This is a genomic window from Xanthomonas sp. NCPPB 4037 (genome assembly GCF_041475695.2).
GTDB lineage: Bacteria > Pseudomonadota > Gammaproteobacteria > Xanthomonadales > Xanthomonadaceae > Xanthomonas > Xanthomonas campestris.
Genome location: NZ_CM191261.1, coordinates 4,294,426 through 4,352,096 on the forward strand (window position 1 = coordinate 4,294,426; position 57,671 = coordinate 4,352,096).

Annotated in this window: 45 protein-coding genes, 3 other RNA genes and 1 pseudogene (2 of these 49 only partly in view); 13 read left to right on the top strand and 36 right to left on the bottom strand. The window is 66.4% G+C overall.

Annotated elements, in window-relative coordinates; translation table 11 throughout:
• From mrdA to ACCQ01_RS18900, 5 genes are all read right to left on the bottom strand, one after another.
• Positions 1–2,011: the 5' portion of a penicillin-binding protein 2 gene (gene mrdA / locus ACCQ01_RS18880; protein ID WP_115541047.1), read on the bottom strand. 50 nt of this gene lie to the left of the window's left edge; only the first 2,011 of its 2,061 coding nucleotides appear in the window; its start codon is at positions 2,009–2,011; its stop codon lies beyond the left edge, outside the window.
• A gap of 3 nt (positions 2,012–2,014) precedes the next feature.
• A complete protein-coding gene (gene mreD / locus ACCQ01_RS18885) occupies positions 2,015–2,500 on the bottom strand; it encodes a rod shape-determining protein MreD (protein ID WP_012437354.1) in 486 nt (161 codons plus the stop codon).
• Entirely contained in the window at positions 2,497–3,846 is a 1,350-nt protein-coding gene (gene mreC / locus ACCQ01_RS18890) for a rod shape-determining protein MreC (RefSeq protein WP_228431350.1), read from the bottom strand. The genes mreD and mreC overlap by 4 nt, the downstream gene beginning before the upstream one ends.
• An 80-nt stretch (positions 3,847–3,926) precedes the next feature.
• Positions 3,927–4,002, bottom strand: a non-coding RNA gene (locus tag ACCQ01_RS18895) — sX9 sRNA.
• A gap of 157 nt (positions 4,003–4,159) precedes the next feature.
• Complete coding sequence (locus ACCQ01_RS18900) at positions 4,160–5,206, bottom strand: rod shape-determining protein (RefSeq protein ID WP_003482734.1); 1,047 nt, start codon at positions 5,204–5,206, stop codon at positions 4,160–4,162.
• A gap of 276 nt (positions 5,207–5,482) precedes the next feature.
• Between ACCQ01_RS18900 and ACCQ01_RS18905 the strand changes: the two genes are divergently transcribed.
• Both ACCQ01_RS18905 and ACCQ01_RS18910 read left to right on the top strand, forming a co-directional pair.
• Complete coding sequence (locus tag ACCQ01_RS18905; protein WP_103700268.1) at positions 5,483–6,415, top strand: carbohydrate kinase family protein; 933 nt, start codon at positions 5,483–5,485, stop codon at positions 6,413–6,415.
• 626 nt (positions 6,416–7,041) lie between these two features.
• Positions 7,042–9,015 (top strand): sigma-54-dependent Fis family transcriptional regulator, encoded by a 1,974-nt coding sequence (locus ACCQ01_RS18910; RefSeq protein WP_016945071.1) that lies wholly within the window; start codon positions 7,042–7,044, stop codon positions 9,013–9,015.
• A 559-nt stretch (positions 9,016–9,574) separates the two neighbouring features.
• Here the strand turns inward: ACCQ01_RS18910 and ACCQ01_RS18915 are convergent.
• The 6 genes from ACCQ01_RS18915 to ACCQ01_RS18940 are packed head-to-tail and all read right to left on the bottom strand — an operon-like array spanning position 9,575 to position 18,590.
• Positions 9,575–11,959, bottom strand: a complete 2,385-nt coding sequence (locus ACCQ01_RS18915) for a TonB-dependent receptor (RefSeq protein ID WP_228431352.1) — start codon at positions 11,957–11,959, stop codon at positions 9,575–9,577.
• A 10-nt stretch (positions 11,960–11,969) separates the two neighbouring features.
• Positions 11,970–13,076, bottom strand: a complete 1,107-nt coding sequence (locus ACCQ01_RS18920) for an S-(hydroxymethyl)glutathione dehydrogenase/class III alcohol dehydrogenase (protein WP_228431354.1) — start codon at positions 13,074–13,076, stop codon at positions 11,970–11,972.
• Positions 13,077–13,110: 34 nt separating this feature from the next.
• Positions 13,111–14,157: a beta-propeller fold lactonase family protein gene (locus ACCQ01_RS18925; RefSeq protein WP_115529803.1), complete on the bottom strand. Its 1,047-nt coding sequence runs from the start codon at positions 14,155–14,157 to the stop codon at positions 13,111–13,113.
• A complete protein-coding gene (locus ACCQ01_RS18930; protein ID WP_042597427.1) occupies positions 14,154–14,795 on the bottom strand; it encodes a c-type cytochrome in 642 nt (213 codons plus the stop codon). Before ACCQ01_RS18930 ends, ACCQ01_RS18925 begins: the two co-directional genes overlap by 4 nt.
• A gap of 25 nt (positions 14,796–14,820) precedes the next feature.
• Positions 14,821–16,575 (bottom strand): quinoprotein dehydrogenase-associated putative ABC transporter substrate-binding protein, encoded by a 1,755-nt coding sequence (locus tag ACCQ01_RS18935; protein ID WP_323370306.1) that lies wholly within the window; start codon positions 16,573–16,575, stop codon positions 14,821–14,823.
• The gene (locus tag ACCQ01_RS18940; RefSeq protein WP_012437345.1) at positions 16,572–18,590 is read right to left on the bottom strand and encodes a methanol/ethanol family PQQ-dependent dehydrogenase; all 2,019 of its coding nucleotides are present in this window, start codon (positions 18,588–18,590) and stop codon (positions 16,572–16,574) included. Before ACCQ01_RS18940 ends, ACCQ01_RS18935 begins: the two co-directional genes overlap by 4 nt.
• 508 nt (positions 18,591–19,098) lie before the next feature.
• On the opposite strand from ACCQ01_RS18940, the pseudogene ACCQ01_RS18945 reads away from it, so the two are divergent.
• Positions 19,099–19,295 (top strand): annotated as a pseudogene (locus tag ACCQ01_RS18945) (hypothetical protein); the annotation flags it as partial.
• A gap of 121 nt (positions 19,296–19,416) precedes the next feature.
• On the opposite strand, the gene ACCQ01_RS18950 reads toward ACCQ01_RS18945, so the two are convergent.
• The 5 genes from ACCQ01_RS18950 to ubiE form a co-directional block, all read right to left on the bottom strand.
• Positions 19,417–20,040: an HAD family hydrolase gene (locus ACCQ01_RS18950; protein WP_228431359.1), complete on the bottom strand. Its 624-nt coding sequence runs from the start codon at positions 20,038–20,040 to the stop codon at positions 19,417–19,419.
• Between the two features lie 3 nt (positions 20,041–20,043).
• Positions 20,044–20,763, bottom strand: coding sequence for a hypothetical protein (locus ACCQ01_RS18955; RefSeq protein ID WP_115002013.1), 720 nt, complete (start codon positions 20,761–20,763; stop codon positions 20,044–20,046).
• A gap of 417 nt (positions 20,764–21,180) precedes the next feature.
• Complete coding sequence (locus tag ACCQ01_RS18960) at positions 21,181–23,130, bottom strand: M1 family metallopeptidase (RefSeq protein WP_228431429.1); 1,950 nt, start codon at positions 23,128–23,130, stop codon at positions 21,181–21,183.
• A gap of 74 nt (positions 23,131–23,204) precedes the next feature.
• Entirely contained in the window at positions 23,205–24,095 is an 891-nt protein-coding gene (locus tag ACCQ01_RS18965) for a GGDEF domain-containing protein (protein ID WP_161962046.1), read from the bottom strand.
• A 190-nt stretch (positions 24,096–24,285) separates the two neighbouring features.
• Positions 24,286–25,047 (bottom strand): bifunctional demethylmenaquinone methyltransferase/2-methoxy-6-polyprenyl-1,4-benzoquinol methylase UbiE, encoded by a 762-nt coding sequence (gene ubiE / locus ACCQ01_RS18970; RefSeq protein ID WP_014509029.1) that lies wholly within the window; start codon positions 25,045–25,047, stop codon positions 24,286–24,288.
• 87 nt (positions 25,048–25,134) lie between these two features.
• Here ubiE and ACCQ01_RS18975 point away from each other — a divergent pair, with 87 nt between their 5' ends.
• The 5 genes from ACCQ01_RS18975 to ACCQ01_RS18995 all read left to right on the top strand — a co-directional run bounded on the left by ACCQ01_RS18975 (position 25,135) and on the right by ACCQ01_RS18995 (position 29,368).
• Positions 25,135–26,784 (top strand): MFS transporter, encoded by a 1,650-nt coding sequence (locus tag ACCQ01_RS18975; RefSeq protein WP_228431361.1) that lies wholly within the window; start codon positions 25,135–25,137, stop codon positions 26,782–26,784.
• Positions 26,781–27,872: an HlyD family secretion protein gene (locus ACCQ01_RS18980; protein WP_103700274.1), complete on the top strand. Its 1,092-nt coding sequence runs from the start codon at positions 26,781–26,783 to the stop codon at positions 27,870–27,872. Before ACCQ01_RS18975 ends, ACCQ01_RS18980 begins: the two co-directional genes overlap by 4 nt.
• Positions 27,873–27,897: 25 nt before the next feature.
• Positions 27,898–28,398, top strand: coding sequence for a GNAT family N-acetyltransferase (locus ACCQ01_RS18985; protein WP_228431363.1), 501 nt, complete (start codon positions 27,898–27,900; stop codon positions 28,396–28,398).
• Positions 28,395–28,850, top strand: coding sequence for a nucleoside deaminase (locus tag ACCQ01_RS18990; protein ID WP_228431365.1), 456 nt, complete (start codon positions 28,395–28,397; stop codon positions 28,848–28,850). Before ACCQ01_RS18985 ends, ACCQ01_RS18990 begins: the two co-directional genes overlap by 4 nt.
• 218 nt (positions 28,851–29,068) lie before the next feature.
• Positions 29,069–29,368, top strand: coding sequence for a hypothetical protein (locus ACCQ01_RS18995; RefSeq protein WP_228431367.1), 300 nt, complete (start codon positions 29,069–29,071; stop codon positions 29,366–29,368).
• Positions 29,369–29,630: 262 nt separating this feature from the next.
• Here the strand turns inward: ACCQ01_RS18995 and hslU are convergent, their stop codons facing one another.
• The 9 genes from hslU to ACCQ01_RS19040 all read right to left on the bottom strand — a co-directional run bounded on the left by hslU (position 29,631) and on the right by ACCQ01_RS19040 (position 38,665).
• Positions 29,631–30,995 (bottom strand): ATP-dependent protease ATPase subunit HslU, encoded by a 1,365-nt coding sequence (gene hslU / locus ACCQ01_RS19000; RefSeq protein WP_014509032.1) that lies wholly within the window; start codon positions 30,993–30,995, stop codon positions 29,631–29,633.
• A gap of 99 nt (positions 30,996–31,094) precedes the next feature.
• Positions 31,095–31,646: an ATP-dependent protease subunit HslV gene (gene hslV, locus ACCQ01_RS19005; RefSeq protein ID WP_011038588.1), complete on the bottom strand. Its 552-nt coding sequence runs from the start codon at positions 31,644–31,646 to the stop codon at positions 31,095–31,097.
• A 255-nt stretch (positions 31,647–31,901) separates the two neighbouring features.
• Complete coding sequence (locus tag ACCQ01_RS19010; protein WP_228431368.1) at positions 31,902–32,402, bottom strand: DUF1203 domain-containing protein; 501 nt, start codon at positions 32,400–32,402, stop codon at positions 31,902–31,904.
• 347 nt (positions 32,403–32,749) lie between these two features.
• A complete protein-coding gene (gene xerC, locus ACCQ01_RS19015; protein ID WP_372358819.1) occupies positions 32,750–33,718 on the bottom strand; it encodes a tyrosine recombinase XerC in 969 nt (322 codons plus the stop codon).
• The gene (locus ACCQ01_RS19020) at positions 33,711–34,379 is read right to left on the bottom strand and encodes a DUF484 family protein (RefSeq protein WP_161963491.1); all 669 of its coding nucleotides are present in this window, start codon (positions 34,377–34,379) and stop codon (positions 33,711–33,713) included. Before ACCQ01_RS19020 ends, xerC begins: the two co-directional genes overlap by 8 nt.
• Positions 34,376–35,230 (bottom strand): diaminopimelate epimerase, encoded by an 855-nt coding sequence (gene dapF, locus ACCQ01_RS19025; protein ID WP_228418514.1) that lies wholly within the window; start codon positions 35,228–35,230, stop codon positions 34,376–34,378. Before dapF ends, ACCQ01_RS19020 begins: the two co-directional genes overlap by 4 nt.
• Positions 35,220–35,477: an LPS translocon maturation chaperone LptM gene (lptM, locus tag ACCQ01_RS19030; protein ID WP_228431372.1), complete on the bottom strand. Its 258-nt coding sequence runs from the start codon at positions 35,475–35,477 to the stop codon at positions 35,220–35,222. The genes dapF and lptM overlap by 11 nt, the downstream gene beginning before the upstream one ends.
• Positions 35,478–35,516: 39 nt before the next feature.
• The gene (locus ACCQ01_RS19035; RefSeq protein ID WP_040940617.1) at positions 35,517–35,921 is read right to left on the bottom strand and encodes a YbaN family protein; all 405 of its coding nucleotides are present in this window, start codon (positions 35,919–35,921) and stop codon (positions 35,517–35,519) included.
• A gap of 629 nt (positions 35,922–36,550) precedes the next feature.
• Positions 36,551–38,665: a S9 family peptidase gene (locus tag ACCQ01_RS19040; protein ID WP_228431374.1), complete on the bottom strand. Its 2,115-nt coding sequence runs from the start codon at positions 38,663–38,665 to the stop codon at positions 36,551–36,553.
• Positions 38,666–38,774: 109 nt separating this feature from the next.
• Here ACCQ01_RS19040 and ACCQ01_RS19045 point away from each other — a divergent pair, with 109 nt between their 5' ends.
• Positions 38,775–39,959 (top strand): pyridoxal phosphate-dependent aminotransferase, encoded by a 1,185-nt coding sequence (locus ACCQ01_RS19045; protein WP_228431377.1) that lies wholly within the window; start codon positions 38,775–38,777, stop codon positions 39,957–39,959.
• Positions 39,960–40,630: 671 nt separating this feature from the next.
• Here the strand turns inward: ACCQ01_RS19045 and ACCQ01_RS19050 are convergent.
• Positions 40,631–41,611 carry an IS5 family transposase gene (locus ACCQ01_RS19050; RefSeq protein WP_228431379.1) on the bottom strand — a complete coding sequence of 327 codons (981 nt, stop codon included), beginning with the start codon at positions 41,609–41,611 and terminating at the stop codon, positions 40,631–40,633.
• A gap of 127 nt (positions 41,612–41,738) precedes the next feature.
• Between ACCQ01_RS19050 and ACCQ01_RS19055 the strand changes: the two genes are divergently transcribed.
• A non-coding RNA gene (locus ACCQ01_RS19055) (sX9 sRNA) lies at positions 41,739–41,813 on the top strand.
• Between the two features lie 30 nt (positions 41,814–41,843).
• Here ACCQ01_RS19055 and ACCQ01_RS19060 read toward each other — a convergent pair.
• Positions 41,844–43,937 (bottom strand): prolyl oligopeptidase family serine peptidase, encoded by a 2,094-nt coding sequence (locus ACCQ01_RS19060; RefSeq protein ID WP_228431381.1) that lies wholly within the window; start codon positions 43,935–43,937, stop codon positions 41,844–41,846.
• A 68-nt stretch (positions 43,938–44,005) separates the two neighbouring features.
• A complete protein-coding gene (locus tag ACCQ01_RS19065) occupies positions 44,006–44,317 on the bottom strand; it encodes a hypothetical protein (protein WP_228431384.1) in 312 nt (103 codons plus the stop codon).
• Between the two features lie 673 nt (positions 44,318–44,990).
• Here ACCQ01_RS19065 and ACCQ01_RS19070 point away from each other — a divergent pair.
• Together ACCQ01_RS19070 and ACCQ01_RS19075 are read left to right on the top strand one after the other, a co-directional pair.
• Entirely contained in the window at positions 44,991–45,560 is a 570-nt protein-coding gene (locus ACCQ01_RS19070) for a lipocalin family protein (RefSeq protein ID WP_011038600.1), read from the top strand.
• Between the two features lie 119 nt (positions 45,561–45,679).
• Positions 45,680–45,754, top strand: a non-coding RNA gene (locus ACCQ01_RS19075) — sX9 sRNA.
• Between the two features lie 4 nt (positions 45,755–45,758).
• Here the strand turns inward: ACCQ01_RS19075 and ACCQ01_RS19080 are convergent.
• Positions 45,759–46,724, bottom strand: a complete 966-nt coding sequence (locus tag ACCQ01_RS19080; protein ID WP_011038601.1) for a helix-turn-helix transcriptional regulator — start codon at positions 46,722–46,724, stop codon at positions 45,759–45,761.
• 215 nt (positions 46,725–46,939) lie between these two features.
• On the opposite strand from ACCQ01_RS19080, the gene ACCQ01_RS19085 reads away from it, so the two are divergent.
• Positions 46,940–47,740, top strand: coding sequence for a DUF481 domain-containing protein (locus tag ACCQ01_RS19085; protein ID WP_012437324.1), 801 nt, complete (start codon positions 46,940–46,942; stop codon positions 47,738–47,740).
• A gap of 112 nt (positions 47,741–47,852) precedes the next feature.
• Here the strand turns inward: ACCQ01_RS19085 and hemC are convergent, their stop codons facing one another.
• From hemC to ACCQ01_RS19120, 7 genes are all read right to left on the bottom strand, one after another.
• Positions 47,853–48,767 carry a hydroxymethylbilane synthase gene (hemC, locus tag ACCQ01_RS19090; RefSeq protein WP_012437323.1) on the bottom strand — a complete coding sequence of 305 codons (915 nt, stop codon included), beginning with the start codon at positions 48,765–48,767 and terminating at the stop codon, positions 47,853–47,855.
• A gap of 30 nt (positions 48,768–48,797) precedes the next feature.
• Positions 48,798–49,538: a LytR/AlgR family response regulator transcription factor gene (locus ACCQ01_RS19095; protein ID WP_029217061.1), complete on the bottom strand. Its 741-nt coding sequence runs from the start codon at positions 49,536–49,538 to the stop codon at positions 48,798–48,800.
• Positions 49,539–49,568: 30 nt separating this feature from the next.
• Positions 49,569–50,624, bottom strand: a complete 1,056-nt coding sequence (locus ACCQ01_RS19100) for a sensor histidine kinase (RefSeq protein WP_228431385.1) — start codon at positions 50,622–50,624, stop codon at positions 49,569–49,571.
• A gap of 3 nt (positions 50,625–50,627) precedes the next feature.
• Positions 50,628–51,296 (bottom strand): alpha/beta hydrolase, encoded by a 669-nt coding sequence (locus ACCQ01_RS19105; protein WP_228431386.1) that lies wholly within the window; start codon positions 51,294–51,296, stop codon positions 50,628–50,630.
• Positions 51,297–51,427: 131 nt separating this feature from the next.
• Entirely contained in the window at positions 51,428–53,365 is a 1,938-nt protein-coding gene (mdoH, locus tag ACCQ01_RS19110; RefSeq protein ID WP_012437319.1) for a glucans biosynthesis glucosyltransferase MdoH, read from the bottom strand.
• A gap of 317 nt (positions 53,366–53,682) precedes the next feature.
• Positions 53,683–55,521, bottom strand: a complete 1,839-nt coding sequence (locus ACCQ01_RS19115; protein ID WP_228418522.1) for an SLC13 family permease — start codon at positions 55,519–55,521, stop codon at positions 53,683–53,685.
• A 650-nt stretch (positions 55,522–56,171) separates the two neighbouring features.
• Positions 56,172–57,671 carry the 3' portion of a M28 family metallopeptidase gene (locus ACCQ01_RS19120; protein ID WP_228431388.1) on the bottom strand. 150 nt of this gene lie beyond the right edge of the window, so 1,500 of the gene's 1,650 nt are visible here — the last part of the coding sequence; the start codon falls outside the window, past its right edge; the stop codon is at positions 56,172–56,174.

Below are 57,671 nucleotides of genomic sequence, written 5' to 3' on the forward strand. Positions count from 1 at the left end.
GCGCGGGGCGGTTGGGATCCAGGGCCACGGCCACCTGGCCGATCACCACCGGCAATTCGTCCAGCGCCGCAGCGGCGGTATCGCCTTGCTGGCGCGCATCGGTGGCGCCGGCCTCGAACTGGTTCACGCCGACCGCGGTCATGCCCAGCTCGCTATCCAGCGGCTCCAGGCCTTCGGGCAACTTGCCGAGCAGCCAGGCATCGAAGATCTTGCGCGCGATCGGCGCGGCCGAACTGGTGCCGAAACCGCCACCTTCCACCGCCACCGCGACGGCGATGACCGGGTTGTCGGCAGGGGCGAAGCCCACGAACAGGCCGCGGTGGCGCAGATGCAAGGGCAGGCTGCGCGGGTCCACGGCGGCCACGCCGCGGCGGCTGACCACCTGCGCGGTGCCGGTCTTGCCGGCCATCTGGTACGGCGCGCCGGGGGTGATCGCATAGCCGGTGCCGCCCGGGCGCATGGTGTCCATCATGCCCTCGCGCACCACCTGCAGATGGGCGGCATTGGCGCTGATCGGCTTGCCCGGCGGCTGGATCATCGGCTGCCAGGGGTGGTCGAACCCGGTGCGTTCTTCCAGCACCAGGTGCGGGCGCAGCAACAGGCCGCCGGCAATGGCCGAGACCCCGCGCACCAGCTGCAGCGGCGTCACTTTCCAGTCGCCCTGGCCGATGGCGATGTTGACCGTATCGCCCGGGTACCAGCGCTCCTTGCGGGTCTTGTACTTGTAGGCGGGCGACGGCAGGATGCCGCCGATTTCGCCCAGCAGGTCCACCCCGGTGGGCTGGCCGAAGCCGTATTCGCCCATGTAGTGGTCGAAGCGGTCGATGCCCATGTCCACCGCCAGGCGGTAGTAATAGGTATTGACCGACTGGGCGATCGACTTGCGCAGATCGGTCCAGCCATGCCCGCCACGGTGTGAATCACCCCAGCCCCGGCTGACGCCCGGCAGATAGAACATGCCGGTGGAGAGCACGCGGTCTTCGGGGCGGCGCAGCCCGCTATCCAGACCGGCCAGAGCGATCAACGGCTTGAGCGTGGAGCCCGGTGCCACACCACCGAGCACCAGCCGGTTGAACTGCGGCCGCGAGGGGTTGTCGTTGAGTGCCTTGAAGTCGGTATGCGAGATGCCGTTGACGAACAGGTTGGGGTCGTAGCTGGGCAGGCTGACCATGCCCAGGATCTCGCCGGTGCGCGGGTCCATCGCGATCGCCGCACCTTCGTGTTCGCCGAACGCGGCCACCATCGCGCGCTGCAGGTCGGCATCGACCGACAGGCGCAGGTCTGCGCCAGATTGCGGCGCCACCCGGCCCACCGTGCGGATCGCCCGGCCCTGCACGTTGGTTTCCACTTGCTCGTAGCCCACCTGGCCGCGCAGGTCCTGTTCGTAATAGCGCTCCAGCCCGGACTTGCCCATGTGGGTGAGCGCGGCATTGCCCTCGCCCAGCACCGCCAGGTCTTTTTCGTCGATACGCCCGACGTAGCCGATGATGTGCGCAAACAGCGGCCCGTACGGGTAGCGCCGGGTCAGGTACGGCTCCAGCTCCACGCCGGGGAAGCGCCAGCGCTCCACCGCGAAGCGCGCCATCTCCTCATCGCTCATGCGCAGCTTCAGGGTGACCGGCAAGAAGCTGCGGCGGGCCTTGCGCTCGCGGTTGAAGCGCTCCAGGTCCTCGGGCGCGATCGGGATCACCTTGCCGAGCGCGGCCAGCATGGTCTCCATGTCCTCGACCTTGTCCGGGGTCACGTCCAGGCGGAACGCCGGCACGTTCTCGGCCAGCAGCCGGCCGTTGCGGTCGTAGATCATGCCGCGCCCGGGGACCACCGGACGCGGCTTGATGCGGTTGGCCTCCGACCGGGTGGCATAGACCTCGTGGTCGAGCACCTGCAGCTTGAAGTACCAGCCGCCCAGCCCGACCAGGCACAGCACCACCATCACAAAGCCCAGCACCGCGCGGCGGCGGAACTGTTCGGCCTCCGCATGCGGATTCTTGGGGTGGCGACGCCCGTGCATGGGTTACTTCTTGCTCCGCTTGCCCAGCCGCACCGCATCCAGCAACACGAACACTGGCGGCCACAGCGCCATGCCGAGCAGCGGCGCCCACCAGTAGCTCCACGGCAGCGTAGGCTCGCCCACCGCCAGGTGCACCGCCGAGGAGACGATGCGGTCGTTGAGCAACAGCCCGCCGATCGCCAGCGCCTGCTGCGAGATCGGGAAAAAACGCATCCGCGCGCGGAAGCGCTGCAGGATGAAGGTCATGATCACCAGCCGCAGCGCCTGTTCGCCAAGCAGCCCGCCGTACAGCAGGTCGGCCAGCACACCGGCCACGAACGCCGCGCCAAGCCCGACCCGGTCCGGCTCTTCGATCACCCAATAGGCCAGCACCAGCGCCAGCCAGTACGGGCGCAGCGGCTGCACCACCGCCGGCAGCGGCAGCAGCCCCAGCACCAGCGCGATCACGATGCTGACCGGCAGGATCCAGCTGTTGCGCATGCGGCTCATTGGTCCGTCTCCTGCGGAGCCGGACGGGAATCGGGAGTCGGGAGTCGGGAATCGGTAGGAGCAGTGCTCTGCGGCGGTGAGGCGCTGCGGTTGCCCGTTCCCGATGCTGCATTCCCTGACGCTCGTGAGCCCTGCGGTGACGCCGGGCGGGAATCGGGATTCTGAATGCTGGGTTCGTTCGATGCAGGAGGACGGGCAGGCAGACTTGTCGGGCGGCTGGGCGTCGGCGCGCTGGCCGGCTGGGCGCCAGGCGTGGCTGGTGTCGGCGCGGACTGGGCGCGCGGCGCGGCGCCGGTATTGGTGGCGGTGGCGGTTGTGGCACCCGATGCCGCGCCCGCCGTCGGGCCTGCCGGATCGGTCGCCGCATTGGAAGCGCCGCCCGCCGGCGTGCGCGGGGTTGCAGTCACCGGCATGTTCGCTGGCGCAGTGGTGGCTGGCGCGGCACTGCCGTTGCCGTTGCCATTCCCAATTCCCGATTCCCCATTCCCGGCCTCCACCGGAACCCGCAGCGGCTTGCCGGCACGCAGCAACAGCACATCGCGGCCGCGGTCGAGCTTGGCGGCGGGGGTGAGTTCGCCGACCAGGAAGGCGTGGGTGTCGTCCGGATGCAGCTCGGACACCTTGCCGACCGGGAAGCCGGCCGGGAACCGCCCGCCCAGGCCGGAGGTGACGATCTCATCGCCCACCTGCACGCCGGCGCTGAGCGGGATGTCGCGCAGTTCGAGGCGGTCGCCGCGGCCGTAGACGATCAGGCGCACGCCGTTGCGCGCCACGCTGACCGGCACCGCATGGTCCGGGTCGGTGAGCAGCAGCACGGTGGAATGCAGCGGCGTCACTTCGATCACCTGCCCCATCAGCCCGCCGGCGTCGATCACCGCCTGGCCCATCAGCACGCCGTCGCGGCTGCCGGCATCCAGAAGCAGCCGTTGCCGGGTGGGGTCCAGGTCGATATCCAGGATGGGCGCCAGCTGTACGTCCAGGCCGCGGCGCTCGGCCACGTTGAGCAGTTCCCGCAGCTGCGCGTTGTCCAGCGCAGCAGTCTGCAGGCGGGTGAGGCGCGCATTGGCCACCAGCAACTGGTTGCGCAGCGCGCGGGTCTCTTCCACCAGTTGGGCGTGGGTCGCGGCGTTGTCGCGCACCTGCGAGCCGATCCGGCCCGGCAGCCCCGCCACCGCCCACACCGGCTGGATCAGCAGGTTGGCCTGCAGGCGCAGCTGGCTCAGCCAGCCACCGCGGCTGTCGAGCGCAATCAGCACGACCGCCAGCACCAGATAGACCAGCAGCCGCAGCGTGGAGGTGACTTCGCCCGGACGGGAGGCGACAGGAGGACCGGCGTAGGAGGGCACTTTAAGGGCCGGGATTGGGGAATTGGGAATAGGAAATCGGAGAGCGCTGCGCTGCCCTCGGTGCGGCTGAGGCTAAGCGCGACTAACAGACCGTAGCAAGCAATCGTCAGGCGGGTGCGGACAGCGCAGAGGAGCCAAAGCGCAGGGGGGCTCCATGAGGGTTTCGAGCAGTGGTCGCGCCTGCCTGGCAGCGCAGCGGCGTTGATCGCTGCTCTACACCTCACATCGGCGGGAGCGCATCGCAACCACGCAGGGCCGCAGGCAGGGAATGGTTTGACGATTCCCCACTCCCGATTCCCGATTCCCGTCCCCATCACTCCGGCGCGAAGAACTCGTTGCCATGCATGTCCACCAGCTCCAGCGCGCGGCCACCGCCGCGGGCCACGCAGGTGAGCGGGTCGTCGGCTACCTGCACGTGCAGGCCGGTTTCTTCGGAGATCAGGCGGTCCAGGTCGCGCAGCAGCGCACCGCCACCGGTGAGCACGATGCCGCGCTCGGCGACGTCGGCGCACAGTTCCGGCGGGGTCTGCTCCAGCGCCAGCTTCACCGCCGACACGATGCCCGACAACGGCTCGTGCAGCGCTTCGAGCACTTCGTTGGAGTTGATCTTGATCATCTTCGGCACGCCCTCGGCGAGGTTGCGGCCGGAGATTTCCATCTCCTGCACCTCGTCCTGCGGGTAGGCGCAACCGATCTGCAGCTTGATGCGCTCGGCGGTGGCTTCGCCGATCAGCATGCCGTGGTTGCGGCGCACGTAGTTGGTGATCGACTCGTCGAAGCGGTCGCCGCCCACACGTACCGACTGCGAGTACACGATGCCGTTGAGCGAGATCACCGCCACTTCTGTGGTGCCGCCGCCGATGTCGATGACCATCGAGCCACGCGCTTCGGTCACCGGCATGCCGGCACCGATCGCCGCGGCCATCGGTTCCTCGATCAGGTAGACATCGCGCGCACCGGCCTCTTCTGCCGATTCCTTGATCGCGCGGCGCTCCACCTGGGTGGAACCGGCCGGCACGCACACCAGCACGCGCGGGCTGGGGCGCAGGAAGCGCGACTTGTGCACCTTCTTGATGAAGTGCTTCAGCATTGCCTCGGTGTAGGTGAAGTCGGCGATGACGCCGTCCTTCATCGGGCGGATCGTAGTGATGTGGCCGGGGGTGCGGCCGAGCATCTGCTTGGCCTCCGCACCGACGGCAGCCACCGAACGCGTTCCGCCGATGGCACGGTCCTGACGCACCGCCACCACCGAGGGTTCGTTCAGTACGATGCCTTGTCCGCGCACGTAGATCAGCGTATTGGCCGTGCCCAGGTCGATGGACAGGTCGTTGGAGAACATGCCGCGGAGTTTCTTGAACATCGAGGGAGTCGTTCCTGAAGGAGTCGCGTGCCCGGCGGCCGATTGGCGCAAAAATGGGCAGAAAACGAAGTCAACTAGCCTAGCAATCCGCCTAGGTGCGAGCAAGGAAAAATGCGCCGTCACGCGCGCATTTTCATGCGGCGGTCACCCTGAACATGGCAAGCGCGTCTGGCCCTGGCCGGCCGCAGCCGTTAACCTTTGCGCCGCGGCGCCCGCGCCGTCCCGCTGCCATGCCCGGCAATTGGCGGCTATTTCCCTACGCAAAGGCCTGACTCGATGTCCGCACTGATCTGTGGTTCCCTCGCCTACGACACCATCATGGTGTTCCCGGACCAGTTCAAGAACCACATCCTGCCGGACAAGGTGCACATCCTGAATGTGTCGTTCCTGGTGCCGCGCATGCGCCGCGAGTTCGGCGGTTGCGCCGGCAACATCGCCTACAACCTGCATCTGCTGGGCGGCGCGCCGATCCCGATGGGCACGGTGGGCCAGGATTTCGGCCCCTACCGCGAACATTTCGAGACGCTGGGCATCGACCTGTCGCGCGTGAAGATCATCGATGACCTGTTCACCCCGCAGGCGTTCATCACCACCGACCACGACAACAACCAGATCACCGCCTTCCATCCGGGCGCGATGATGCGCAGCTACGAGAACCACGTGCGCGACGTGCCGGGCGTGACTCTGGGCCTGGTGGGCCCGGACGGGCGCGAAGGCATGATCCAGAACGCGGAAGAGTTCGCTGCCGCCGGCATCCCCTTCATCTTCGATCCCGGCCAGGCCATGCCGTTGTTCAACGGCCCGGAACTGCGCGAGTTCATCGAGCAGGCCGACTACGTGGTGGTCAACGATTACGAGTCCAACCTGCTGCAGGAACGCACCGGCTGGAACGAGCAGGACATCGTGTCGCGCGTGCAGGCCTACATCACCACGCAGGGCCCGAAGGGCGCGCTGGTGCACACGCCCGAAAAGACCTACGACATTCCGCCGGCGCACGAGCGCCGCGTGGTCGACCCCACCGGCTGCGGCGACGCCTTCCGCGCCGGGCTGATCTACGGCATCCAGCACAACTACGACTGGCTGACCATCGGCCGCATGGGCAACCTGATGGGCGCGCTGAAGGTGGAGCACCCGGGCACGCAGAACCAGCGCTTCGACTTCGCCGAGTTCAACGACCAGTTCAAGCAGCAGTTCGGTTACGCGCTGTAAGCACGGCTGCGGCAAGCACGGCAGCGGCGGCGCCGGCGGTGCGTGTGATGGTTGCTGCCAGGCGCACTGGTAGCTCATGCACCGATGTAACGGCCAGACGCGTTTGGTCATGGCGATGTGGTGAGTTCGGCCGTGGCGATGGAGCGGGTGTGCATCTCCCCCCGCTCGCCTCGTCCCCTTCTTCCCACCCGAAGCGATCTGGACAGTTGTGTAAAAGCTCAGCGCGGCGGCGAGCCGCTGCCTGCGGCTGCCGGTCTGCTACCGCGGCGGTGGCAATGGCACAGCGCCGGCATCAAGTCATGCGCGCCGGGTGTCCAAGTCCGTGAAATAGCAGTTCGGCTAAAACGCCGTCGTCCTGTGTAAAACCCGCGCAAGCTTGCAGTGCATTGCAGCGAACTCAGCAATAGCAGCGTGCCGACTTCGCCGAGTGATAACCGCCTGCCGTGGTCGTCCTATCTGCGCAAACCGCCGCTGCACGCGTCATCACACGGCGTCGGCGTGGTCCGGCCCGCCATACCGCAGCAGGCATTGCGTCACCGCCGTCGCGCTTTGCTGCGATGCGGTTTGAGCATGGGCCCGGTTTGTGTCTCTACTGGCGCCTCGCGCCCTTCGAGGAACGCTGGCCCATGTCCGAGCCGAGCGTTGTGGCCAGCACCTCCATCGTCCTGCCGGAGATCGAGCCGGAACTGCTCCAGCAGATCCGCCGGCTGCGCGATATCGCGCCGTTGGCGGCGCCGCTGTCGCGCTCCTGGCGTCGCTGCCTGGAGGACTACGCCTTGTTGCCGGAGGCGCTGCCGGACCCGATGGTGCATGACGCCCTGCATGTGCGTGAGCGCCAGCAACGGCTGGGCGATGTACTACGGATCGCCCGGGTGGAGATGGAAAACCTCTACGAGCAGATTGCCGGCAGTGGCTATGCGGTGATCTTTGCCGACGCCGACGCCACCGTGCTGCACAGCGTGCACGACCCTACCCTGCTGCGCGAATTCCGCCAGGTGGGCCTGTTTGCCGGCGCCAGCTGGGCCGAGCGCCATCAAGGCACCAACGGGCTGGGCACCTGCGCGGCCGAGCGCACCGCGGTGAGCGTGCACCGCGGCGAGCATTACCTGACCCGGCACCTGCCGCTGTCGTGCTGCAGCGCGCCGATCCTGGACGCGCATGGCGGGCTGCTGGCGGTGCTGGATGCCTCCACCCCCAACGCCCAGGACGGCAAGCAGATCCAGCGGCATACCGTGGCGCTGGTGAGCATGTCGGCGGCGCAGATCTCGCGCTCGCACTTTCTCAACCAGTTCGGTCACGCGTTCATCCTGCGCTTCCACAGCCGCCCGGAGTTCGCCGGCCTGCTGCATGAAGCACTGATCGCCATCGGTGCCGATGGCCGCGTGCTGGCCGTGAACGAGGCGGTGCTGGAGCAGCTGGGCAAGCTGGACCGCAGCCAACTGGTGGGCCGCGACATCTCGCAGGTGATGCAGCTGGACTTCGACACCATCGAGCACCGCGCCGGCAGCGATGCCGGCACCTTGTGGTCGATCCGTTGCGCCTGCCACGGCCGCCGCTTCTATGCGCTGGTGCGGCCGCCGCGTGCGCGCCCGGCGCTACCGGCGGTGGGCGGGCCGGCACAGCCGGCCCCGGAGACCGAATTGAATCCTGGCGAGCATGTCGGCTCGGACCCGCGCATGCGCCACAACCTGGCCAATGCGCTGAAGCTGGCGGCGCACCGCGTCTCCATCCTGCTGCGCGGCGACACCGGCACCGGCAAGGAGGAGTTCGCCAAGGCCGTGCATCGCGGTTCGCCCTGGGCAAGCGGCGCGTTTGTGGCGATCAACTGCGCGGCCATTCCCGAGGCGCTGATCGAAAGCGAATTGTTCGGCTATGCGCGTGGCGCGTTTACCGATGCCGCGCGCGAAGGCCGCCACGGCAAGTTGCTGCAGGCCAGCGGCGGCACCTTGTTTCTGGATGAAATCGGCGACATGCCGCTGCCGTTGCAAAGCCGCCTGCTGCGTGTGCTGGAAGAGCAATGCGTCACCCCACTCGGCAGCGAGCGCGCGGTGCCGCTGGAATTGCACGTGATCAGCGCCAGCCACCGTGACCTGGCCCAGCGCGTCTCCGCGGGCGAGTTCCGCGAAGACCTGTACTACCGGCTCAACGGCGTGGTGCTGCATCTGCCGCCCTTGCGCGAGCGCAGCGACAAGGCCGAGTTGATCCGCACCCTGCTGCGCGAAGAGAACAACGAGCGCGGTGTGCGCATCAGCGAAGAGGCCATGCACAAACTGCTCAGCTACGCGTGGCCCGGCAATCTACGCCAGCTGCGCAACGTGCTGCGCACCGCCGCGGTGCTGTGCAGCGATGCGGTGATCCGCCTGCCCAACCTGCCGCAGGAAATTGTCGATGCCGGCAGTGCGCCGTGCCTGGTCGATGGCCGCGCCGTGGCCGCCGACGACATGCCCGGGCGCGTGGCGCTGGACCAAGCCGAGCGCCTGGTCCTGCAGCAGCAACTCGAACGCCACCGCTGGAATGTCAGCCGCACCGCCGACGCGCTGGGCATCAGCCGCAATACGCTGTATCGCAAGCTGCGCAAGCATGGGCTGGATACGGGGTGATTGAGGGGCGGGGTTGGGGATTGGTGATTGGGGATTCATCAAAGCCAAGTCGGTGGCTTTGCGCGGATATTTAGAGTGATTAACACAATTATTTCTTCGCCATCAGACGGGTGCTGCTGTTGCCGTGTGCGGCGTGTGTCACACGCGCATGTCGCGATTGCGGAGCGGATGATCTGGGCTTGGCTGCAGGGCCCTTGCCCGCCCACCATCGCGGGACACGCTGCAAGTACGTCCTTGTAAGCTCTTACGCGGCATCCATGCCGCGTAAGGTCCCGCGACAGTGAGCGGGCAAGGACCAGTCGAGATGGTCGGTGTGCAGGGTTTTAAGAAGCTACCGATCAACCCTCTGGTGCGGTGTCCTCGCCGCTTGCGGGACCGTGTGGCGGCATGGATGCCGCCACCGAGCCCCCAGGGACGGGTTCACGGCGTGTCCCGCGAGCGGCGAAGGCACCCGCACCCCCGACCAGCGCGACGCGCGGCCCTCCAGAGACCGCCGGGCGCGGCTGGTGCTGACGCCTGATGAATCTCTAATCTCCAATCCCGAATCCCCGCCCCAAACTCACAACGCCCAACGCACCCCGATCAGATACTGCCGCGGCACACCGGGTGCGAGAAACCGGGCCGGCCCGGTTTCTACTGGCGCGTCCTGCGGGCGCGCCAGTTCGCCATCGGGGAACACGTCTTCAGCCACTGTGGCATACGTGGCGTAATGGCGGTCAAACACATTGTCGATCCGCGCGAACAGCGAGAGCCGTTCGCTGAGTTGCCAGCGCGCCTGCAGATCCACCAAGGCATAACCGGCGGTGCCGATGTCGATACGTTCGGGTGCGGGCTCGCCGTTTTCGGCGTTATCGACCTGGCCGTCTTCGTTGCCGCTGGCCACGCGCCCGGACACCGCGCGTAACCCCGCACCAAGCGTCAGCGCATCGCCCTGCCATTCGACCCCGAGCTTGAGGTTATGCCGCGGCAGTGCGGCAATGCGCAGCCCCGGGCGCAAGGTGATCACGCGTTCGCCGGAGAGCAGCTCACCGTCGCTGCGGTAGGTCGCATCCAGATAGCTGTAGCCCGCCGACCACTGCCAGGCGCCCGCCTGAAACCGCATTGCCGCATCGGCGCCCTGGTAGCGGGTGCGCCCCACGTTGTCGAAATAACCCAGTTGGGTGTCTGGTGCGCGCAGAAACAGGATGTCGTCGCGGTTGTCGGCACGGTACACCGACAAGGTGACATTGCTGCCTTGCGAAGGCGCCCAGCGCGCACCCAGCTCGTAGGTGCGCGAGATGATCTGCTCCAGCCGCGGGTCGGCCTGCAGCCCGGTCGGCAGCCGGCACGGTTGCGTGGGGTCCGCGCAACCCAGCTCGATGGCGGTGGGTGCGCGGCTGTTTTGCGCGACCGAGCCATACACGGTGAGCCCCTCATGCACGCGATGGGTGAGGCCCAGCGATGGATTGGCCTTGGCATACACAAAGCGCTCGCGCGGGCGGTCGCCGTCCTCGGCGGTGGAAAGAATGTTGTCCACGGTGACGTGATTCCAGCGCACCGCGGCGGTGAGATGGGTGGCCGCATCCAGCGCCCAGGTGTCGGCGACGAACACGCCCAGCGTCTTGGTGCTGCCGCGCACGCCGGAGAAGAACGCGCGTTCGGCATCCGGATCGGCGGCGACCGAGCGGTCTGGCTGCACCCAGCCCTCGCGGGCGAATTGCTGGTAACGCACATGGCCGCGATCGAAGGTGGCGCCGGTACTGAGCGCATGGGCGCCCCATTGCTTGCTCACATTCACCGCCACGCCCTGCGCTTCCTGGCGCATCTGGGTGGTGTTGAGCGCGCCGGTGGGCAAGGTATCGGCATCGGCGCGCGCGACGTCGCAATCGGCATCCAGCGCAGTGCCATCTGCGGCATAGCCGGAGGCGCACTCTTCGACGAACTCCTCGTAGTCTTCGCCGATGTCGCCATTGACGGTGTCACGCCGGCCCACCCGCGAGTAGGCCAATGCATGCAGCGCGGTGTCCGCATCGAAGCGGTGATCCAGCTGTGCGGTGAACAAGGTATTGCGGTTGCGGGTGAGGTCGGGCGAGGTGTAGACCGCGCGGCGATCGGCACGGTACAGGCCCGGCCTGCTGCCGTCGTCGGTGTAGCTTGTGTCCGGCAGCAAGCCGTTGCCGATCAGGCGGCTGCGCCCATGCAGCACCGACAGGCTCCAGTCGGTCTGCTCGCCCTGCTTGCCGACCTTGCTGAACACCGTTCCCAGCCGGCCTTCGGACGCATCGCGCCAGCCGTTTTCATCGAAGCCGGTGACCGCAACAAATCCATGCCAGCCGTCGTTGCCGGCAATGCCGTAGCTGGCATCCAGACGCTTGCGCGCGCCGCTGCCGATGCTGAGCTCCCCTTGTGCGCCGGGCGCGGTCAGCCCCGAGGCGGTGGTGAGCACCACCGCACCGCCAAGCGTGTTGGGGCCGAACAACGGATTGGAACCGGGCATCAGCGTGACCGCATTGATCGCCGCTTCAGGCAGCATGTCCCAGCTGACGATGTCCGCGAAGGGTTCATTGAAGCGCACGCCATCCAGATACACCGACACGCCCTGCGAGGCACCCGGCAACGCGGACGCGCGGAAGCCGTGGAAGGTGAGATCGTTCTGGAACGCACTGCCCTGCACGTCATTGCCATCCACGCCGACGAAACGCCGCTGCAGCAGATCGCCCAGGTTGTTGCTGCGCCCGCGCGAGAGCTCGGCGCGGTTGGCCGATTGCACCATGTAGGGCAGCTGCGCGGCATCGATGGTGGTGCCGGGGATCGGTGTGGCGGTCACTTCGATGCGATCCAGCCAGGTCACCTGCGGCGCCTCGGCCGCGATGCCCATCGCCGGCCCCGCCAGCAGCGCCATCGCGCATGCACCTGCCAACGTCTTCCGCTGCACTCCCGCTGCCCTGCGCTTGCCTGCCGCCATGCTGGTCTCCTCAATAAAGCACGATCGATTTGATGCCGCGCGCCGCACGCAGATCCGCCAGCGCCTGATTGATGTCGTCCAATGCCAGCGTGCGCGTGATCAGCGGTGCAAGCTGCAGATCGCCGCGCAGATACCGTTCCACATAACCGGGCAGTTCGCTGCGGCCCTTGACCCCGCCAAAGGCGCTGCCGCGCCACACCCGCCCGGTGACCAGCTGAAACGGCCGCGTGCTGATTTCCTGCGCACCATCGGCGACGCCGAGGATGACGCTCTCGCCCCAGCCCTTGTGGCAGCACTCCAGCGCCGCGCGCATTGCACCGACATCCCCAATGCATTCGAAACTGTGGTCCGCGCCGCCGTCGGTAAGGTCAACGATCACTTGCTGGATCGGCGCGCCGTAGTCGCGTGGGTCCAGGCAGTCGGTGGCGCCCAGCGCGCGTGCCAAGGCGAATTTGCTTGGGTCGATGTCCACCACGATGATGCGCCCGGCCTGCGCCAGCACTGCGCCCTGGATCACCGACAAACCGATGCCGCCCAGGCCGAATACCGCCACGCAATCGCCAGGGCGCACGTGGATGCTGTTGAGCACCGCGCCCACGCCGGTGGTGACCGTGCAGCCGAGCAGGCAGACCTGATCCAGCGGCGCATCCGGATGGATCCGCGCCACCGCGATTTCCGGCAGCACCGTGTATTCGGAAAACGTGCTGGTGCCCATGTGATGCAGGATCGGCCGGCCATCCAGCGAGAAGCGGCTGCTGCCATCGGGCATCAGCCCACGCTCCTGGCTGCTGCGAATCGCCTGGCACAGATTGGTGCGGCCGGAGCGGCAGAACTTGCAGACGCCGCATTCGGGCATGTACAGCGGAATCACGTGGTCGCCCACGCGCACGCTGGTCACGCCGATACCCACTTCCTCGACAACCCCGCTGCCTTCCTGGCCCAGGATCGCCGGAAAACTACTGGCCGGGGCATGCGCCAACGCATGCGCATCGCCGTGGCAGATGCCGGTGGCCACCAGGCGCACCAGCACCTCGCCCGGACGTGGCGGCTGCAGGTCCACTTCTTCGATGCTCAACGGCTGGTGCGGGCCCCAGGCCACCGCGGCGCGTGTCTTCATCCAGCCTCCCGGGCGCGCATCGGCATGCTGCCGCTCAGCGCGCGATCACCACGCCCCACGGCAATTCGCCGACAGGGATCTGTTTGATCTCACGCAACGTGGCGGTGTCGATCACGCTCACCGAGTTGGAGCGCCCGTTGGCCACGTACAGCTTGTCACCGGCCGGGGTCAGCGCCGGATTCCACGGGCGCAGGCCGACCGCGATTTCGGCAATGCCGGCCCCGGTGCGGGTGTCGAGCACACTCACGCTGCCAGCGCCGCCATTGGAGGCATACAGGCGCGTGCCGTCTGCCGACAAGGTCACCCCGGCGGTGCGCACGCCGGCCGGAATACTGGCCCGGCGCGTGCGTGTCTGCAGGTCGATCACATCCACCACGTTGGCGGTTTCCTGCGCGATGTACACGCTATGGCCATCGGGCGCGAAGGCCATGCCACGCGGATGGCCACTGGTGGCAACCACGCCGCGCGAACTGTGCGTGGCGAGGTCGATCATGTCCATGTCGTTGGAGCCCTCATTGCTGGTGAGCACCCACTTCCCGTCCGGTGTGTAGGCGCAGTGCTCCGGTGCCTGGCCGCGCGTGGCGATCACCTGCTGCACCTTGAACTGGCCGACATCGATCAGCATCACCTGGTTCTGGCCTTCCACGCAGATGGCGAATTGCGTGCCGTCCGGCGACAGCGCGATGCCCTCGGCGTTCTCGCCGATCTCCACGCTGCGCAGCACGCGGTCCTGCGTGGTGTCCAACTCGATCAGGCGGTGATGCTCGGCATCGATCAGATACAGCTGCCCTTGCGGGCCAGGCAATACCTGCTGCAGCCGTTTGCCGAGCGCGCCCTGCGCACTGAGCGTGCGCACCACCGTATCGCTGGCGGTGTCGATCACCGACACCGTGCCGCTGCGCTGGTTGGGCACGAAGGCCAGCACCGGCGCAGTCGTCTTGGGCGGCGCGCTGGTGCTGGCGGCAGCGGCAGGCGTGGCAGCGGGCGCTGCGCTGTCACGTTGGCAACCTGCCAACGCCAGCAGCGCGCACAATACGCCTGCGGTGATTCTCCAACGTTGCCGCGCGGCCGCTGCCGTCATTGCGCCTTGCCCGCGGTCTTGTTGATGGAGTGGATGAAGGCCAGCAGTTTTTCGGTATCACCCGGCTTGAGCACCGGTGCGAACGGCGGCATCTGCCCCACCACCTTTTCATGGCCGATGCGGGTCTTGCCGTGGGTGATCATCGCCGCGGTGCCCTCGCTGATCAGTGCACGCAAGGTGTCGTCATCGCTGCCGTACACCCAGATGTCGTTGGTCAGCGGCGGGCACATGCCACCGCCGCCGGTGCCGCCATGGCAGGCGTTGCAGCCGGCGGAGAAATAGATCTTCTTGCCTTCGGCGATGAGCTCGGGCGTGACCTTGACCTCGGGCCCCTTCGGGATCGGCACCACTGCGGCAGGCGGCGCGGGCGGCGTAGCCGGATCCGGCGCAGGCCCGGCGGCTGGTGCAGCGGCCGGCGTGCCCGGTGCGGGCGCTGCGGCATCGGCAGCCGGTGCGGATGTGCCGGCCGCAGGCGGTGCGTCGGCGGCAGGTGCTGGCGGTGCGTCCTTGCCGCAGGCGGCCAGCAGCACACTGACCAACAACGCGCACAGCGGTGCGCGCAGGGAACGATCGAAACGACGGGCAGTAACCTTGCGCATGAACGAACCTTTCTGACAATCGGAGGGAACACCGCGCACCCCTTGCACGCGGTGGATGACGCACTTATTGGGTGGTGCTGCGCTTGCCAGGTGCCAGCAGCGCGGCCAATGCCGCATCGCCGCGCTCCTGCGCCAAGGTCGCAGCGGTCTTACCGTCGCGATTGCGCGCGGCCGGGTCGGCACCGGCGGCCAGCAAGCGCTTGGCGGTCGCTTCGCGGCCGGAGGCAGCCGCCAGCATCAAGGCGGTGACGCCGGCCTGGTTGGCGCCACGTGCATCGGCGCCGTGCTTCAGCAATGCATCCAGAATGGCCGGGTCCTCGCGCGGAACTGCAAACATCACCGGCGTAAACCCGGTGCGGTTGGCGCCACGCGCCTTGGCGCCGGCTTTCAGCAACGCCTCCACCACTGCGACGTCGGCGTACGACACCGCCAGTTCCAGCGCGTTCCAGCCATCGCTGGACACCGTGTCCAGTGGCGCGCGGCGGGCGAGCAGCCGCTGCACGCTGCCCGCGTCGTTGCCCCAGGCGGCCTTCATCAAGGCGGTCCAGCCGTTGCCATCACGCGCGTCCAGGCGTGCGCCGGCGTCGATCAGCAGGCCAACCAGGTCCGGTTCCTGATTGCGGATGGCCTGGTGCAACGGTGGCTCGCCCAGCAGGTTGGGCTGGTTGGCATCGGCGCCATGGCGTAGCAACCACGCTGCACGCAGCGCATCGCCGGCATCCAGCGCGTGGGCCAGTTCCTGGTTCGGGCCTGCGCCATCGGCGATGCGCAGCTGCAGTTGGGCCAGCTCCTGCGAGGACGTCGCGGCATTGGTGCTTTTCGGTGCGGACGCGGGTGTGACATACGGCCCATGCGATGCCAGATCGCCGGCCACAATGCAGTCCGCACACCGCACCAGCGGCACGTGATAGCTGCGCAGAATTTCATCGATCTTGCCGGCGCTCTGCTGCAGGGCCGTGTTCAGCGCATCGCGCAGTGCCGCGTTCTTGCGCGCCACGGCCCAGGCCATCGAATACTCCAGCACCGCATCGTCGATGGTGTTGAGCGGCACCACGCCAAGGTTGTTGCGTGCGGCGTAGTAACCGGCCACCGGGCCCCAGGATTCGGCCGCATCCAACTCACCGGCGGCAACACGCTCGACCAGCTTGCCGGGATGTTCTTCCGGCGCGGTGGCCGAGTCGTAGAACAGGTATTGCACCTCGCCCGACACGCCATGTTCGTACAAGGCCTGACGGGCGGGCGAACTCTGGAACACGCCCAGCCGCAGTTTTTTCAGGGCCGGGTCGTCGAGCGAGATGGGCACCAGGTCCAGGCCCTTGCGCGTGACCAGCACATAGGGCGAGCGATACAGCGGCCGTGTGGTCAGGCCCATTTCGAAATCGCTGTTGAGGTCCATCAACACGTCGCAGCGGCCGGCATTGATGGTGCTGCGTGCCAGACCGCGCTGGTAATAGGTGCGCCATTCGTATTCCAGCCGGCGGCCCATGGCCTCGGCCACGACCTGCGCAATCTTGTTCTGGAAGCCTTCGCCAGCCTTGTTGGACAGCGGCATGTTGCCCGGGTCCGCGCATACGCGCAGCACCGACGGATCGGCCGCGGGCGGCGGCGTGGACGCTGGCGCCGGCGACGCAGTGGGCGTGGCCGGCGCAGCATTGGAATGAGAAGCGCGAGCCGTCGGTGAGGACGGCTCGCGTGTGCAACCTGCGGCGACGAGTCCGAGGCTGCACCCCACCAGCACCATGCACAGGTGCCGGGTGAGGCCACGCACGCCGGCAGTGACCTGCCGGTGTGCGTGCCGAACGCCTTGCAGATGCATCATCGTGCGGTCTTCGCTGCTGCGTTGGCGGTGCCGCCACCTGCGGCCGCCGTGGCGGTCGCACTGGCGGTCACGGTCTTGCCTGCACCATCAATGCGGAAGGTATGCACCATGCCGCCAAGCGGGATCTTGTCGAAGCCGGCGCCAAACGCCAGCCCGGCAGCACCCAGCGCGCCGTACGGATCAGCGGGATCCAGACCTGCCGCCACCGGCAAACCAATCCAGCCGCCGATGCCGGAGAACACCGCCACGTACTGGTGGCCATTGGCCTTGTAGGCGATCGGGTTGCCGATGATGCCGGAGGGCAACTTCATCTCCCACAGCTTCTTGCCGGTGTCCTTGTCCACTGCGCGGAACCAGCCATCCAGCGTGCCGTAGAACACCAGCCCGCCATCGGTGACCAGGGTGCCGCTCCACACCGGGAACTTCTCCTTGATCTCCCACTTGGACTTGCCTTCCACCACGTCGAACGCCTTGACGATGCCCAGTGCGCCGGGCTCGTTGGGCTTCATCATCACGTTGGCGAACACATACGGCAGGCCCATCATGGTGTTGCCGCGTTCCTGCGGCTCAAGCTCCATGTGCCAGTTGTTGGTGCCGCAGAAGAACACCGCCGAATTGGCCGGATCCACCGAGCACGGCTGCTGGTCCTTGCCGCCCATTGCCGACGGGAACGCCTGCACTTTCTTGCCGCGTTCCAGTGGCGAATGCGCAGCCACCTTCACCGGGCGGCCGGTCTTCATGTCGATGCGTTCGGCCCAGTTGGCCGGCACGAACTTGTGCGCGCGCAGCAGCGTGCCATCGCGGCGATCGAGCACGTAGGCAAAGCCGTTGCGATCGAACTGTACCACCGACGGAACTTCCTTGCCATCGATGGTCAGGTCGACCAGGATCGGCTCGTTGATACCGTCGTAATCCCACTGGTCGAACGGGGTTTTCTGGTAGCCCCACACTGCTTCGCCGGTGTCGATCTTGCGGGCGAACAAGGTCATCGACCACTTGTTGTCATGCTCGCCGTTGTTGCATTCCTCGTGCGAGGTCTTGCCGCAGCGGTACGACGGGCTCCACAGCCCCGGGTTGCCGGTGCCGTAGTAGAGCAACTTCAGCTTCGGGTCGTAGCTATACCAGCCCCAGGCCGCACCGCCGCCGCGCTTCCATTCGTCGTTGGGAAAGGTCTTCACGCCCAGATCGCCGAGCTGCCCATGTTGCGGGTTGGCCTTGTTGAAGTCAGCGCCCAGGCAGATGGATTTGTCGGTGCCGGCCGCATCGCAGGACCACGCCTGCTTACCATCGGCCAGGTTGTAGGCGGCTACGCGCCCGAGCACGCCGAACTCGTTGCCGCTGATGCCGGCGATCACTTTGCCGTCGGCAATGATCGGCGCCATGGTGATGGTTTCACCCTTGTCGGGGTGGCCGAGTTTCTGCTTCCACACTTCCTTGCCGGTCTTGGCATCGAGCGCGATCACATCGCCACTCAGGCTGCCGAACACCAGCTTGCCATCGGCATACGACGCGCCGCGGTTGACCGTGTCGCAGCAGGCCACTGCCACCGAGCGTTCGTCCTGCTGCGGAGTGTATTTCCACAACACCTTGCCGCCATCGTCCTGCGATGCCAGGTCGATCGCGTACACGTTGTTCGGATACGCGCTGACCATGTACATGATGCTGCCGATCACCAGCGGCTGGCCTTCGTGGCCGCGTGTGGCGTCGGTCTTCATTTCCCACGACATCTTGAGGTTCTTGACGTTGTCGCGATTGATCTCCGCCAACGGGCTGTGGCGGGTCAACGCGAAGTCGCGACCGACGCCACCCCAGTTATCCGGGTTGCTGGCGTTGGTGGTGAATTCGCCATCGGTATCGACCACTGCGGCCGCCGGCGCCGCTGCGGCAGGTGCCGCCGTTTGCGCAGGAGCGGCAGGTTCGGCCGGCGTGTCTTTCTTGCAGCCGGCCAGCACAGCGCTCAGTGCAAGCATGAGCAACACGCCGCCACGCGCGCTGCGACAGGAAGATTGGTGCATTGCGTCTACCCCTCTCGATTGAACAACCCGTTGGTTGAAGCATCCCGAGGCGCCGGCGTGACAGCGGCCGATCGCATCGCAGACGTCGGAAACGTCGAGGGAGATAGAGCAAAGCCCATGCCAGTGCACTGGTGCGCTGCACCACGTCGCGCTGACGCGGCTTTCACGTTGGTGACGCGGGCTGGTCCATGGGAAGTGTCACGGATATGGCACAGTTTGCGCCGCGCGTGCTGTGACACGGATGGAGCAGTTCGGTATAGGAGGCTTGCTGATGGCCGTTATGGCGGGGCGTGGTGCCGGCCATTTCCGCCATCTCCTGCGATCACTGAGCTCGCCCGCAGCAGGATTGGAAGCACTCCACGGTGTGGGCCTGCCATCAGGGCGCGGGATCACTTCCAGGCGCGTCGCCGATGTCAGCAGCCAATCGCCCAAACGTCGGCCAGGTGCGCCTTCTCGCCGGACAGCTACATCGATGCCAGCAGTAGGACGACGAGGTGAGCTTCTCCCTAGGTGCATTACGGACAGCCTGGCCGGGCAACGCCAGCCGCTGGCGACGTGGGTGGCCGGTGCGTTGCCGACCAACGCCAGCGCATTGCCGGCCAGTGTGTCGATCGACGACCTTCGCCGCCTGTTCGCCGACCCGGCCGGCAGTTCCTGCGCCATCGCCTGGGCATGCGGCTGCCGGACACGGCCGGCGAAGACACTGCAACGATCTATCTCTAACGAGCTCTTTGCCGAAAGTCGCCCTAGGAATTAGTCAGCGAAGCCGGGACGTCCAGGCGTCGAATCAGCATCAGCTGCCGCGCCCGACCCGCAAGACGGAAAGCTAACCCTGCCACTGCGCCAGCAGCTGCGCGCAGTCGCGCAGGCGCCAATCGGCCAGGCCCGGCCACGGGTCGCCCGGCGTGTTGACCAGGACGGTGCAGGCACCCACCGCGCGGCCGCAGGCCAGGTCATTGCAGTGGTCGCCCACCATCACCAGCGCATTGCCTTCCACCGCCCAGCGGCGCTCGAAGTACTGCAGACCGTCCGGGGCGGGCTTGGGTGCGGCCTCATCGCGGCCGACGATGTCGTCCCAGGCAAAGGCATCGCCCAGCCCGATCGCCTGCAAGGTCACCTGCGCCAGCGCGCGGGCATTGCGCGTCAACAGGCCCAGCCGGCAGCCGCTTGCCTGCAGCGCACGCACCAGCGCCACCGCGCCCGGCGCAGCACGCGCGCCTTCGGCCAGCGCGCGCTCGTGCTCCAGCAACCAGGCGTGCTTGGCCTGCGACTGCGCCGCAGGCAACGCGGCCAGGTGATGCAGGATGTCCGCTTCGGGCGGGATCTGCAGTTCTTTGCGGATCAGCGCGAAGTCGTGCACGGCCTCGGTCAGCGTGCCGTCCATGTCGAACACCCAATGCCGGCAGCTGCGCAAGGCCGGTGCAGCCCCTGCCGGAACGGTGCCATCCATGCGCTACTTCCAGCCCGGCAGTTGGGTGGTATCCAGCCCGCCCACCTCGAACTCGGCAGTGCGTGTGCCGCCGGCCTTGACCGGGAACGCGATGCTGATGCGCTTGGCGCTGCGCACCAGTTTCCACAGCGCCTTGTCGTCGTCGATAAACATGGCGATCGCCTCGTCGGTGTCAGGGCGATGTGCGGCCATCGGGCGCGCCGCGCCACCGTCCACCGACACCTGCACCTTGCAGCCGCGGTAGCAATTGAAGTCGCCGGCCTTCAGCACGAGATAGCTGTGGCGCTTCCACTGCGGATGGTCGCGGAACACCAGGCTCACCGGCTTGGGGCCGCTGCCATCCACGTCCACGCGCTCCTTGGCATCGATCATCGCCGAGCGCTGCGTGCCGCCCTTGGCCGGCACCTGCGAGTACTGCCACAGCGCCTGCATGCGGCGCAGCTCGCGCGCCTGCTCGCCCTTGGCCTTGATCTCGGCATAGCCGGCTTCCACGCGGGTGGCGGCCGGCGTGCCGGCGTAGCCTTCCAGCAGGGCCGCGCCATGCGCGCGCGCCATGTCCCAGTTCTGTGCCTGCACCGCTGCGTCGTACTGCTTGGCCAATGCATCGGCCTCATGTTCCTTGGCCTGCGCCTGCGCGGCCGCCTGCGCCTGGCGTTGCGCCTCGCGATCGGTGCAGCCACTCAGCGCCGCGACGCACAGGGCCGCACTCAACAGATATTTCATCGTCGACTCCAGGGCAAATTCAGTGGCAACGATACCAGCCTGCCCCGATGGAATTGATCAAGGGCATGGGCGTATAGCAGTGACCGCAGCACCCGCGATCACACGGGGCGACCAAGCACCGTAGGAGCGCACTTGTGCGCGATGGGCTTTACCGGGAACGCTGCATCTCGCGCAAGCGCGCTCCTACGGGGCGTGGAGCGTTTGAGGGTGCGGTATTGCCTGCGCAGAGGAGCCCACGCTTTCGTAGGAGCGCACTTGTGCGCGATCGGGCTTCACCGGGAATGCGTCATCGCGCGCTAGCGCGCTCCTACAAGGGCGATTGCGCACGCGCGAGACCGATGAAACAACGGGAGGGCGTAGGCAACGCCCTCCCCGGCCATTACGGCTGCGCTGGTCGCGCGGCCTTGGACTTGACCATTACGGCTGCGCTGGCGGCGCAGCTTTGGCCTTGGCGATCATCTCGGCCACCGAGGCGGTGGTGATCGGGTGATAGCTCGGCTTGGCCTTTTCGAAGGCCTGCTCGGCGAAGGCGATGCCGTCCGGGGTCTTCAGCAGCTCGGCATAGATCGGCAGCACCAGCTTGCGACGGCCCACGCGTTCGATGAACTCACCCGCGGCCGGGCGTGCATCGATGTAGCCGCTGCGGATCGCCAGCGGATACCAGCGCATTGCGATCTCGCCGTTGGGCGTGCCGGTGAAGTGGTAGGCATCGTCCAGCTGCTTGAGCTGTTCCGGCTTCAAGGTGGCACCCATGCCGCTGAGGAAATGCACCCATTCCTGCGTGCCCCATTCGCCGGTGACCTGCTTGCTCGGCAAGGTGCCGCTGCCGCTCCAGGCGATGCGCGCGGTATCCACGATCGAGAAGCTGCGCGAGCGTGCCTTGGCCGCAAATGCCGGGATGCCCGGCTGCTTCAACCACGCATCCACTTCGGCAGCGCTCACCGTGTTGGGATGCTTGGCCAGCAGGTTCTTGTTGAGATAGTCGACGAACTGGTCGGTGGTCGCGCTCTGGAACGCATGGTCATCGAACCAGCCACGCAGGAACGGGTCAAATACCTCGCGCCCGAAGCGCTGCTCCAGGAACTGCAGGAACCACGCGCCCTTGACGTAGGCCACCTGGCTCAGCGCTTCATCCGGGTCGCGCTCGGCCAGCGGCGGCAGCGCCAGGGCCTGGTCGGCCGGCGCCATGCCCTTTACTTCGGCCAGCAGGTCGCCCTGGTCGATCTCGCGCTCCATCTCGGCCATCTCGTTGCCGTACAGCGCTTCGGTGATGCGGCCCTGCACGTAGGTGGTGAACCCTTCGTTGAGCCAGATGTCCTTCCAGCTCGCATTGGTCACCAGGTTGCCCGACCAGCTGTGCGCCAGCTCGTGCGCCACCAGCGACACCAGCGACTTGTCGCCCACGATCACGGTGGGCGTGGCGAAGGTCAGGCGCGGGTTCTCCATGCCACCGAACGGGAACGACGGCGGCAGCACCAGCATGTCGTAACGGCCCCAGCGATACGGGCCGTAGAGTTTTTCGGCGGCACCGATCATCTTCTCGGTGTCTTCGAATTCCTTCGCAGCCTTGTCGGCCATGCTCGGCTCGGCCCACACGCCCGAGCGCGCGGAGATCGGCTTGAACACCACATCGCCGGCGGCAATCGCCAGCAGATACGAGGGAATCGGCTCGGGCATCTTGAAGCTGTAGTCGCCGTCGCGCGCGGCCTTGGGGTCGTTGTCGGCGCTCATCAGCACCATCACGTCCGGGCGCGAGGTCACATGCGCGCTATAGGTGAAGCGCACGCTCGGGGTGTCCTGCAACGGCACCCAGCTGCGCGCGTGGATCGCCTGCGACTGGCTGAACATGAAAGGCAGTTGCTTGCCTTCGGTCATCGCCGGCTCCAGCCACTGCAGGCCCGATGCGGTGGGCGCGGTGTGGTAGGTGATGACGACCTTGGCCGGCTGGTTGGGGGTTTCGATGGTGAGCTTGCTGCCGAAGGTCTTGTCGGCCGGCGCCAGCACGAACTGCAGTGGCGACAGCGTGCCCTTGCCATCGTCGGCCTGCACCTGGGCGATGCTCAGCTCGCGCGTATCCAGCACCAGCTGCTTGGCGGCCTTGTCCTTCCAGTCCAGCGTGTAGGTGGCGGTGCCGCCGATCTGCTTGGCGTCGAAATCCAGCTTCAGGTCCAGCGCCAGGTCCTTGATGACCACCAGCTGCGGCTGGGCGTAGGAGCTTTCGTCGTGGTTGCGGACGTCTGCTTTCACGGGAGCCTTGGCGGTGGCGGCCGGGGCGGCGGCAGTGGACGCCGGCGGCGTGGATTCGTTGGAACAGCCGGCCAATGCAATGGACACGGCCAGGGACAGCGACAGGAACGGGAAGCGCATCGACGGCACCACAGCAAAGGAATTGGTCATTTTAGCGCCCTCGCCCGGCCGCTGCCCGTGCCGCAGCGGGCCGATCACGCCACCGGATGGCTGCGCGGGGTGTCGTGGCCGTCGCGCACCAGCCGCCGGCCACCGGAGAACTTGGCGCGGTACATCGCCGCATCCGCACGCCGATACAGCTCGGTGGCGTCGATCCCCACCTCGCACACCGCACTGCCGGCGCTCACATGCAGCGGCGCCTCTTCGGCGTCTTCGCGCTCCAGCATCGACAACCACTGATTGAGCTTGAGTGTGGCCTCGTCTTCGGAGGCATGCACGCCGATCAGGAATTCATCGCCGCCCCAGCGGCCGATCCAGTCCTGCGCGCCTAGCCAGCCATAGGCCGATTCGACCAGGCGCACCAGCACGCGGTCGCCGGCCAGGTGGCCAAAGCGGTCATTGATCGGCTTGAGGTTGTCCATGTCCAGCACGAACAGCACGAACGGCCAGCCTTCGCGTTGCGCGGCGGTCACCGAATCGCGCATGGCCTGCTCGCAGCCGCGGCGGTTCAAGGCTTCGGTAAGCGGGTCGAACAGCGCGTGCCGTTTGAGATCGCGCATGCCCGCGTCGATGCCGCGCAGGCTGCGGTTGATGCCGCGCAACAGGCGGCCCAGTTCGTCATCGCCATGCTCGGGCAGCGTGGGCAGGCGTTGGTCAGCGTAGTACGCATCCAGCGCATCGGCGGCGATGCGCAACGGCGCCAGCAGGCGATACAGCGCCGAGAGCGTCAATGCAGTGCCGGCCAGCGTGGCCAGCAAGGCCACGATCACCACCGACCACAGCGGCCGCCCGTCCAGCTCGCTTTGCGCGGCCAGCCAGGCGATCAGCAACAACAGAGGCAGATGGATGCCGACGAACGTCACCGCCAACAGCTTGGCGCTGAAGGAGCGGGGAAACAGGCGCGACAGCCCGGCGTACAAGCGCATCCATGTCTCCGGCAAAAAGAACGCCTAGTGTCGCCGACGGTTTGTGGAGCCAACGCGACGGGTGTCTCAAAATTCCGTCGGTCAGCGCGCGCAACTGCATCGATTCATGCGCGCAAGCGAACCCAAGCGTGCGTGGACCGAGGCGTGCAGTGGAGCGACACCGGCGCGCTGGCACGCGCCGGCCGGTGCATCAGATCTTGTAGCCGGAGTGGATGGCCACGATGCCGCCGGTGAGATTCTTGTAGTGGCAACGCGCAAAGCCAGCCTCGCCCATCATGCCCTTGAGCGAGTCCTGCGGCGGGTGCTTGCGGATGCTCTCGGCCAGGTACTGGTAACTGTCGGCATCGCGCGCGAATAGCTGGCCCAGCTTGGGCAGGATCTTGAACGAATGGAAGTCGTAGATCGGCTTGAACCAGTCAGCGGTGACTTCGGAAAATTCGAGCACGCGTGCCTGCCCACCCACCTTCAACACGCGGTACATCTCGCGCAGCGCGGCGTCCTTGTCGGTGACGTTGCGCAAGCCGAAGGAAATCGTCACCAGGTCGAAGCTCTGATCCGGGAACGGCAGCGCTTCGGCATTGCATTGCACGTAGTCGAAGCCGGCCACCAGGCCGCGGTTGGTCAGGCGGTCGCGGCCCACCGAGAGCATGCCGGCATTGATGTCGCCCAGCACCACCGCGCCTTCGTTGCCCACGCGTTCCTTGAGCAGCACGGCGATGTCGCCGGTGCCGCCGGCCAGGTCCAGCACGCGGTCACCCGGCTTCACCTGCGCGGTTGCCACGAAGTAGCGCTTCCACGCACGGTGGATGCCCAGGCTCATCAGATCGTTCATCAGGTCGTAGTTGCGCGCGACCGAGGTGAACACTTCGCCGACCAGCTTCTGCTTGTCCTTTGCTGCGACGTCGCGAAAGCCGAAATGGGTGGTACCGGAGGTGTAGGGAGATTCGCTCATGGGTGGATTATCGCACTGCTGACGCCACCATGACCGCAACGGGACCACAATCGCGGCTCTTCCTGCGACGGCCCCAGCGAGCACTTGGTGCGCGACAAGTACGTTCAGCGCGACTGGCAGCCCCATGAGAAGCCCACCCTGCCTGGGTCGGCCTCCACGCCGCTGCACCCGACCCGGCGACGCATCCAGTACGGCCTGGTCGGCGTGGTGGTGGCGCTGACCGGTGGGCTGAGCAATGCGCTGGTCACCGCCAACCTGCCCTATCTGCAAGGCACGCTGGGGGCGTACGCCACCGAAATGGCCTGGCTGCCGGCCGCCTACGTGATGACCAACATGTCGGCCAATCTGCTGCTGGTGAAGTTCCGCCAGCAGTTCGGGCTGCGGCGGTTCACCGAGATCTTCCTGGCGCTGTATGCGGTGATCGCCTTTGCGCACCTGTTCGTGCACAGCCTGAGTTCGGCCATCACCGTGCGTGCCGCCCACGGGCTGGTGGGCGCGGCGCTCAGCTCGCTGGGGCTGTACTACGTGATCCAGGCGTTCCCGGCCAAATACCGGCTCAAGGCGGTGGTGACCGGGCTGGGGCTCACCCAGCTGGCACTGCCACTGGCGCGGGTGTTTTCCACCGACCTGCTGGAATTTGGCGAATGGCAGGGGCTGTACCTGTTCGAATTCGGCCTGGCGGTGTTTGCGCTGGCCTGCGTGCTGGCGCTCAAGCTGCCGCCGAGCGACCGGTACCGCGTGTTTGAGCCGCTGGACTTCCTCACCTTCAGCCTGTTCGCTGCCGGCGCGGCGGGGTTGGCTGCGGTGCTCTCGCTGGGCCGGCTGCTGTGGTGGACCAGCACGCCGTGGCTGGGCGTGGTGCTGGCGGCCTCCATCGTGCTGCTGTGCGCGGCCGCATGGATCGAACACAACCGCCGCAATCCGATGATCAACACGCGCTGGCTGGCCAGTGCCGACATGCTGCGCCTGGGCCTGGCAATCCTGCTGATCCGCCTGGTGCTGTCCGAACAGAGCACCGGCGCGATCGGCTTCTTCCAGACGCTGGGGTTGGCAAATGCGCAATTGCAGACCTTGTTCGCGCTGATGTTGCTGGGCGCGGTGGTAGGCGTGGTGGCCAGCGCCTTGCTGATCAACCCGGCGCGCATCGCCGAACACCTGATCATCGCAGTGGCGGCGATCTGCATCGGCTGCTTCATGGATGCGCGCGCCACCAGCCTGACCCGGCCGGAACAGATGTATGTCAGCCAGTTTCTGCTCGCATTCGGCAGCACCTTCTTCGTGGGCCCGGCGATGGTGGCCGGCATCGGCCGCGTGGTCACCCAGCCGCGCAACCTGATCAGTTTCATCGTGTTGTTCGGCATGGCGCAGAACATGGGCGGCCTGCTTGGCAGCGCGCTGCTGGGCACGCTGCAGGTGGTGCGCGAGAAATATCACTCCAGCCAATTGGTCGAGCACCTGGTACTCACCGACCCACAGGTGGCCGCGCGCGTGCAGGCCTATGCCGGCATGTACGGGCGCGCGATCGGCGACCCAGCGCTGCGCCAGGCGCAAGGCGTGCGTGCACTGGGCACGGTGGCCACCCGCGAAGCCAACGTACTGGCCTATAACGATGTGTTCCTGTTGATCGGCTGCATTGCCATTGCCACCGGGTTGTGGATTCTCTCCGTGCTGGTGTGGCGCCGTTATCTGCGGCCGCCGGTTGCCCCCTCTCCTTCTGTTCCGACTGCGCGCCCATGAATACACCTGCCGACACCGCTCCAACCGCCGAACAGAGACGGCGCCGCCGTCGCCGCCGTCTGTATGGCGTGCTCGGGTTCGGCGGGCTTGCGCTGATCGGCGTGGCGTTGGTGCTGTATGCATGGCGGCTGCCGCCGTTCACCAGCGCGGTGGAGCGCACCGAAAACGCGATGGTGCATGGCCAGGTCACGGTGATCGCGCCACAGGTCAGTGGCTATGTCACGCAGGTGCCGGTGCAGGATTTCGCGCATGTGCGCCGCGGCCAGCTGCTGGCAAAGATCGACGACCGCATCTATGCGCAGCAGCTGGAACAGGCCAAGGCGCAACTGCAGACGGCGCAGGCCAACCTGGCCAACTGGGAACAGCAGCGCCACAGCGCCGAGGCCACCATCGCCGAGCAACGCGCCACCCTGAGCAGCAACCAGGCCCAGCGCGATCGCACGCGCTCGGCGTATGCACGCGCGCAGCAACTGGCCAACCAGAAACTGGTGTCCGAGCAGGACCGCGACACCGCATTTGCCGCGCGCGCACAGGCCGACGCCGGCGTGGCACAGGCGCGCGCCGCAGTGCAGGCCGCCGAAGAGAACGCGCGCAGTGTCACCGTCAATCGTGCAGCGCTGGAAGCGGCGGTGGCCAATGCGCAGGCAGCCGTGCAGCTGGCACAGATCAACTTGGACAACACGCGCATCCTCGCGCCGCGCGACGGCCAGCTGGGTCAGCTCGGCGTGCGCCAGGGCGCCTACGTCACCAACGGCACGCAGTTGATGGCCTTGGTGCCGGACACCTTGTGGGTGGTGGCCAACTTCAAGGAAACCCAAATGGCCAACGTGCGCGTGGGTCAGCGCGCCAGCTTCACCGTGGATGCGCTGGCCAATGCGCGCCTGCAGGGCCGCGTGCAGGAGATCTCGCCAGCGGCCGGCTCCGAATTCAGTGTATTACCCGCGGACAACGCCACCGGCAACTTCGTCAAGATTGCCCAGCGCATTCCGCTGCGCATCAGCGTCGATCCCGGCCAGCCGCAGGCCGCGCGGCTGCGTCCGGGCATGTCGGTGGTGGTGGCCATCGACACCGCCCAGCGCGCCGAGTAAGCAACGCAGCCGTTATGATGCGGCGATGACTGTTTTGGCCCCCTTTCCTGTGCACTGGCGCGCACTGCGCTTTGCCGAGCTGGACACGCTCCAGCTCTACGCAGTGCTGCGGCTACGCACCGATGTGTTCGTGGTTGAGCAGCACTGCGCGTACCCGGAGCTGGACGGCAAGGACACACACGCCGAGGTGCTGCACCTGCTCGGCACCACGGATGATGGCGCGCTGGCCGCGTACCTGCGCGTGCTGCCGCCCGGGCTGAGCTATCCCGAACCCAGCATCGGCCGCGTCGTCATCGCTGCCGCACACCGCGGCCATGGGCTGGCCCACGTCTTGATGCGCGAAGGCCTGCGCCTGGTGCAGGCACAGTGGCCCGGCCGTGCCGTGCAACTGGGTGCGCAAACGCACCTGCAACACGTCTACGCCGCGCATGGTTTTGCGCCCACCTCTGCGCCGTATCTCGAAGACGGCATTCCGCATATCGACATGCTGCGTCGCGCCGACGCAGCCACTCAGGAGCTTGCATGATCACCACACCCGACTACCGCGCGCTGCTCGACACCGCCATCACCGAAGCCCGCCAGGGCCTGGCCGAAGGCGGCATCCCGATCGGGGCCGCGCTGTACCACAGCGACGGACGTTTGCTTGGCTGCGGCCATAACCGCCGCGTGCAGGAGAACGACCCTTCCGTGCACGGCGAGACCGATGCGTTCCGCAAGGCTGGCCGCCAACGCCGCTACCAGGACACCATCATGGTCACCACGCTGGCGCCGTGTTGGTACTGCAGCGGGCTGGTGCGGCAGTTCAATATCGGCACTGTGGTGGTGGGCGAATCGGTCACCTTCCAGGGCGGCATCGGCTGGCTGCGCGAGCATGGTGTCACCGTGATCGACCTGCACAGCCAGGAGTGCATGGATCTGCTCGGTGGTTATATCGCCGCCAACCCGGATGTGTGGAACGAGGATATCGGCGAAGACTGAGTCCGTGCTGTGGTGGCGCTGGCGGTTGTCGTTGCAGCGCCATGGTGCGTTTGTGCCGTAAGTGGATGTGCCAGGCGGCCAGCAACTCCTGTGTAAAAACGTCTGGCCGGCCAGGATCTTCGCAGCAGGTGACGTTCGCCAATGCCCTGCCCCGGCCTGTCAACGCGCGTTGACATGCCCAGCGCTACGCTCGCGCTTCACACAGGGGGAAAGCGTCGATGGCAGCAGTGGATGTAGTGGTGGCGAATGGCGCTGCGGCGCAGCCGTTTGCGTTGGAGCGGGCGCCGGCAATGCGGCAGCTGGCCGCAGTGGACGGCGGGCGGGCGCATGATGTGCCGCTGGCGAGGGCTGCCTTGCCGGCATTGGAAGCAGCTGACTTGACAGAAAGCGACGCGGCCGCGCAGACCGCGCGCCGGGGTGAGAACAGCCTGCCGCCCGCGGCTGCCGACCGCGCACTGCACGCGCATGTGCAGCTGGGCGCATTGCTGATCCAGCGCTACAGAGACAGCCTGCGCTGATTGTTTCGCCGCGAGAGCCGACTGACGGCAGCGAACGGCGCTGCGCTGAAGCCGGCCGTGAGCAGATCAATGTGCGAGCGCGGTGAGCCGCAGTGAAACGCGCAAGCGATGCCGCTGGCACAGCGATCGCGTCTGGGCGATTTCTGCGGCTTTGCTTGGCGTTTTAAAGACGTGATCGCCGCAAAATAAGACCCGCCAACGGCGGGTCTTCTTACAACTGCCGGTCTGCATGCGTTACCGCAAATACGCAGACCACGCAGGGTTACAGGATGTAACGGCTCAGATCCGGATCCTGGACCAGCTCGCCCAACTGCGCATCCACGTAGGCCGCATCCACGGTGACGCTCTGGCCATCGCGGTCGGGCGCCTCGTAGCTCAGCACATCGAGCAAACGCTCCAGCACCGTATGCAGACGCCGCGCACCGATGTTTTCCTGCCGCTCGTTCACCTGCGCGGCAATCTCGGCCAGGCGGTCCACCGCATCGGCACCGAAGGTCAAGGCCACACCTTCGGTCTGCAGCAAGGCTTCGTACTGCTTGATCAACGCCGCCTTGGGCTCGGTGAGGATGCGCACGAAATCGGCCTTGGTCAGCGCGGTAAGTTCCACGCGGATCGGGAAGCGGCCCTGCAATTCCGGAATCAGATCGCTGGGTTTGGCCAGATGGAACGCGCCCGAGGCAATGAACAGGATGTGGTCGGTCTTGACCGTGCCGTACTTGGTGGAGACGTTGGAGCCTTCCACCAACGGCAGCAGATCGCGCTGCACGCCCTCGCGGCTGACATCGCCACCGGACGAACCGGCCTCGCCGCGCTTGGCCACCTTGTCGATCTCGTCGATGAACACGATGCCGTGCTGCTCGCAGGCCTCGATCGCCGCGGTGCGGATGTCGTCTTCGTTGACCAGCTTGCCGGCTTCTTCCTCGATCAACAGCGGACGCGCCGCCTTGATGGTGAGCTTGCGCTTCTGCGACTTGCCGCCACCCAGGTTGGAGAACATCTGCCGCAGCTGCTGGCCCATTTCTTCCATGCCCGGCGGGGTCATGATGTCCATGCTGGCGTTGACCGCCACCTCCAGTTCGATCTCGCGCTCGTCCAGTTCGCCGTTACGCAACATGCGGCGGAACTTGATGCGGGTTTCATTGTCCTGCGCCGACGGCTCATGACGCGCCGCCTCCGGGTCGAAGCCGATGCCGGCCGAGCGTCTCGGCAACAAGGCATCCAGGATGCGATCTTCGGCGCGTTCTTCGGCCTGGTTGCGCACGCGTACCTTGGCCTGCTCACGGTACAACTTGACCGAGGTATCGGCCAGGTCACGAATGATCTGCTCCACATCCTTGCCCACGTAGCCCACTTCGGTGAAACGCGTGGCTTCCACCTTGACGAACGGCGCATTGGCCAGCGTCGCCAGACGCCGCGCGATCTCGGTCTTGCCCACGCCGGTGGGGCCGATCATCAAGATGTTCTTAGGCATCACTTCGTTGCGCAATTCTTCCGGCAACTGCATGCGCCGCCAGCGGTTACGCAGCGCAATGGCCACCGCACGCTTGGCATCGTGCTGGCCGACGATATGGCGGTCGAGCTCCTGCACGATTTCGCGCGGAGTCATGGTGCTATGGGTATCGGTCATGGTCGGGAATCGGGAATGGGAAAAGGGGAAACGCAAAAGCCGGCACCGGTGAAATGAGGAAGGAGCCGCTGTTGCGATTCACGATTCCCCACTCCCGATTCACAGCTCTTCAACCACCACATTGCGATTGGTATAGATGCAGATATCGCCGGCGATGTTGATCGCCTCGGTGGCAATGGTCTTGGCGTCCAGTTCGGTGTGCGCCAGCAACGCGCGTGCGGCAGACAGGGCGTACGAGCCGCCAGAGCCGATCGCGATGATGCCGTCTTCCGGCTCGATCACATCGCCGGTGCCGCTGATGATCAGCGAGGTTTCCTTGTCGGCCACAGCCAGCAATGCTTCGAGCTTGCCCAGGCGGCGCTCGGTGCGCCAATCCTTGGCCAGCTCCACGGCGGCGCGGGTCAGCTGACCGTGCTTGTCCAGCTTGGCTTCGAACAGTTCGAACAGGGTGAACGCATCGGCGGCTGCACCGGCAAAACCGGCCAGTACCTGGCCGTCGCGGCCGAGCCGGCGCACCTTGCGCGCGTTGCCTTTCATGACCGTGTGGCCGAGGGTGACCTGACCATCGCCGGCGACGGCGACATGCCCGCCACGTCGGACCGAAATGATGGTGGTGGCGTGAACGACGTTGGGGTTCTGGCTGGGATCCATGGGTCCTCCGGGGGTTTCCAAAGAGGTGGGGACGCCCCTGCCGGGTTCAAGCGCGCTGCCGCGCATCGGCGCAGCGCGCTTGAACTTGCTCACGTTTGAGACAGCAGCGCCACTGCATGCGACTTGCAACGCCTGCTGGGTTCACCATGCGCCGGTGTTGTTTGCACACGCCTGGCAGCAACTTGTGCAGCAAGTACCGGGCCTGGCGTTGACTGATCCGTTGCCGAGGCCCGCCCTCAAGCAACATGCAAAGGCCTAGCTGACGATTCCAGCCAGCGCATCGGCAGCAGTGCGATCAGCGCGACATGCGTAACAGCCCTGACGCGCATGATGCAGATGCACGTAGGCGATCTGCGCGTCGTCCAGACACGCGTGCAGCCACGCTGCGACGTCTTCGCTTGCACACACCTCGGCGGCCGTCAGATGATGACGATGATCGTAAGCGCGTAGCGAGATCAGCCGCGATTGGATCGCAGCCGGCACTGCATCTGGTTCCAGCTGCGCACGCGCCGCTGCGGCACGTACAAAGATTGGCCCGCTCGCGCGGTACGGCGAATCGGCAGCCTGATGCAGATACGGCAACAGCAGCAACTGCTCGCCTGCGCGCGCGTCCTGCAGGCTGACACGACACGGGAATCCATCATCGGCGTCGGCGATCACGCGCACGGCTTGGTGGTTGGCCAGCGCAGCGTCATCGAGCACATACAAATGGGCGAACAAGGCTGGATCGAGTCCTGTCAAACGAAACGAGGTCATGGCGGTCTTCCAGAGCTGGAAGCGCAGCGTGACCTACGCATGCCGGCCCTGCTCGCCGTCTTCGGACACGGCAGCGTCTGCGTGCAGGCATGCCCCTCTCCCACCGGGACATGACGTGGGGTGAGGGCGCCTGTACTGACAGTGCATCAATCACCTGCCACACGCTGCTGACGGCCATCTCCAGGTGTGCCAGCGCGTTGCTGGCATCCATGCTTGGAGATGGCGTCTCGCCTCTCCCGGCAGGAGCGAAGCTCAGCAGCGGCGATGCATGCGAAGCGCGGTCAGCGACGCGCACCAGCGCCTGTGGGTGCACACCGCAATCGGCAACTTCTTACGCTGCGTCCCAATTACTCAGCAGCTTTCTTGCGCTTCGCCCGCGGATGCGCGGCGTCGTAGACCTTGGCCAGATGCTGGAAATCCAGATGGGTATAGATCTGCGTGGTGGCGATATCCGAATGCCCCAGCAACTCCTGCACACCGCGCAGGTCGCCGGAGGATTCCAGGATGTGGCTGGCAAAACTGTGGCGCAGCATGTGCGGATGCACGTGCTTGAACATGCCCTGGCGTACCGCCAGTTGCTTGATCCGGATCTGCACCGCGCGTTGCGAGATCGCACCGCCCGCACGCCCCGGGAAGACATGCGTTTGCGCGCTGCCGCCGCTGTCGCGCTGCCAGGCGCGCAAGGCCGTCACCGCATGCGACCCCACCGGTACCAAGCGTTGCTTGCCGCCTTTGCCGAGCACCGTGACCAGGCCGCTGTCCAGATCCAGATCGCGCCAGCGCAAGGCGCACAGCTCGCTCAGGCGCAGCCCGGAGGAATAGAACAGCTCCAGCAAAGCGCGGTCGCGCAGGCCCAGCGGCGCGTCGGTCGGCACTTCCACCAGCCGCACCGCTTCATCGGCATCCAGCACCTGCGGCAATTTGCGCGGCGCCTTGGGCGCACGCAACGCAGCCGCAGGGCTGGTCGCGATGCGGCCATGCTTGAGCAACCACGCGTAATAACTGCGGCAAGCCGACAGGCGACGCTGCAGGCTCTTCGGCGACAACCCGCGCCGGTGTTCAGCGGTGACGAATTGCCGCAGCTGCGCGCTGTCGAGCTGCGCGACATCGTCGCTGCCCTGCGCACTTGCCCAACCGATCAGCGCGGCAAGATCGCGCCGGTAGGCGTCCAGCGTATGTGCCGAGACCTGCCGTTCGATCTGCAGATGCGCCAGGAAGGGCTCCACCGCAGACAACGTTGCATCTGCGCTGGGCCCGGTCGTCGCTGTCGGCGAGGAACCCCGCGCATCCGCAACAGGCGGCGCTGTCTCAGGCATCGAAGCGCTGCAGTGCCACTACCAGCGACTCGCCCATCATGCGCAAGAACAACGTGCCCATGCCCGGGTAGAACCGATTGGCATCGCTGCTGCCCACTGCGATCAGGCCGATACCCGGCAATGGCAGCAACGCGGTGGATTGCACCTCGCCGGCATGCGCGCCGTACAACAGCGCATGTTTTTCGGCTTGCAGGCGGCCGCAGATCGGCTCGCCATCGGTGAGGCAATCGCGAAATGGCGCCAGGCGCGCGTCATCGGCCGCCATCACCTGCAACCAGTCTGCCTCCAGCCCGGCGACCGGTTGCAGCAACACCAGCCGCACCAGTTCGCCATTGAAATCTTCCGCCAACGACGCGGCCATCGCCTTGAGCGTGTCGGCCGGGGTGGCCTGGCGCATCAGCGCGAGCGTCAGTTGATGTGTGCGCACCGCCAGCCGCTCGTTGACCTGCGCATTGCTGCCCAGTTCGTGCAGGCGCCGCGACAATTCACGGTTCTTGTCGCGCAGCACTTCCAGCTGGTACGTGGCCAGGGAGGCGGTAGGGCCGTCGTCGCGCGGCACCAGCAGGCTCACCGCCAGATCCGGAAACTGCTTGAGAAAGGTCGGATGGCGGCGCAGCCAGTTGGCGACGTCATGCGCGCCGAGTTTGTCGGTCTCGCTCATTGGTTCCACTCTCCATCGAAGACGAACACGGCCGGCCCGGACATCACCACCTGCGCCTGCTCGCCGGCCCAGCGGATCCGCAATTCGCCACCCGGCAAGGACACCCGCACATCGCGCTCGACCCGGCCCCGATGCATCAGCACCACCGCCGCCGCGCACGCACCGCTGCCGCAGGCGAGCGTTTCGCCAACGCCGCGCTCGTACACGCGCAACCGCACGTGCGCCGGGTCGACCACCTGTGCAAACCCGACATTGACCGATTCGGGAAACGCCGCGTTCTGTTGCAGCAACGCACCCACCCGCTCCACCGGCGCCGCATCGACCCGGCCAACTTCCACCACCGCGTGCGGGTTGCCCATCGACACCGCGCCAAAGCGCACGGTTTCTCCGTGCACGGGCAGCGCGTATTCGTCGCGCGCATGGGCAAAGCCGGCCAGCGGAATCTGCGTAGGCTCGAACTGCGGCACGCCCATCGCCACCGAATATGTGCCCGCGTCCAATCGCTCGACGCGGTGCGCGGTGAAGGGGCTGTCGATGGTGAAGGCATCGCCCTGCGCGGTGCCCTCGCGCACCAGCCACGCGGCCACACAGCGCGCGCCATTGCCGCACTGCTGCGAGTGCGATCCGTCGGAATTCCAGATGCGGTAGGCGGCCACCGCCTCGGCGCTGCGTGGCGCTTCGATGGTCAGGATCTGGTCGCAGCCCACACCGAAATGACGATCCGCCAACCGCGCGGCCAGGCTGGCATCGGGAGGCGGTGTGCCATCGCGCAGATCCAGCACGACGAAATCGTTGCCGGCGCCATGCATCTTGGTGAAACGCAAGCGCCCGGTGTGGACGTCAGCGCTCATTGCCGCTGCTGGCGGGCTGATCCGTGGCCGGCGCGGGCTGGGTGGTGCCGTCGGTCGGCGCGGGCGCAGGCGTCTGCGATTCGTCCAGCGGTTGCGGTGCATCCGGCGGCTGCAACACGGGCTGGGCCTCTACCGGCACCGGCTTCTGCGGCATCACCAGTGGGCCCTTGTTGCCGCAGGCGGCGAGCAGGACGAGGGTCGCACCCATCAGTGCGAGACGAACAGACGGTCGGGACATAATGCTCATGCACCGAAGTATAGCCAGAACACCCTGACTGCCGTGCGCTCAGTGCGGGGCGGGCGTTTGCAGTGCGCGCGGCGGCGGCTCCGGGCGCAGCCACAGCCAGATGGCCACCACCGCCATGCTGCCGATGGACAGGCATTTGACCCACAGCACCGGCACGCACCACAGCATGATGGCCGCGCAGATGGTCATGGTCAGGGTCGCCATCCATTTGGCCTTGCGGCTCACCGCGCGATAGGTCTGCCATTCGACGATGGCCGGGCCAAAGCGCGGGTGCGCCAGCAGCCAGCGGTGCAGGCGTTCGGAGCCGCGCGAGGCGGCCCAGGCGGAGATCAGCACGAATACGGTGGTGGGCAGGCCTGGGACGAAGATGCCGACAATGCCGGTGGCCAAGCTGGCATAGGCCAGCAGCCACCACGCCCAGCGGAATCGGTTCGGTCGCGTCATGGGGGAATGATACGGCCAGTGGTGGGGGTTGGTGGGGGGATGGTTTTTGTTGCAGGTGGGTGTGGGGTGCGCTTGTGCAAGAGCAAGTGCAGAGCTTTCGCGCCTGCGGCGCGAGTTCCTTTTGTCTTGGCAAAAGGAACCAAAACCGCTGTCGCCGACGCAATCCGGCGCGGTGAAGCCGCACCGGTGCCCTGCGCTCCTCGCCACGCGTGGCACGGCGCCCAAACTCGCTGCGCTCAGACAAGGGCGCCTCTTCGGCCCCGCGCAGCTGCGGTGCTCGGCTCGCTTTAAGGCGACGTTGGTGGAGCGAGAGCGTCAGCAAAAGCAGGAGCAGGAGACAAAAACCAAAAACGGTGAGGAAAAACGCTAGGTGGTACGGCGGGAAGCGAAGCAGGAAGCGGAAGCCGGCAGAGGTGAAAAGGGGGAAGAAGAAGACGGAAGACGGAAGACGGAAGACGGAAGACGGAAGACGGAAGACGGAAGACGGGAAGTGGAAGTGGAGACGGAGGCAACACCAGCCTCCCGCATCCACCGCCCCCTGACATCCAGGCAAATAGCTAATCGCTAAAAACCCTCGCGGTCTGCTTTTACGAGTCCCAAATCCCGACTCCCAAATCCCCGCCCCTCAACTACTTGACGCCCAGCTGGTCCAGCACGAAGGCATAGGATTCGGCCAGTTCGCGGTAGCGGCGGAAGCGGCCGGATTTGCCGCCGTGGCCGGCTTCCATGTTGGTGCGGAAGACGATCGGGTAGGTGCCGGTGTTGTCGTCGCGGAGCTTGGCGACCCACTTGGCCGGTTCCCAGTACTGCACCTGCGAATCCCACAGGCCGGTTCCGACGAACATCGCCGGGTAGGCCTGCTTGCGCACGTTGTCGTACGGGGAATACGACAGCATGTAGTCGTAGTAATCCTTGGTTTCCGGGTTGCCCCATTCGTCGTATTCGTTGGTGGTCAGCGGGATGCTGGCATCGAGCATGGTGGTGACCACGTCCACGAACGGCACCTGCGCGACCATCACCCGGTAGTCCTGCGGGGCCATATTCGCCACCGCGCCCATCAGCAAGCCGCCTGCGCTGCCGCCGGAAGCCGCAACGCGGTCCTTGGCGGCGTAGCCCTGTGCCACCAGGCCGCAGGTGATGTCGACGAAGTCGTTGAAGGTGTTCTGCTTGTGCAGCAGCTTGCCGTCGTCATACCACTGCCGGCCCATTTCCTGGCCACCACGGATGTGCGCGATGGCATACACCACGCCACGATCCAGCAGGCTCACCGCCGGCAGGTTGAAGGCCGGGTCCATCGACATGCCGTAGCTGCCGTACGCGTACTGGAACAACGCGGCAGTGCCGTCTTTCTTGAAGCCTTTCTTGTAGACCAGCGACACCGGCAGCTTGACGCCGTCGCGCGCGGTCACCCAGACGCGTTCGGTCACGTAGTTGCCGGCCTCGTAACCGATCACCGGCTGCTGCTTGAGCAGCTTGCGCTCGCCGGTCTGCGTATTGAGTTCGTAGGTGGTGGCCGGTGTGGTCAGCGAGGTGTAGGTGTAGCGCAACCACGCGGTGTCCGGCTCGGAGTTGACCGACAACCCCATCGAATACGCCGACTCGTCGGCCTTGACGTACTCGTGGCTGCCATCGCGCTTGAGCAGGCGGACGCGCTCCAGGCCACCGGACCGTTCTTCGATGGCGGTGAAGCCGTCGAACAGTTCGTAGCTTTCGATATACACGTTCGGGTCGTGCGCCACCCAGTCGGTCCACTGCTTGCGCGTGGTCGCATTAGTGGGCGCTGTGACCAGCTTGAAGTTCTTGGCGCCATCGGCATTGGTGCGGATCACCCAGCGGCCATCGAAATGCTCCGGCTGGTACTCGACGTCGCGCTCGCGCTTGGCAAGCACGGTGAAGGTCTCGGGTTTGTCGGCCGGCGCATAGCGGGTTTCCGAGGACACCGTGCTCTCCACGCCGATGACGATGTACTTGTCGTCACGGGTGCGGGAGATGCCCATGTAGAAGCTGTCGTCTTTTTCCTCGTAGACCAGCACGTCGTCCTTGGCCGGCGTGCCGAGTACATGCTTCTTGACGCGCACGGTCAGCAGCGTTTCCGGGTCGTTTTCCACATAGAACAGGGTCTTGTTGTCGTCGGCCCACACCACGTTGGCGGAGACGCCTTCCACGGTGTCCGGATAGACCTCGCCGGTCTCCAGGTTCTTGAAACGGATGGTGTACTGGCGGCGGCCCACTGCATCGTCGGCCCAGGCCAGTATGCGGTTGTCCTGGCTGACTTCGGCATCGCCAACACTGAAATAGCCCTTGCCCTCGGCCAGGGTGTTGACGTTGAGCAGGATTTCTTCCGGTGCGTCCATGCTGCCCTTGCGGCGCGCCTGGATCGGGTAGTCCTTGCCGGCCTCATAGCGCGTGTAATACCAGTAGCCGCGCTCGCGGTACGGCACGCTGGCATCATCCTGCTTGATGCGCCCGACAATCTCGGTGTACAGCGTGTCTTCCAGCGGTTTCAGCGGCGCCATCAAGGCATCGGTGTAGGCGTTTTCGGCGTTGAGATACGCCAGCATGGCCTTGTTCTCACGCTTGTCGTCGCGCAGCCAGTAGTAATCGTCGTTGCGGGTGGCACCGAACGGGGCCTTGACCACGTGCGGATGCTTGGCCACGTCCGGCGGCGTCGGGAGGGCGGCAAGTGCGGAAGGAACAGAGCTGGTCATCAGGCTGGCGATCAACAAGGTCAGGACAGGTTTCATCAGATTGGGGTCCGTTGGATGAACGCAATGCCATCCCAGCGCGCGAGTGTGGAAGAGGCCGCCGGGGAGCGTCATGTGTCCGAGGTCATGCTGGTCTATCATCTTCGCAATGGACTCCCTGCTTTCGCCCGTGTCCGGCTATAGCCGCCGCAGCCAGGACATCGCGCCCTTCCATGTGATGGCCCTGCTGGCCCGCGCCAACGCACTGGAACAGGCCGGCCACGATGTCATCCACCTGGAAATCGGCGAGCCGGACTTCACCACCGCTGCGCCCGTGGTGGCCGCCGGCCAGGCTGCATTGGCGGCAGGCCACACCCGTTACACCGCTGCACGCGGGCTGCCCGCGCTGCGCGAGGCGATTGCCGGGTTTTACGCGCAGCGTTACGGCTGCCGCATCGATCCGGAGCGCGTGCTGGTCACCCCGGGCGGCTCCGGCGCCTTGCTGCTGGCCAGCAGCCTGTTGGTCGACCCGAGCAAGCATTGGTTGCTCGCCGACCCGGGGTATCCGTGCAACCGCCACTTCCTGCGCCTGGTCGAAGGTGGCGCGCAGCTGGTACCGGTGGGCCCGGATAGCGACTACCAACTGACCCCGGCGCTGGTGGATGCCTACTGGACGGCCGACAGCGTTGGCGCGCTGGCGGCCTCACCGGCCAACCCCACCGGCAGCGTGCTCTCGCGTGCGCAGCTGGCCGCGTTATCGCAGGCCTTGCAGGCGCGTGGCGGCCACCTGGTGGTGGATGAGATCTACCACGGCCTGACCTACGGCCTGGACGCGCACAGCGTGCTGGAAGTGGACGACAGCGCGTTCGTGCTGAACAGTTTTTCCAAGTACTTCGGCATGACCGGCTGGCGCCTGGGCTGGCTGATCGCCCCGCCCTCTGCGGTGCCCGAGTTGGAAAAACTCGCGCAAAATCTCTACATCAGCGCCTCGTCCATCGCCCAGCATGCGGCGCTTGCGTGTTTCACGCCAGAGAGCATCGCCATCTTCGAAGCGCGCCGCGCCGAATTCCAGCAACGCCGCGATTACCTGTTGCCTGCACTGCGCGCACTGGGCTTCGACATCGCCGTCGAGCCACAAGGCGCGTTCTATCTGTATGCCGACATCAGCGCATTCTCCAAGGACGCGCAGGCCTTCTGTACGCACTTCCTGGAAACCGAGCATGTCGCCTTCACTCCCGGCATCGACTTCGGCTTCCACCGCGCCAACCAGCACGTCCGCATCGCCTATACGCAAAGCCTGCCGCGGCTTGAGCAGGCGGTAGAGCGGATTGCGCGTGGGTTGCGGCATCTTTGATTTCGCACTACGCGATGAGCACGGTTCATCTCCGCAGCTGCATTTAGAGCGGCAGCAGCACACGCATTGCCGTCGATATAAACAGGCGTAGCTGCTGTTTTTCCTGCCTCTGCGCTTTTCTTTTGCGCTTCTGCTCTGGCTGCTGGCTTGCGCCTCCGCTCGCCCTGGAGCGAGCCGAGCACCGCAGTCACGCGTGGCCGAAGAGGCGCCCTGTCTGAGCGTAGCGCGTTTGGGCGCCGTGCCGCGCGTAGCGAGCAGCGCGGGGCACCGGTGCAGCTCCATCGCACCGGATCGCGTCGCGCGACATGGTCTTGGTTACTTTTGCTGAAACAAAAGTAACCCGCGCCGCAAGGCGCGGAAACTGTTGCTTGCTACTTTGCTCGGGGCTTTGTTTTGCAGTTGCTTATCAAACACGCATCAATCACCACGTGCAGCCGTACCCTCATCCGCCCTTCGGGCACCTTCTCCCGCAGGGAGAAGGAAGCATAAAAAAGCCCTGAGCCAATCGACCCAGGGCTTTCTTCAGAGCAAGACACAACGAAAGCAACTCGACTTAGGGATGGTCTGATCAACGGCGTCGGAGGATGAGCCTAACCACATCGGCCAGGCCGACGGCGCTCAGATCCTCGATTTTTTGCCGTTTCCGGCGCGTTTGCAGGGTGTTGCCCGCGTTACAGGCGCACGCTCCCCATAGCAGGCATCAACTGCTTTCGCTTTATCCACAGATTGGAGAGCGCAAACAGCGTCAGCACCTGCGCGGTGTTCTTCGCCAAGCCGCGATAGCGGACCTTGGTGTAACCGAACTGGCGCTTGATCACCCGGAACGGATGCTCCACCTTCGCACGCACGCTGGCCTTGAAGTGTTCCCAACGCTGTTCCCGAGCACGCTCCCGCTTGTTGCCGATGGCTTGCAGCACCGAACGCTTGGCAGCAATGAAGAATGCAGCCTCGCAGTCCTGCAGTTCTTCGCGCTTATCCGCACCGGTGTAGCCGCTGTCGCCGAACACGCTGTCTTCGTTGCCATGCAGCAACGTGTGCATCACCGTGACATCGGCGACATTGGCCGCTGTGCAATGGACGTGGTGCACCAGCCCGGAAAACTCATCCACGCAGATGTGCGCCTTCATCCCGAAATACCACTGATTACCCTTCCTGGTCTGATGCATCTCAGGGTCGCGCGCATGGTCGGCATTCTTGGTCGAGCTGGGCGCAGCGATCAGCGTCGCATCGACGATCGTGCCGGAGCGCAAGCTCTGGCCCTTGCGCGCCAGATGCGCGTTGACGGCTTCCAGCATCCGTGCGGCAAGGCCATGGGTCTCCAGCAAGCGCCGAAAGTTGAGAATCGTGGTCTCGTCCGGAACGTTGTCCAAGCCACCGAGCTGGGCAAAGCGCCGCAAGCTCGGAATCTCATGCAGCGCTTCTTCCATCGCCGGATCGCTCAACGCATACCACTGCTGCAGCAAATGAATCCGCAACATCGTCGCCAATGCGTACGGCTGCCGACCTGGCCGCCCCGACACCGGATAGTGCGGCGCGATCAGCCCGACCAGTTGCTGCCACGGAACGACCTGCTCCATCTCGGCCAGAAAAATCTCGCGGCGGGTCTGCTTGCGCTTGCCCAGGCCCTCAGCGTCACCGAACGTCAGTTGCATGGATCACTCCTCAACATCAGGCGGGTAGTGTCGCGTATCTGTGGTGCGTTGTTCAGAGGTTCCTTAGAGCAGCTATCAAAACTACTGCGCAGCCGCCAGGCGGGCGCGGCCGGTGCTCGGAATCCTCATGTACCCCCGTACACTCCGGTTCCTCCGCGCCGTCCGCACCCACCTGGCGGCTGCTCGCTACGTTTTGTTAGCCGCTCTTACAGAACCACTTCCGGCCGGCGCTTCAATCCGCTAAACGCTCCCACAGAAAGCTGTAGGCCAGCGCCGACATATGCGCCGCCTGCGCATTGTTGGCTGCGCCGCCATGGCCGCCTTCGATGTTCTCGTAGTAGGTCACGTCCTTGCCCGCCTCGATCATCTTGGCCGCCATCTTGCGTGCGTGGCCCGGATGCACCCGGTCATCGCGCGTGGAGGTCAGGAAGATCACCGGCGGGTAGGTCTTCTTCGGATCGAACAGGTGATACGGCGAGAAGGTCTGGATGAATTTCCAGTCGTCGGTGTCCGGGTTGCCGTACTCGGCCATCCACGAGGCGCCTGCCAACAGATGGCTGTAGCGCTTCATGTCCAGCAGCGGCACCTGCACCACCACCGCACCGAACAGCTCTGGATACTGGGTCAGCATGTTGCCGGTCATCAGGCCGCCGTTGCTGCCGCCCTGCACGCCCAGGTGCTTGGTCGAGGTGATCTTGCGCGCGACCAGATCCTTGGCCACAGCGGCCATGTCTTCATAGGCCTTGTGGCGGTTCTGCTTGAGCGCGGCCTGGTGCCAGCGTGGGCCATATTCGCCACCGCCGCGGATGTTGGCCACCACGTAAACGCCGCCCTTCTCCAGCCAGGCACGGCCCAGGGCGCCGGAATAATTCGGCGTCATCGAGATCTCGAAACCGCCATAGCCATACAGCAGGGTCGGCGCGCTGCCATCGAGCTTGAGATCCTTCGGCCGCACCAGGAAGTAGGGCACGCGGGTGCCATCCTTGCTGGTGGCAAAGTGCTGCTCGATGCTGTCCTTGCCGGCATCGAAGAACGCCGGCATGGTCTTCAGCGGTTGCGGCGCGGTGCCTACGTCCACCCACGACAAGGTGGTGGGCGTGAGGTAGTCGGTGACGGTCAGCCACAACGCATCGCTGTCATCGCTGTCCACGGCGCCGACATCCACGGTACCGAAGGCTGGCGCACCGACAAAGGCGCTTTTCTTCCAGCCATCCTGCGCCGGCGTGATCACGCTCAGGCGGTTCTTGACGTCTTCCAGTACGTTCAAGACCAGGTGCGAGCGCGTCCAGGTCATGCCGGCCAGCGAGGTGGTGTCGGTGGGCTCGAACAGCACATCGAAGTCGCGCTTGCCCTGCATGAAGGCATCAAAGCGCGTGGCCAGCAGCGAGCCGGCCTTGTAGGTCTTGCCGCCCACCGTCCACGGCTCGCGCAGCTCCAGGGTGAGCCACTCGCGTTTGACACTCTTGTTGGCGGAGTTCGGCGCATCCACCTTTACCAGCGCGCCATCGGCCTTCTTGAAATACAGCTCGTCGTTGTAAAAGGCCAGCGTGCGGCTGACGAAATCACGCTCGAATCCAGGCGTGTCGTCATGCATCGCCATGATGTACATGTCGGTGGGCTTGCCCTCGTACACCACCTTGGCCGTGCTCAGCGGCGTGCCGCGCTTCCACTGCTTGGCAATGCGCGGGTAGCCGGAGCTGGTCATCGCGCCGGCGCCGAAATCGGTATAGACGTAGACGGTGTCCTGATCGATCCAGCCCAGCCCGCCCTTGGCTTCGGGGCGGAAGAACCCGTCCTTGACCCACTGCTTGGTGGACAGGTCGAACTCACGCGTCACGTCCGCGTCGGCACCGCCGCGCGACAGCGCGATCAGGCAGCGCTGGTAGCCCGGGCGCAGGCAATCGGCGCCGTGCCAGACCCAGTTCTCTTTCTCGGCCTTGTTGAGCGCATCCAGATCCAGCACGGTTTCCCACTTGGGCGCCGCCTTGCGGTATTCGTCCAGCGTGGTGCGCCGCCACAGGCCGCGCTCGTGCTGCTTGTCCTTCCAGAAGTTGTAGTAGTAAGGGCCGATCTTCTGCACGGCGGGAATCTTGGCATCCGAGTCGAGCACCTCGCGGATGCTCGATTCCATCTGCTTGAAGGCCGGGGGCACTGCCAGCCGCGCCTCGGTCTTGGCGTTCTGCGCCTTGACCCAGTCCAGCGGCTTGGCGCCGGTGACATCTTCCAGCCAGGCATACGGATCATTGGACACGGCGGTTTCCTCTGCAGAGACGGCGCCAGCAGTGATCAGGCCGGCAACCAGGCAGATCGAGGCGAATTTGGACATGGGGGTTCCCTAAGAAAGCGAGCCGCCGGACCGTAACATAGCCGTTCGGCGGCTTCCCCTGCCGAAGGTCAGGCCGCGCGCGCCTGCGTCGCCGTGCGCGAACCCACGCGACGGCGCTGCGCCTGCGGCCCCCGCCGCCGTGTCCTTGCTGGCCGCTCGCCCCGGCGCGGCAATGCCGGCACGGCGAACCGGTACAGGCTCCACCACGCCAGCATCGGCATGCCGACCAGCCACAGCGGCAACCAGCCGATCCACTCGCTGTGGCCGCGCGCCGCCGGCCACACCAATACCAGGGCCAGCCCGGCCAGGGCGACCTGACGCACTGGACGCAGCACGCGCGGGTCGGGAGTTTCGGAACGACGGGAAAGGCGATGCGACATGGCGGCACTCCGTGGCGGGATGGATGAGGACAGGCCGGCAGAATTGCCTGCGGCCATCTCACCGGCTGCGACCTGTGCGACACCGGTGACAGCGCTGCCGTTTCGCGCGTGTGGCTGGTTGGCGGCGGCGCTGCGCGCTGCTCGCTCGCGGCCGGGGCCCGCGGTGTTCCCGCCGCCGCTGCGCCACTGATGGACTTCCGCCGTGCGTAGGCCGCGCAACGCCGAGCAAGCCTGGTTGGACCAGCACTCGCGCGGTTTCCGGTTCCGGCACCAACCGCATACCACGGCCCTTACCCACGCGTCGCCAGTCGCGTAGCTGTACCGAAGTGCCGCCATGCGCAGCCGGGCCATCCAAGACAGGCGGCGGCGGACCCCAGCATTCGTGCTGTCCCGGTGCATGCATCAACCGCCCCCAGCGCTCCCCAACGCGTTGCCAGTCACGCGGGCTGATCAGCCAGATCAGGCTGATGCGGCATGCGCAGCCGCATCCACCGGCCCGCGGTCAGCGCCGCCACTGCCGCGGCTCCGTCATCTGGCTGCCGTCCACTGGGCCGGCTGCACGCGCGCCCGGCCGGTCCAGCGGCGTTTGTCGACGCCAGGCGCAACCGTTGACGCGAACTTGCCCCCTGCATGCGGTAGTGTGCTGACCCAACTGACCCTCTGTGACTTTGCGATGCGCCTGACCGTTTCGATCGCCCTCGCTTTCCTGCTCGTGCTTGGCCTGCCCACGGCGCAAGCCAAGGACACACCGACCACGGAGCGGCCGATCGACCTGTCCAAGATCATGGGCACCTGGTACGTGATTGCGCGCATGCCCAACCCGGTCGAGCGCGGCCATGTTGCCAGCCGCGACGAATACACCCTGGTGGAAGACGGCAAGGTGGCGGTGCGCTATCGCTACCGCGAAGGCTTCGAGGAGCCGGAAAAGGAAGTCAACGCACGCGCCTCGGTGGACGCGGACAGCGGCAACCGCGATTGGCGGGTGTGGTTCTACAAGGTCATTCCGGCCAAGCAGCGCATCCTGGAAATCGCGCCCGACGGGTCGTGGATGCTGATCTCCTACCCCGGCCGCGACCTGGCCTGGATCTTCGCGCGCAAGCCGGACATGAGCCGCGACCAGTACCGCACCCTGGTCAACAAGATGCGCGACGACTACGCCATCTACACCGACAAACTCAAGCGCGTGCCGCAGCTGCCCGAACAGGTAGGCCGGCTGGGCTTCGAAGTCCCCGATAAGCGCTGATTGGCACCCGCGCACGCGACCATGCCAGCGTGCGCTCCCCGGCGTTGCCCGCCGGGCTTGGAGCAGCGATCAAAACGACTGCGCAGCCACCAGGGCCCGCGCCGGTGCTCGAAACCGGCGTGTCCCCGCGTACGGTCCGGTTCTTCCGCGCCGTCCGCACCCACCTGACAACTGCCCGCTACGTTTTGTCAGCCGTGCTTAGTCGTAATTACTCAACGCCAGCGATAGCAGCGATTTGGCCTGCTCGCGCAACGACATCGGCTCGACGATTTCCGCGTCCGAGCCGTAGTGCAGCACATCCATCAGCAGCTCGCGCGAGACGCTGTACGGCACTTTCAGTTCGTAACGGCCGTCGGGCAGGAAGCGCCCTTGCTGCTTGGAATGCCAGTGCTCGTCGGCCACCCAGCGCGCGGCCTTGGCGCTGAACACGATGGTCGCCCAGCCCTTGGGCGCGCCCGAAAAAATGCCGTAACTGGCGCCCAGCTGCGCATCCAGTTCGCTGTCGGGCACGTCGCGCGCCGTGGTATCGATGATGCGGGCGTGGTTGATACGGTCCACCGCAAAGCTGCGCACGCCCTCGCGGCCGTGGTCCCACGCATCCAGGTACCAGTTGTCGCGGTAATGGGTAATGCGCTGCGGCGACACCGTGCGCTTGGTCGATTCGTCAGTGGAGCGGGCGCGGTAGTCGAAACTCAACTGCTTGCGCTCCAGCACCGCCGAAGCCACGCTGCGGAAGCTGGCTTCGTCCAGCTTTCGGCCGCGGTGCGGGATCACCCGGACCCGGTCCACCGGCCACTGCGAGACGCCGGCCTGGGCAGCGAGCAGGCCTTCGATCCGCTGCTGCAGCGGTGCCAGCATCGAGGACAGCACGCCGCCGCCGGTCCGCGACAGCAGCTGCTGCGAGGCCAGCAAGGCGTGCAGTTCTTCGGAACTCAGCCACAGGCCCGGCAGCTCGAAGCGGTCGCTTTCGCCAGACAGATAGCGGAAGCCGGATTCGCCGTCGCCCTCCACCGGGGCCATCAGCGCATCGCGCAGAAAGGCCAGGTCGCGGTAAACGGTGGCGCGGGAACAGCTCAGCTCATCTTGCAGGCGCGCCACCGTGACCGGGTAGCGGGCCGACTTGAGCAGGCGATGCAGGGCGTTGATACGTTCGTAGCGGTCCATGCGCTGATTATGTCCGAGTCTTCGCGCGGCGGGGTGAGCATCCACGCCCCGCGCAAGGCCTGCCTACCCGGCTTGGCGCAGGGCGCGCGGCGCGCCGATCGCCCGAACCGCCAATGAAGCGCGGCTTCACCCGGTCCTGACGCGGTCGCCCAGTCCGTTATCATGAAATCGCTTTCACCTCTCTGCCCTCCCTTTCGTCTCCAAGAGTGCCGCCCATGTCACGCCGTGCCCCGTTGTCTGCCCTGTTGCCGCTGTTGTTGATCACGCCCACCGTCTGGGCCCAGGCGGTCGCACCGGCGCCGGCAGACCCGGCCGCCGCCTTGATGCCCTCCCCGTGGAGCGGCAGCAGTGGCGAGCTCGGCTATGCGTCTGCGCACGGCAACAGCACCACCGACAGCCTCAACGGGCGCATCCGCCTGCGCTACACCGATGGCGACTGGATCCACAGCCTGGATGCCACCGCGCTGCGCTCGAGCTCGGAATACACCAATACCAACGACGACGGCAGCGTGACGCGCGAGCGCCAGACCACCGCCGAGCGCTACACCGGCAGTGCCGGCAGCGCGCTGCAGCTGGGCGAACACCGCCAGCTCACCGCGACCGGCCGCTACGAACACGATGACTTCGCCACCTACGACCGCCTGGCCACCTTCGGTATCGGTTACGGCACGCGCCTGATCGATGCCGATCGTTTTTATCTGGATGCGCAGATCGGCCCGGGTATCCGCCGCGCGCACAACAGCGACGACGACCGCAACGAGACCGGGCTGATCGGCCGTGGTCTGTTCGACCTGAAATACACCGTCACCGACAACACCGATCTGATCAACACGCTGCTGGTGGAATCGGGCGAATACAACACCTACGCGCAGAACGATTTCGGCGTGCAGGTCAGCATGAATTCGCACTTCGCGCTCAAGGCCGCCTGGCAGATGCGCCACAACAGCGACGTCAGTGAGGGCGACAAGAAGACCGACACGCTGACCACGGTGAACCTGGTCTACACGTTCAAGTAAGCCATTGCGTTTCGTAGGAGCGGCGTTGGCGGTGAGGGTTTTTATCGATTACGTGCAGGTGTTATCGGTAACGCGTTCGCGGCCAAGGCCGCTCCTACGGTCTGGCTAGCGCTTACAACTCCGCCAGCAGCTGTGCGGCGCCCTTTTCGAACAGGCCGTCGGCGACGCGGCGGCCGAGGTCTTCGGTGGCGTCGGGGCTGCCGTGCGCCTCGGCGTGGATCAGGCGGCCGTCGCTGGCACTGCCCACCATGCCCTGCAGGAACAGGTCCTCGCCTTCCCAGCGCGCGAAGGCGGCCACCGGCACGTGGCAACTGCCGTGCAGGGCGCGATTCATCGCGCGCTCGGCCTCGACGCAGGCACGTGTGCGGCCGGCATCCAGCACCGCCAGCAGGTCGTGGATGCGGGCATCGTCGCCGCGGCATTCCACCGCCACCGCGCCTTGCGCCGGGGCGGGCAGCCACTCCGGTGCGTCCAGCCGCGCGGTGATGCGAGCTTCCAGGCCCAGCCGCTGCAGGCCGGCGCAGGCCAGCACGATGGCGTCGTAGCCGCCGTTGTCGAGCTTGGCCAGGCGGGTGTTGACGTTGCCGCGCAGGTCGATCAATTCCAGGTCCGGGCGCGCGGCGCGCAGCTGCGCCTGGCGGCGCAACGACGAGGTGCCCACGCGTGCGCCCAGCGGCAGGGCCTGCAAGGTGGCGTAGAGGTTGGACACCAGCGCATCGGCCGGGTCGCCGCGTTCCAGGATGGCCGGCAGCACGAACGGCGCGTCCAGCTCCATCGGCACGTCCTTGAGCGAGTGCACGGCGCAATCGGCCTCGCCGCGCAGCATCGCCAGCTCCAGTTCTTTGAGGAACAGGCCCTTGCCGCCGATGGCGGCCAGCGAGCGGTCCAGCACTTCATCGCCGCGGGTGCTCATCGGCACCAGCACGACCTCCAGCCCGGGGTGGTGCTGGCGCAGCGCGGTGGCGACGTGTTCGCTCTGCCAGAGGGCAAGCGGGCTCTTACGGGTGGCGATGCGCAGCGTGGTCATGCCGCCATTATCGCGGACACGACGCCCAACTCATACCTGGCGCAGTTGTTCGCGCAAGCTGGCCACACAGCGGCGGCTCACTTCCAGGGTCTGCGGCACGTTGCGCAGCACCGCATGCACCTGGCCATCGCCGCTGCGGCGCAGCTCCACCAGCTCCTCGCGGGCGACCAGGCAATTGCGGTGGATGCGCACAAGGCGCTCGGCGAATTCGTCTTCCAGCGATTTGAGCGACTCTTCGATCAGGTCCTCACCGCGGGCGTGGTGGACGATGACGTACTTCTCCTCCGCCTGCAGATAGCGGATGTCCTGGATCGCGATCAACCGCAGGCTGCCGCGCAGCCGCGCACACAGGTGGGTACGCAGCGGCGCGGCCGGCGCGAGGCTGGGGGTGCGCCCGGCCAGGTAGGTCGCCACGCGTTGCAGCGCGGCAGCAAGGCGCTCGGGGCGCACGGGTTTCATCAGGTAGTCCAGTGCGGCCGCATCGAAGGCCGACAGTGCGTGCTGGTCGTAGGCGGTGCAGAACACCACCGCCGGCGGTTGCGGGCGCTGGCGCAGCAGGCGGGCGGTTTCCAGGCCGTCGACCCCGGGCATGGCGATGTCCAGCAGCACCAGGTCCGGCTGCTGCTGCTCGCACAGCTGCAGGACCTGCTCGCCGTTCTCGGCCTCGCCCACCACCTGCACGTGCAGATGCTCGCCCAGCAGCAGGCGCAGGCGCTCGCGCGCCAGTGGCTCGTCATCGGCGATCAGGACCCGCACTTGCGTGGCCGTCATGGACATCCCCCTCGCTGAAGTGATTCCCCCTCACTTCAACGGTAATGTGATCTCGCAGGCATAGTAGCCCTCCGACCAGCCGGCCGCCATCCGTGCCCCGGCACCGAATTGAAACGCCAACCGGTGCGAGATGCTGGCCTGGGCATGCCCGGCGCCCGCCACCACCAGCGGCGCCTGAGTGCCGGGCTGCGGTGCCGGATTGACGATACGGATCTGCAACTGGCTGCCGCGCTGCCGCAGCGACAGGTACAAGGTGCCGCCCTCGGGCATGGGCGACACCCCGTGCAGCACCGCGTTTTCCACCAGCGGCTGCAGCACCAGCCGCGGCATCGGCAACGCCCACGGCAGCGGTTCCTGCTTGTGCCAGCGCACCTGCAGACGATCGCCCAGGCGCAGCGATTCGATGGCCAGGTAACGCTCGGCCAGCTCGCATTCGGCGCGCAGCGTGGACACGCCCTCGCCCGCCCCCAGCGCGGCGCGGAACAGATCCGACAGGTCCAGCACCGCCTGTTCGGCCACCACCGGGTCGCGCCGCAGCAGGCTGGCGATGAGGTTCATGCTGTTGAAGAGGAAATGCGGGCGGATGCGCGCCTGCAGCGCATCGGCTTCGGCGCGGGCGTTGGCCTGCACCTGCGCTTCCCAGCGGTCGCTGACGTAGAAATAGCGCAGCGCCAGCGCGGTGATCAGCACCACCGTGGCCGCACTGCCGAGCGTAAAACGCCAGAACCCGACCAGCGGGCCGAGCGGGGCCTGGTCGAGCACCGCGTACAGGCCATGCACGATGCCGGCGCCCAGCATCGCCACCACTGCGGCGATCAACAACGCAGCCAGCCCACCCAGCCGTGGCGGCAGCCGCGACAAGGACGGCCGCAGCACGCACAGCAGCACGCTCACCGCCAGGGCCAGCCATAACGCCAGGCCGCTGGCCGACACGAAGCGCGACAGCGTGAAGCTACGCGCAGCGCCGGCTTCGGGCACCAGGGTCACCACCAGCACCACCAGCTCGGCCAGGCCGAGCATCGCGCCCAGGCGGGGCAGCCGGCACAGGTCCGGCATCCAGGCGATCTGCGGCGCGGTGTGGGCCATGGCTCAGACGGCGGTGAAGCGCGCCTGCATCCAGTCGCGCAGGGCGTCGATCTCTTCCACGCAGACCTGGTGGCCCATCGGGTAGCTATGCCATTCCAGCGTAAACCCCAGTGCCTGCAGGGCCTGCGCACTCTGCTCGCCGGCGCGGTAAGGCACCACCGGGTCGGCGCTGCCATGCGCCATGAACAGTGGTTGCGCCAGCGCGCCCGGCTGCAGTTGGCTGGCAGCGGCGGCCGGATCGGGCAGATAGGTGGACATGGCGATCAACCCGGCCAACGGCACGCGGCGCTGCAGGCCCACTGCCAGGGTGACGGCGCCGCCTTGCGAGAAGCCGGCCAGCAGGATGCGGTCGGGCGCAATGCCGCGCGCCTGTTCGTTGGCAATCAAGGCCTCGATCTGGGCCACCGACTCGGCGATGCCGACCTTGTCCGCGCGCTGGGCAAAGTCCATGCCGACGATGTCGTACCAGCCGCGCATGCGCACGCCGTTATTGATGGTGATCGGGCGGATTGGCGCATGCGGGAACACGAAGCGCAGCGCCGGCCACTGCGGGCGCACCAGTTCCGGCACCATCGGCGCAAAGTCGCTGCCGTCCGCACCCAGGCCATGCAGCCAGATCACCGCCCACTGCGGGTTCGGTCCGGTCTCGCGTTCAATCACGTCCAGCATCATCCACCTTCCGGTGACAGGGCTGGGCATTATGCCTTGCGCCCCTGTGCACTCAGCGCGCTGCGCAAGGACGCCAGCAGCGCGGGAGGCTGCCTGCAAGCGAGGCGGCCGCGGCGGCACGCGCCGTGGGCCGCTCAGATCAGCGGCGGTTCGAGCGCGGCGGCGCGGCGCAGTTCGGACGCACGCACCAGCACCTTGGGCGGGTCGAGTTCTTCGGGGATGCAGAAGATGCCGGCGCGGCGCAGTGCCAGGCCGGTGCGGCGCAGCGAAGTCACCGCCACCACCGGGATCGACACCACCATGCCCACGATCACCGGCGCCATCCACGCCGCCAGCGACGGCGACACCAGGTAGGCCAGCGTGCCCATGAACAGGCCGAATACGCTCAGGCCACCATAGCTGCGGATCAATGCCGGCCACGACAGCTTGCCGTCATCGCGCACCTGCGCATCCCAGCCCGAATCCTTGCCGGCCAGCACTTCGAACACGCCGCGCGATTGCAGGTACATCACCACCGGCGCCATCAAGGCCGCCAGCACGGTTTCCAGCAGGATGCTCAACGCGGCGCGGATCGCCCCCCCGCAGGCGCGGCGTTCGCGCGGATTGAGCAGCAAGGCGATGTAGCCAAGCAGCTTGGGTGCAAGCAACACGAACATGGTGCAGACGAAGATCCAGATCGCGTTGCCGTCGCTGCTGCCGTGCCAGTAGCGCGCCGGCGAGAACGGCAGGCCCTGCGCAAGATCGATGCCGGCGCCCGCCAGCGGAATGCCGATACCCACCAGCATCAACATGCCCCACATCGGCGCGGTGAAGTAATGCCCGATGCCGATCATCATGTGCATGCGGCTGATCCAGTGCAGGCCCTTGGCACCCACCACCTTGGCGTGCTGCAGGTTGCCCTGGCACCAGCGGCGGTCGCGGACCAGCAGGTCGGTGAGCGTGGGCGGGCCTTCTTCGTAGCTGCCCTGCAGGTACGGCACCATGTGCATGGCCCAGCCGCCGCGCCGCATCAGTGCCGCTTCGACAAAGTCATGGCTGAGCACATGGCCGCCGAAGGGCTTGCGCCCACGCAGTGACGGCAGCCCGGCGTGATCGGCAAACGCCTGGGTGCGGATGATCGCGTTGTGGCCCCAGTAATTGCTTTCCGCGCCATGCCACCAGGCCACGCCGAAGGCGATGATCGGCCCGTACACGCGGCCGCCGAACTGCTGCATACGGGCGAACAAGGTCTGCCCGTTCACCACCGCCGGCAAGGTCTGGATCAGGCCCACGTCCGGGTTGTCTTCCATGCCCGCGACCAGGCGCACGATGGTGTCGCCGGTCATCACGCTATCGGCGTCCAGGATCAGCATCTGCGGGTAGTTGCCGCCAAAACGGCGCACCCAGTCGGCCACGTTGCCGGCCTTGCGCGCGGCGTTGTCGGCGCGGCGGCGGTAGAAGATGCGGCCATGCCCGCCGACGCTGTCACACAGTTCGGCATACACCTGTTCTTCGGCGCGGCCGATGTGCTCGCGGGTGGTATCGCTGAGCACGAAGAAATCGAAGTGCTCCAGCTGCCCGGTTTCTGCGACCGATTCGTAGATCGCCTGCAGGCCGGCCAACAGGCGGCGCGGGTCTTCGTTGTAGGTGGGCATCAGCAACGCGGTGCGCGTGTGCAGGCTGGGCAACGGCGCATCCGGATCGATGCCGAGCTTGCGCCCGGCGCGTGCGACCACGGTGATGAAGCCGGCCACCGCGCTGGCGAAGGACATCGCAATCCAGGCGAACAGCAACACGAACAGGCCCAGCAAACAGCCTTCCAGCACGCTGAAGCCGCCGGGCCACAGCACGCTGAGCATCACCCACACCGCCACCGCGGTGGCGGTCAGCGTCCCGCCGATCAGATAGAAGCGGCGCAGGCCGATGCCCATCGGCGAGGTGCGCTGGTGGCGTACCTGCAGGCTGCCTTCGCGCAGGGATTGTTCGGGCATTGCCAACGGCGCTTCTGGCGGCAGCGTGGGCTGGCCGGCATCGAGGCTGGAGACGGGAGGTAGATCGGTTGGTGCAGGGGAAAGGGTCACGGTGCCGTCCATCAGGGCTGCCCGTCGCGCATCTGCGGCGACATTGCGGGCTGAAACGAGATGGCCAATGGCGTGCGCGGCAACGTTGCCACGCGCACCGTGTTACGGGCGATCCCGACGGTGTGCGACCACGTCGCAGTAGAACAACTCCAATGCACAAGCTCTCCTGGCTGCGACTTCACGTCGCGGCTCATCCTAAAGAATCGTTCGTTAAAGGAACCGAAGGCCACCGTTTGCGGTCTTCGCCCCTCCCGACGAGGACCGCGCGGCAGACTACGCCGCAGCGACCGAACGCTACCCCAACAGATTGCAGCCTGGCGCGCCGGCTGTCACGGCCAGGCGAAGGGCAGCAACGGCCCGCCCAGCCACAGATAGCGCGCCATCCATGCGGAGGCAAACGCAATCAGCACCGTCAGCGGCACGCCCACGCGCAGGAAATCGGCAAACCGGTACTGGCCGGGATTGAGGATCAGCAGGTTGCCGTGGTGGCCGATCGGGGTGAGGAACGAGGCCACCGCGCCCATCGCAGTGCACACCACGAACGGAATCGGCGGCAATCCCAGCCCCTGCGCCAGGGCCAGCGCCACCGGCGTCAACAGCACCGTGGTGGCGGCATCGGACAACACCTGCGTCAGCAATGCGGCGGCGGCAAACATCAACAGCAGCAGGCTCAGCGGCGACAGGCCATGGGCATGCGCGAGCACATGCTCGGCCAGCCAGCGCGCGGTGCCGGTCTGATCCATCGCCATGCCGAGCGGGATTACCCCGGCAATCATCACGTAAATGCGCACGTCGATTTCGGCGTAGGCCTGTTCGATGCTCACGCAACGGGTGAGCACCATGGCCACCGCGCCGAGCAGGAACGCGATATGCGGTGGCAGCCACTCGGCCGCGGCCGCCGCGACGGCGGCCAGCATGATGGCCACTGCCAACGGTGCGCGCCGACGCCGGCTGCGGCGACCGTCGAACGGCATCAGCATCAAGAAGCCGCGGTGCTGGGACAGTTGCTGGAAGGTGTGCTGACGGCCCCACAGCACCAGCAGGTCGCCTTCCTGCAGCTGCAGCTCGGACAACTCGCCATGCAGCCAGCCTTCCTTGCGCCACAGCCCGACCACCACCACGCCCATGGTGTGCAGGAAATCGATGCGCGACACCGAGCGCCCGACGAATTCCGAATGCGGTGCCACCACCGCCTGCACCAGCTGCTCTTCGCCCAGTGCCTCATGTGGACGCTGCGGGTCGGCGCGATCCTCGCGCGGCTGCTCGCCGTACTTGGCCACCGCATGCAACGACAAACCCGGCTCATCCTTGACCGAGGCGATCTCGTCCGGCGAGGCGCGCACCAGCAGCACATCGCCGGCGCGCAGCAGGCCCTCGTTGCTGCTGCGACGCCGGCGCATGCCGTTGCGCAACCAATCCACTACCTGCAGCCGTTCGGTGAACGCGGCCTCGAACTCGGCCAACGGCCGGCCTACCCAGGGCGCGTCGGCGTCGACCAGCAGTTCGGTGTAATAGCGCTCCAGGCGCAGATAGTCCGCGCCGCCATCGTCTTCGCCCTGCCGCTTGGGCAGCAGCCAGCGCCCTGCGAGCATGTAGAGCATGCCCACGCCGACCAGCACCGCGCCGATCGGGGTGATGGCGAACAGGTCCAGCCGCCCGTGGCCGCCGCGTTCCAGCGCGGCATTGGCGAGCAGAAAGGCCGGCGCGCTGATCAGGGTCAAGGTGGTGCCCAACGAGGCCGCCAGCGACATCGGCATCAGCAGCCGCGAGGCGGCCAGCTTCTGCTCGCGGGCCAGCCGCATCATCACCGGCAACATCATCGCGGTGATCATCAGATGGTGCGAAAACGCCGCCAGGGCCGCGGTGGCCGGCATGGTGACCGCGATGGCGCGCCACTCGCGCCCGCCGGCGGCGCGCCCGATCGCCGCGCCAATGCGGTCGGTGATGCCGGTGGCCGACAAGCCGGCCGACAACACGAACACCGCCGCGACAATGATCGCCGGCTCACTGGAAAACCCGGACAAGGCCTGGGTCGGGGTGAGGATGCCGGTGAGAGTCAACGCCAGCGTCGCCAGCATGGCCACCAGGTCGACCCGCAGCTTTTCGCTGATGAACAGCACCAGTGCCACCACAAGGATGACCAGAAACACGAGTTGCTGTTGTTCCATTCCACTCACCGCCTGCGATTGCGCCGACCTTACCTGAGCGCGGTGAAGGCGACATGCGCGTGGTCACGTTTGGGAGCAACTGCGTGTGTGCGGGCGTGCTGCGGCAGTTGCGTTGTGTTTGCGAATGCCAGCGGCTGCGCGGTGTCGATGGTGTGCTGCACGCATGCACCTTGGACAGATGTGAGTGTCGTGGGTGGGGCGTCATCCCTCACTACGTTGCGGTTGGGCTGGATAGATGGGCGTGCAGGCCAGGTCATGCGGAGGCTGCCGAGCGGCGGCGATGAGACTGCGCACCGCGATCGACACACCACGGTGCTGTGGTTGAGCGGATGCCTTCTCCAACGCTTGTTACTTGGAGCCTGCTTGTTGTTCGCAGACTGCAGAACATGCGCGTGGCGGTAGCACGCGAACTACATTGCGGCGTCCGTTTTATTGCGGAGCTGGCTTCGCCCGTGCGTCGCCATGCCACGCACGCCTGGGGCAATGCACACAGGACGGCTTCCCATTGCCGCACTGTGTGCTCCATTGCTGACGCAATCTTGCCTGCCACTCCGCAACGCGCAGGCGAACTCTGCGCGCTACTGCCGGCGCAGTGCAACGCCGGCAGCGTACAGCTCCATATATCGACGCAGCAGCGTCGCTACATGGCGCTACTTGCGCGCGTCGGCACTGGTGTCGCGGGTGGCGCGGAATTCCGAATCGCTGCTCCAGTTCGGCCAGGTACGCGCATCGGCAAGCTGCTGGCCCAGGGCGTAGAGGATGCCCAGATCGCGTGCGGCACCGGCGAAGGTCCAGTCCGGCTTCCACTCATCGCCCTGCTGGTGATAGCGCTTGGCGGTGTAGTCGTCCGATGCCGCCTTGCCTGCGGCCACACCGCCCACTTCCCAATCCTGGCCGGCCGCATACGACAACGCCGGCACGCCACGCTTGGCGAAGGAGAAATGATCGGAGCGGAAGAAGTAGCCCGCCTCCGGCTTGGGATCGGGCGTGTAGCGCAGCTTCCACTGCCCGGCGACGGTCTTGAGTTGATCCAGCAACTCCAGCTTGGCGGTGCCGTAGATACCGAAATCACGCGAGGGCACGAACGGGTTCATGCCGTCCATGTTGATCACCGCCACCGTGGTCGCCAGCGGGTACAGCGGCTTGGAGGCGTAGAACTCCGAACCGAGCAGGCCTTTTTCCTCGGCGGTGACCGCCAGGAACACCACCGAGCGCTCCGGCTTCGGCCCCTTGGCGAAACCGCGCGCCAGCTCCAGCAATGCGGCCGTACCGCTTGCGTTGTCCAGCGCGCCGTTGAAGATGGTGTCGCCGCGTGCATCGGGCTTGCCCACGCCGATGTGGTCCCAGTGCGCGCTGTAGATCAGCGTCTCGTCGGGATGGGTGCTGCCTTCCAGGCGCGCGACCACGTTGTGCGAGGTGATCACATCCGACTTGACCGTGTAGCTGGCACTCAAGCGTTGCCCCTTGAGTTCCACCGGCTTGAATGCGCGGGTCTGCGCCTGCTTCTTCAAGGTGTCGAAATCCAGGCCGGCCTGCGTGAACAGACGCGCGGCCAGATCACGCTGGACCCAGCCTTCCAGCGTGGGATGCGCAGCGCGCGGGTTGTCGCGCACCACATCGAACATGGTGTTGGTGTTGGAGCTGGCCACGGTGTCCCAGCCGTAGGAGGCCGGCGCGGTTTCATGCACCACCAGCACGCCGAGTGCGCCCTGGCGCGCACCCTCTTCGTACTTGTAGGTCCAGCGGCCGTAGTAGGTCATGCCCTTGCCATCGAAGGCGCCCTTGCCGGTCTCGAAATCCGGGTCGTTGATCAGCACCACGGCGATCTTGCCCTTGAGGTCGACACCCTTGAAGTCGTCCCAGTCGCGCTCCGGCGCTTTGACGCCATAGCCGACGAACACCAGCGGCGCGTTGGCGATATCGACCTTGGATGAGCCGTTCATTGCCGCGCGGATCGCGATCTCCTTGCCTTGGGTCAGGGTCTGCGGCGCGCTGCCGCCCTGCAAAGCAATACGCGGCGTGCCCACGATATCGGCGCGCCGCAGCGGCACCGCCTGCGTCCACAGGCGCTTACCATCGGCGAGATCGCCACCGGGCTGCAAACCGGCCGCGGCAAACTGCGTGCTCAGGTAGGCAATGGTCTTGTCTTC

Excerpts from the sequence above, each read along its gene's own strand:
- mreD (WP_012437354.1), bottom strand. The coding sequence starts at position 2,500 with ATGAGCCGCATGCGCAACAGCTGGATCCTGCCGGTCAGCATCGTGATC.
- ACCQ01_RS18900 (WP_003482734.1), bottom strand. The coding sequence starts at position 5,206 with ATGTTCAAGAAACTCCGCGGCATGTTCTCCAACGACCTGTCCATCGAC.
- ACCQ01_RS18905 (WP_103700268.1), top strand. The coding sequence starts at position 5,483 with ATGTCCGCACTGATCTGTGGTTCCCTCGCCTACGACACCATCATGGTG.
- ACCQ01_RS18910 (WP_016945071.1), top strand. The coding sequence starts at position 7,042 with ATGTCCGAGCCGAGCGTTGTGGCCAGCACCTCCATCGTCCTGCCGGAG.
- ACCQ01_RS18915 (WP_228431352.1), bottom strand. The coding sequence starts at position 11,959 with ATGGCGGCAGGCAAGCGCAGGGCAGCGGGAGTGCAGCGGAAGACGTTG.
- ACCQ01_RS18920 (WP_228431354.1), bottom strand. The coding sequence starts at position 13,076 with ATGAAGACACGCGCCGCGGTGGCCTGGGGCCCGCACCAGCCGTTGAGC.
- ACCQ01_RS18925 (WP_115529803.1), bottom strand. The coding sequence starts at position 14,157 with ATGACGGCAGCGGCCGCGCGGCAACGTTGGAGAATCACCGCAGGCGTA.
- ACCQ01_RS18935 (WP_323370306.1), bottom strand. The coding sequence starts at position 16,575 with ATGATGCATCTGCAAGGCGTTCGGCACGCACACCGGCAGGTCACTGCC.
- ACCQ01_RS18940 (WP_012437345.1), bottom strand. The coding sequence starts at position 18,590 with ATGCACCAATCTTCCTGTCGCAGCGCGCGTGGCGGCGTGTTGCTCATG.
- ACCQ01_RS18950 (WP_228431359.1), bottom strand. The coding sequence starts at position 20,040 with ATGGATGGCACCGTTCCGGCAGGGGCTGCACCGGCCTTGCGCAGCTGC.
- ACCQ01_RS18955 (WP_115002013.1), bottom strand. The coding sequence starts at position 20,763 with ATGAAATATCTGTTGAGTGCGGCCCTGTGCGTCGCGGCGCTGAGTGGC.
- ACCQ01_RS18960 (WP_228431429.1), bottom strand. The coding sequence starts at position 23,130 with ATGCGCTTCCCGTTCCTGTCGCTGTCCCTGGCCGTGTCCATTGCATTG.
- ACCQ01_RS18965 (WP_161962046.1), bottom strand. The coding sequence starts at position 24,095 with ATGCGCTTGTACGCCGGGCTGTCGCGCCTGTTTCCCCGCTCCTTCAGC.
- ubiE (WP_014509029.1), bottom strand. The coding sequence starts at position 25,047 with ATGAGCGAATCTCCCTACACCTCCGGTACCACCCATTTCGGCTTTCGC.
- ACCQ01_RS18980 (WP_103700274.1), top strand. The coding sequence starts at position 26,781 with ATGAATACACCTGCCGACACCGCTCCAACCGCCGAACAGAGACGGCGC.
- ACCQ01_RS18985 (WP_228431363.1), top strand. The coding sequence starts at position 27,898 with ATGACTGTTTTGGCCCCCTTTCCTGTGCACTGGCGCGCACTGCGCTTT.
- ACCQ01_RS18990 (WP_228431365.1), top strand. The coding sequence starts at position 28,395 with ATGATCACCACACCCGACTACCGCGCGCTGCTCGACACCGCCATCACC.
- ACCQ01_RS18995 (WP_228431367.1), top strand. The coding sequence starts at position 29,069 with ATGGCAGCAGTGGATGTAGTGGTGGCGAATGGCGCTGCGGCGCAGCCG.
- hslU (WP_014509032.1), bottom strand. The coding sequence starts at position 30,995 with ATGACCGATACCCATAGCACCATGACTCCGCGCGAAATCGTGCAGGAG.
- hslV (WP_011038588.1), bottom strand. The coding sequence starts at position 31,646 with ATGGATCCCAGCCAGAACCCCAACGTCGTTCACGCCACCACCATCATT.
- ACCQ01_RS19010 (WP_228431368.1), bottom strand. The coding sequence starts at position 32,402 with ATGACCTCGTTTCGTTTGACAGGACTCGATCCAGCCTTGTTCGCCCAT.
- xerC (WP_372358819.1), bottom strand. The coding sequence starts at position 33,718 with ATGCCTGAGACAGCGCCGCCTGTTGCGGATGCGCGGGGTTCCTCGCCG.
- ACCQ01_RS19020 (WP_161963491.1), bottom strand. The coding sequence starts at position 34,379 with ATGAGCGAGACCGACAAACTCGGCGCGCATGACGTCGCCAACTGGCTG.
- dapF (WP_228418514.1), bottom strand. The coding sequence starts at position 35,230 with ATGAGCGCTGACGTCCACACCGGGCGCTTGCGTTTCACCAAGATGCAT.
- lptM (WP_228431372.1), bottom strand. The coding sequence starts at position 35,477 with ATGAGCATTATGTCCCGACCGTCTGTTCGTCTCGCACTGATGGGTGCG.
- ACCQ01_RS19035 (WP_040940617.1), bottom strand. The coding sequence starts at position 35,921 with ATGACGCGACCGAACCGATTCCGCTGGGCGTGGTGGCTGCTGGCCTAT.
- ACCQ01_RS19040 (WP_228431374.1), bottom strand. The coding sequence starts at position 38,665 with ATGAAACCTGTCCTGACCTTGTTGATCGCCAGCCTGATGACCAGCTCT.
- ACCQ01_RS19045 (WP_228431377.1), top strand. The coding sequence starts at position 38,775 with ATGGACTCCCTGCTTTCGCCCGTGTCCGGCTATAGCCGCCGCAGCCAG.
- ACCQ01_RS19050 (WP_228431379.1), bottom strand. The coding sequence starts at position 41,611 with ATGCAACTGACGTTCGGTGACGCTGAGGGCCTGGGCAAGCGCAAGCAG.
- ACCQ01_RS19060 (WP_228431381.1), bottom strand. The coding sequence starts at position 43,937 with ATGTCCAAATTCGCCTCGATCTGCCTGGTTGCCGGCCTGATCACTGCT.
- ACCQ01_RS19065 (WP_228431384.1), bottom strand. The coding sequence starts at position 44,317 with ATGTCGCATCGCCTTTCCCGTCGTTCCGAAACTCCCGACCCGCGCGTG.
- ACCQ01_RS19070 (WP_011038600.1), top strand. The coding sequence starts at position 44,991 with ATGCGCCTGACCGTTTCGATCGCCCTCGCTTTCCTGCTCGTGCTTGGC.
- ACCQ01_RS19080 (WP_011038601.1), bottom strand. The coding sequence starts at position 46,724 with ATGGACCGCTACGAACGTATCAACGCCCTGCATCGCCTGCTCAAGTCG.
- ACCQ01_RS19085 (WP_012437324.1), top strand. The coding sequence starts at position 46,940 with ATGTCACGCCGTGCCCCGTTGTCTGCCCTGTTGCCGCTGTTGTTGATC.
- hemC (WP_012437323.1), bottom strand. The coding sequence starts at position 48,767 with ATGACCACGCTGCGCATCGCCACCCGTAAGAGCCCGCTTGCCCTCTGG.
- ACCQ01_RS19095 (WP_029217061.1), bottom strand. The coding sequence starts at position 49,538 with ATGACGGCCACGCAAGTGCGGGTCCTGATCGCCGATGACGAGCCACTG.
- ACCQ01_RS19100 (WP_228431385.1), bottom strand. The coding sequence starts at position 50,624 with ATGGCCCACACCGCGCCGCAGATCGCCTGGATGCCGGACCTGTGCCGG.
- ACCQ01_RS19105 (WP_228431386.1), bottom strand. The coding sequence starts at position 51,296 with ATGATGCTGGACGTGATTGAACGCGAGACCGGACCGAACCCGCAGTGG.
- mdoH (WP_012437319.1), bottom strand. The coding sequence starts at position 53,365 with ATGGACGGCACCGTGACCCTTTCCCCTGCACCAACCGATCTACCTCCC.
- ACCQ01_RS19115 (WP_228418522.1), bottom strand. The coding sequence starts at position 55,521 with ATGGAACAACAGCAACTCGTGTTTCTGGTCATCCTTGTGGTGGCACTG.